Consider the following 57,671-nt stretch of genomic DNA (forward strand, 5'->3'; position numbering starts at 1 on the left):
GCTGGACCGCTCCAGCCTCGGCGGCCTGGTCCCGGGCTCCCCCGTCAACCTCGAACGCGCCGCCCGCGCCGACGGCCGCCTGGGCGGCCACATCGTCCAGGGCCACGTCGACGGCACCGCCGCCCTGGTCTCCCGGAATCCCGGCGACAACTGGGACGTTCTGCGTTTCGGGCTGCCCGCCCACCTGTCGCCGTACGTGGTCGAGAAGGGCTCGATCGCCGTCGACGGCACCAGCCTCACCGTCTCCGCGGTCAGCGAGCCCGGGGCCGAGGATGAGTTCTTCGAGGTCAGCCTCATCCCCGAGACCCTGCGGGCGACCACTCTGGGCGGCCTGGCCACCGGTGCCACCGTGAACATCGAGGTGGACGTCATCGCCAAGTACGTCGAACGCATCACCGCTGTGGCGGCGGTCCGCCCGCGGGCGTGAGCGCCCGAGCACGGCACGAGGGGGCGGGCCCGCGCGGGCGGGCCGCCGCCCGCCCCAGCACCCACATCCACGACCCATCCCAGGGAGCGGCCATGACCGTCACCGAACCCACCCCGGCCACGACACCGATCGACCAGGCCGTCGTCCTCGACCCGATCGAGGAGGCCGTCGCCGAGTTCGCCGCGGGGCGGGCCATCGTGGTGGTGGACGACGAGGACCGCGAGAACGAGGGCGACATCATCTTCGCCGCCGAGCTCGCCACGCCCGAACTCCTGGCGTTCATGATCCGCTACACCTCCGGCGTGGTGTGCGTCCCCCTGGAGGGGGAGGACCTGGACCGCCTCGACCTGCCGCTGATGACCGCGCGCAACGAGGAGAGCCTGCGCACCGCCTACACGGTCACCGTGGACGCCCGCGAGGGCGTCACCACGGGGATCTCCGCCGCCGACCGGGCCCGCACCATCCGCCTGCTGGCCGCGGAGGGGAGCCGCCCCGCCGACTTCGTGCGCCCCGGCCACGTCCTGCCGCTGCGCGCCCGCCCGGGCGGCGTGCTGGCCCGGCGCGGCCACACCGAGGCCTCCGTCGACTTCGCCCGCCTGGCCGGTCTGCGTCCCGCGGGCGTGCTCGCCGAGGTCGTCAACGACGACGGCACCATGGCCCGTCTGCCCCAGCTGCGCGCGTTCGCCGACGAGCACGGCCTCAAGCTGGTCTCGGTCGAGCAGCTCGCCGCCTACCGCGAGGCGCTGGGGGAGGCGCTCACCGAGGCCGAGGCCCACCCGCCGCTGGTCTCCCGCGCGGTCCAGACGCGCCTGCCCAACAGGTACGGCCAGTGGCGCGCGATCGGGTACCGGGGCACCGCCGACGGCGCCGAACACGTCGCGCTGGTGTACGGGGACCTGACCGACGGCACCGACGTCCTGGCGCGCCTGCACTCGGAGTGCCTCACCGGCGACGCGTTCGGCTCCCACCGCTGCGACTGCGGCGCCCAGCTGGACGCCGCCATGGCCGGCATCGCCGAGGAGGGGCGCGGGGTGCTCGTCTACCTGGGCGGCCACGAGGGCCGGGGGATCGGTCTGCTGCACAAGCTGAGCGCCTACAGCCTCCAGGACCAGGGGGCGGACACCGTGGACGCCAACCTGCGCCTGGGCCTGCCCGCCGACGCGCGCGAGTTCGGCGCCGGGGCGCAGATCCTGGCCGACCTGGGGGTGTCGTCCGTGCGGTTGCTGACCAACAACCCGGCCAAGGCCGAGGGGCTGGAGCAGCACGGGGTGCGGGTCAAGGAGCGGGTGGCGATGCCCTCCTTCGTCACCGAGGACAACATCGACTACCTGCGCACCAAGCGCGACCGCATGGGCCACGACCTGACCGGCGTCGTCCGCTGACCCCGGTCCCGCGGCGCGGCCGACCGGCCGCCCCGCGCGCGGCGCCCCCGGAAGGCCGGGGCGGCGCCCGCCCCGGTGGTGGTCCGGGGCCGCACACTTCGTTCGGAGAGGAAGCAGGAGCCCATGAGTGGTGAAGGACGCCCCGACAGCAGTGGTGTCGACGCCTCGGGGATGTCGGTGGGCATCGTCGTGACCCGTTGGAACGCGGGTGTGGTCCAGCCGATGCTCACCAGGGCGCTGGAGGTGGTGGCGTCCTCGGGCGCGGCCGAGCCCGTCGTGGTGGAGGTGGCCGGGGCGGTCGAGATCCCGGTGGTCGCCCAGGAGCTGGCCCGCAAGCACGATGCCGTGATCGCCCTGGGCGCGGTCATCCGCGGGGGCACCCCGCACTTCGACTACGTGTGCCAGTCGGTCACCCACGGCCTGACCGAGGTGGCGCTGCGCCATTCCACCCCCGTGGGCAACGGCGTGCTCACCTGTGACACCCTGGAACAGGCGCTCGACCGCGCCGGTCTGCCGGGGAGCGCCGAGGACAAGGGCGCCGAGGCCGCGCTGGCCGCCCTGGACACGGCGGCGGCCCTGCGCGGGCTGCGCCGCTGATCCGGTCCGGTGGCGCCCGGTGACGGTGGTGGGCCGTCCGCGCACGCGGGCGGCCGAAGGGGTGTCGCGCGCGGGTCCCGACCCGGCGGGCGGCCGCTGGCGGTCCTCGGTGGGCGGTGCGCGCCGGAGGGCCCGAGGGGTCCGTCCGGCGGGGTACGGCGTCGCGGGACGCGGCCTGGCGGCGTGCCGGGGGCCGCGGCGGACACGGTCCAGAAGTGGAGCAGTTGGTGCGGACGAGGGAACAGCCCGTGGACGGCGAGGAATCGGGGCAGGCGGTGCTGCCCAGGACGTGGCGGCCCCGGTCGGTGCGGTGGGTCGCCTACGGCCTGGCGCTGCTGATCGTGGCGACCCTGGCGGTCCTGGCCGCGATCCTGCCGGGCGGCTGGGGGGTCATGGACCGGGTCCTGATGGTGGGCCTGGGCCTGGCCATCGCGGCCGCCCTGCATCTGCTGGCCCGGCCGCGGCTGGTGGCCGGTGAGGAGGGTGTGACGGTGGTCAACAGCATCCGCACCCACGTGCTGTCCTGGGCGGAGGTCGTGGACGTGCGGATGCCCGAGGGCGAGCCCTGGCCCTCGGCGGACCTGTCCGACGGCACGACCCTGGCGGTGATGGCCATCCAGAGCGCCGACGGCGAGTCCGCCCGGCGCGCTCTGGAGGAGTTCCGCGCGCTGCTGCACGAGCGCGGCGAGGGCCGCGAGCCCGACCGCTCGTAGGAACCTCCGGGGGGAGCCGCCGAATTCCTGAGGATCGGTGGCTCCCGAGTGTTGTGCGGGGCACATAGTTTGGTACCGAGAGCCACCGACGGAACGTGGAAGAGGTACCGCGTGCGCGACATCCGAGCGGCCGTGTCCGGCCTGTACGCGTCGGGCGAGACGTTCGCGCTGGCCACCGTGATCGACACCTACAAGAGCGCTCCCCGCGACGCCGGGGCGGCGATGCTGGTCAGCGCCTCGGGGGAGGCGGTCGGCAGCGTGTCCGGCGGCTGCGTGGAGGGTGCTGTCTACGAGGAGGCCCTGGAGGTCATCCGCACGGGGGTCCCCGTGCGCCGCACCTACGGGGTCAGTGACGACGACGCCTTCAGCGTCGGCCTGACCTGCGGCGGAACACTGCACATGTTCATCGAGCCGATCAACCGGTCCGTCTACCCCCAGCTGGGCTCGGTGATCGGCGCGGTCGACGAGCACCAGCCGGTCGCCGTGGCCACCATCGTCTCCGACCCCTCCGACCAGGGCCGGGTGGGGCGGCGCCGGGTGGTCTGGCCCGGCCACGCCGAGGGCGGCCTGGGCAGCGACAGGCTGGCCGACGCCCTGGACGACGACGTGCGCGGCATGCTGGCCCAGGGCAGCACGGGTCTGCTGCGCTACGGCACCGACGGGCAGCGGCGCGGGGACGAGCTGGAGGTGTTCGTGCAGTCCTTCGCGCCCGCCCCTCGCATGCTGGTCTTCGGCGCGATCGACTTCGCGGCGGCCGTCGCCGACCTGGGCACCTACCTGGGTTACCGGGTGACGGTGTGCGACGCCCGGCCGGTGTTCGCGACCGCCAAGCGCTTCCCGACCGCCGAGGAGGTGGTGGTCAAGTGGCCGCACGTGTTCCTGGACGAGATCGCCGACCAGATCGACGAGCGCACGGCCATCTGCGTGCTCACCCACGACCCCAAGTTCGACGTGCCGGTGCTCAGCGCGGCCCTGCGCACCCGTGCCGGGTACATCGGGGCGATGGGGTCCCGGCGCACGCACGAGGACCGGTTGGAGCGGCTGCGCGAGGCCGGGGTGGGTGAGGCGGAGTTGGCGCGTCTGCACTCGCCGATCGGTCTGGACCTGGGAGCGCGCACCCCTGAGGAGACGGCGGTGTCGATCGCCGCGGAGCTGGTGCAGGTGCGGTGGGGCGGCAGCGGGCGGGCCCTGCGTGAGACCAGCGGCCGGATCCACCACGACACGTCGGGTAAACCCCTGGTTCCGGCCGGTTTCGGCCACCGTGTGAAGTGAACCGAAACCCGCTGGTCCGTGGAGTGCCTGGTCACGGCGGGTTCGTGGGGGCGGTCGCGGAACAGGGCCGGACGTGCTGTGCCAGGTCGCCCATCCCGCGCGCCCGTGCGTGGCATCATCACGTCATGGGTACTGGGGGGCAGGAGCAGGGCGGGGAGCGCACGCGTACGGGTCCGGTGGCGGGCCTGCTGTTGGCCGCGGGTTCGGGGAGCAGACTCGGGCGGCCCAAGGCGCTGGTCGAGGTGGGCGGAGAACGCCTGGTGGACCGCGGCGTGCGCACGCTGACCGCGGGCGGCTGCGCCCCCGTCATGGTGGTGCTGGGCGCCGCCGACACCCCGGTGCGCGGCGCCCACACGGTGCACAACCCCGACTGGCGGACGGGCATGGGGTCCTCGGTGCGCGCCGGGATCGACGCCCTGCCCGACACGGTCGACGCGGTGCTGATCGCGCTGGCGGACCAGCCCCTGGTCACCCCCGAGGCGGTGCGCCGCCTGGTGGAGGCGCACGAGCAGGGCGCCCGCGCCGCGGTGGCCACCTACCGCGGCAACCAGCGCAACCCCGTGCTGCTGGGCCGCGAGCACTGGTCCACGGCCTACGCCATGGCCGTGCACGACGTGGGGGCGCGCCCGTTCCTGCGCGCGTACTCCCATCTGGTCACCGCCGTGGCCTGCGACGACATCGCCAGCCCGGAGGACATCGACACGGTGGAGGACCTGGAGCGGCTCAGCGGCGTGCTGGGCGGGGAGCCCTCCGGTTCCGGCTGAGCCCCTTGTCCGGGGCCGTGTCCGCTTCGGACCGGGCCCCTCGCTCCCGGCCGTGTCCGCTTCGGGCTGAACCCCCTGCCCGGAACCGTGTCCGGATCCCGGCGCGCGTGCGCCCCCGAACGGCTGGCCTCGCATGGCCACCGTCGTCGGTTCGGCGGCCGCGGGCCCCTTCCGGCGGGGCCGGACCCGCCGCCCGCGTCACGGCGCCGCGCGCCTTGGCGAGCCGGGCTCAGACCAGGGACTCGGCGAGGATGCCGAACACGTGCGCGGTCGACTCCCCGGGGGCCAGCACGATCAGGTCGGTGCCGGTGGCCAGGGCGTTGGCCGGGCAGGTCATGGGCTCGGCGGCCAGGTGGGCCCGGTGGTCGTCCCCGCCGAGGGTGTCGGCGCTGAACAGCTGCAACCAGCCGAAGCCGCGGTCGCACCACAGCGACACCCGGTGCTCGGGGCCGCTCGCCCGCACCCACGCGCGCCCGTCGGCGTCCCTCTCCAGTTCGGTGAAGGCGGTGTCCAGGACGGTGTCGCCCAGCTGGCGGCCCGGCGGGCGGAAGTCGAAGTCGCCGCCGTCCACGGGGACGGGGTCGCCCACGGGCAGCATCTGACCGTCCACCGGTTGGCGGGTGCCGGCGGTGACCTCCAGCGCGAACTCCCCGCGCGCGGCCAGGGCCGACAGCGGCTCGCCCAGGGTCAGGTAGGGGTGGAAGCCCAGCCCGAACGGCACGGGGGAGCCGCCCGGGTTGCGGGCGGTGGTGGCGACGGTCAGCCCGTCGGCCGAGAGCCGGTAGGCGACGGTCATCTCCAGGGGGAAGGGGTAGCCGGGCCCGCCCCCGAAGTCCAGCCGCAGTCCGACCGCGTCCTCGGAGACCGTCTCCGGCGTCCACGCCCGGTCGTGGACCAGGCCGTGGATGGCGGTGCCCGTGGCGGGGTCGTTGGGTTCGGGGCGGTGCTCGACCCCGTCGAAGCGGTAGCCGTGCTCGGTCACGCGGTTGGGCCAGGGCGCGAGCACCTGGCCCTGGAAGGCCTTGGGGCCGTCCCCGTCGTAGGGCCAGACCACGTCGCGGCCGCGCCAGGTGAGTGCCCGCAGTCCCGCTCCCGTGCGGTCGACGCGCGCTCGGTACTCTCCCGAGCGCAGCTCGATCACCTCACCCACCTGACACCTGCTTCCCCGTCGTGGCCATGCGTCCGTGTGCCGAACCGGGCGATCATAGCCCACGGGCCCGGCGGGGGAGACACGGCGGGACCCGTGACACGTGTGACGTGAGTTGTTCAGGAGGTTCGGAGGCGGAGCGCGGCGACCGCCGACACCCACAGCATGGCGGTGACGGCTCCGACGGCCAGGGTCAGCGAGCCGTACTGGCCGCCGGTCATCGCCCAGCCGTTGCCGACCAGCAGGGCGGTGCCCGCGACACGCGAGGCGGCGGCCGCGCGCCGGTGGCCGGTCCGGCCGTAGTGGTGTCCCAGGACGTAGCAGGCGGCGATCAGAGCGGCGAAGGAGACCGATCCGGCGGCCATGTGGCCGTAGCCGTGCCAGGTGAGCTGCTCGGGCATCCCCGCGGGGGTGCCGGCGGGGAAGCCGTCGGCCGGGTCCATGACGAGGAGCCCCGCCGCGATCATGCCGAGGCCGTTGACCAGGATCAACCGCGGCGCCCACGTGCCGCCGGGCGCACCGCGCAGGGACCGGCGCAGCCCGACGGCCCCGGCGGCGGTCAGGGCGCCAGCGACCACGAAGTTCGTGATCTGGAGCCAGCCGAGGTCGCCGGTGCTGAGCGCGCTCAGCGGGTGCCGGGTCAGGTCGAACCCCTCCCGGGCGGCGGCCTGCGCGAGGGAGACGGCGGCCCACAGGGGCGCCGCGAGGGCCGCGCCGGCGAGCAGCGCGCGGGTGGTGTCCGCGGTGGCGCGGCGGACACGGGGCGCGGTGGCGGTGGGGACGGGGGTGGCGGTCATGGCCGGGTCCTCTCTCGTGTTCTGTGCTTCTCCTTCTCACGTCGCTACGGCGATGTGACAGGGAACGATCGCGTTCCCTGTCACATCACCCCGTTCGACGTATGTCCGAAGGCAACGAAACGAGACGAAGGAGCACGCCGTGCGCTTCCTGATGACCACCCGCCCCGCCGAGAACGCCCGCGACGACGAGGGCCTGTACGCCGAGATGGCCGCGTTCGTGGAGGAACTCACCGCCTCCGGAGTCCTTCTGGCCACCGGGGGACTGGAGCCCGGCGGTACCCAGGTGGTCTCCGCCGGTGACGAGATCACCGTGACCGACGGCCCGTTCACCGAGGCCAGGGAGGCCGTGGCCGGGTTCGCCCTGGTCGAGGTCCGCTCCCGCGAGGAGGCCCTCGAAGTCGCCCGCCGCTTCCGCCGCATCGTCGGCGACGGTGAGAGCGTCGTCCAGCAGGTCTTCGGTCCCTGACCGGCCGCGGCGCCGGCCGGGTTGCGCACGCGCCCGGCCGGTGCTGTCATCGTCGGTGTGACCGATGTCCACCACACCGTCGACGCGGTCTGGAAGATGGAGTCGGCGCGGATCGTCGCCTCGCTCACCCGGATCGCGCACGACGTCGGCGCCGCCGAGGAGTGCGCCCAGGACGCCCTCGTCGCCGCCCTGGAGCAGTGGCCCCGCGAGGGGATCCCCGACAACCCCGGCGCCTGGCTCATGACCGCCGCCAAGCGCCGCGTCCTGGACCGCCTGCGCCGGGAGCAGCGCCTGGAGCGCAAGCACGAGGAGATCGCCCACGAGCTGGAGCGCGGTCCCGAGGGCTCGCCCGCCCCGGACGACGGCGTCCTGCGCCTGCTGTTCGTCACCTGTCACCCGGTGCTGTCCGCTCCGGAGCGGGTCGCGCTGACCCTGCGCCTGGTGGCCGGGCTGACCAACGGGGAGATCGCCCGCGCCTTCCTCACCGGGGAGGGGCGCATCGCCCAGCGCGTCGCCCGGGCCAAACGGCTGCTCGCCGAGGAGGGGGTGGCCTTCGGTCTGCCCGACGGCCGGGAGCTGGCCGAGCGCCTCTCCTCCGTCCTCGGCGTCGTCTACCTGGTCTTCAACGAGGGCTACGCGGCGACCTCGGGAGAGGACCTGATGCGCCCCGGCCTGTGCCTGGAGGCGCTGCGGCTGGGCCGCACCCTGGCCGAACTGGTGCCGCACGAGGCCGAGGTGCACGGCCTGGTGGCGCTGATGGAGCTCCAGCAGTCCCGGGCCGGGGCCCGGACCGGCCCCTCCGGCGAGATCGTCCGACTGCACGAGCAGAACCGGGGCCGGTGGGACCCCCTGCTGGTGCGCCGGGGCTTCGCCGCCATGCTGCGCGCCCGTGACGCGGGCGGCCCGCCCGGCCCCTACGTGCTCCAGGCGGCCATCGCCGTGTGCCATGCCCGGGCCACCGCCGAGCAGGACACCGACTGGGCCCGTATCGCCTCCCTCTACGACCAGCTGGTCGTGCGACTGCCCACCCCGGTCGTGCGCCTGAACCGGGCCGTGGCGGTCGGCATGGCGCTCGGGCCGGAGGAGGGGCTGGCACTGGTGGACGGGTTGGCGGGGGACCCGGCCCTGCGCGACTACCACCTGTTGCCCGGCGTGCGCGCGGACCTGCTCCTGCGGCTGGGCCGGGCCGCCGAGGCGCGGCGGGAGTTCGAGCGCGCCGCCGCGCTGGCCGAGAACGCCGCCGAACGCGCCTTCCTGCTGCGCCGGGCCGAGGAGACCGCGGTACCCGAGCCGACCGGACCCGGCCTGGGCGCGACGGCCCGGGAGTTCCTGGGCCGCGACGACCTGGACCCCGAGACGCTGCGCTCCTACGGCCAGACCCTGGACCGGCTGTGCCGCTCGCTGGGGGAGGGGCTGCCCCTGGCCGACCTGACCCCCGAACGGGTGGCGGGCGTGTTCGCCACCGCCTGGGGCGGTGCGGCCCCGCGCACGTGGAACCGGCACCGGTCGACGGTGCGCTCCTTCTGCGCCTGGGCGGGGCTGGAGGACCTCGCGGCGGACCTGGAACGGCGCGGCGAGAACCGCTCCACGCACGTGCCGCTCGGCCCCGAGACCGTGGCGCGCCTGTGCGACGGGGAGGGTTTCGCGCTGCGCGAGCGCGTGCTGTGGCGGCTGCTGTACGAGTCCGGTGCCCGGGTGAAGCCCGTGCTGGCGCTCGATGTGGAGGACCTGGACCTGGAGGAGCGCCGCGCGCGGACGGAGGGCGGCTGGGTGGGCTGGCGGTCGGGGACCGCCCGGCTGCTGCCCCAGCTCGTGGCGGGGCGCGACCGGGGGCCGCTCTTCCTGGCCGACCGGCGTCCGGGGCCGGCGCGCCGTCCCGCCGCGGCCGACCTGTGCCCGCTGACGGGGCGCGGGCGCCTGTCCTACCCGCGCGCGGAGTACCTGTTCAAGCGGGCCACGCGCTCCCTGGACCCGGCCGGGCGGGGCTACACCCTGAGCCGGCTCCGGCCCTGAGCGCACCCGGGCGGGCGCGGCCGGGCGGAGGGGTCCGCCCCCAACGGCCCCGGCCGACCCGCCGGGGAGTGTTCCGCGCGGGCCTTCGGACCGGGGAGCGGCCGCTCGGGCCGTCCACCGCACCACGGTTCGCGCGGGCGCGGCCCGGTGTTGTCCAGCGGAGCCGGTGCGGCGGGAGGCGGCCCGGCGGGGCCGCGGGTCCCGCACGGTCCACGGGACACGACCTAAGCGAGCAGGCCGTCCAGGGGGATCAGCACGCCCGAGCCCAGCGCCAGCAGGCCCGTGGACAACAGCACCACCACCATGAACAGCGTTCCCACCACGGCCAGGCGGAAGGCCCCCAGGCGCCGACGGGCCCGCGAGGTGGGCTTCCTGCTGGCCGCCGAGCGGCCCAGCGCCACCAGCAGCACCGACAGCAGCACCGGCAGCCACCACGCCGCACCGGTGTCGCCGGGCAGCAGACCGGTGACGGCCCCGGTGACCTCCGACAGCCAGCCCAGGACGACGCCGTTGCTGGCGTCCAGCAGTCCGGTGTAGGCCGAGGTCACGAACTCGCTCTCGGGATAGAAGCCCTCCTGCGGGCGCACCACGCGGCCCAGGCCGTCCAGGAGCCCGAGCAGCGCCGCGGGGTAGGCGAACCGGCGGCACGCGCCCGCCTTCATCGCCCGCTGGATCTGGCCCATGGTCTTGTCGGCCCGGCGCCTGCGGCGTTCCTGCTCGCGGGGGTCGAGCGAGGGGTCCTGCGGTCCCGCGGGGTTGTAGGGGTGCGGGGCGGCCGCGTCCTCCGGGCGGCCGGGCGCGGAGGACCCGGCGGCGCGCCTGCGGACTCCGGCCGCCTTCTCGCGGACCTGCGACCAGCGTTCACCGGCCGAACCGGCCAGCGACGCCCACCGGTCCTGGCGGCGCGCCCTGCCGTCGGCGCGCTCGCGCTCGGCGACCGCGCCGCCGACCCGGGCCGCCTCGGGCAGCAGGAGCACCGCCGTGATCAGGGCGGCCCGGGTGGCCAGGGCGTCGCGGCCGTTGGCGTCGCGCAGGGCCAGGCGCCGCTGCTCCACCCACCACGGGGCGTGCGGGGCGGCGGTGCGCTGGCGCGGGTGCCAGGACTGGCGGCGCAGCAGCGACCGGCTCCGGGAGGCGGTGTCGGGGAGCAGGACCAGTTCGACCGCCCTGGCCCAGGCGGTGTCGGTCTCGTGGGTGTCCGGGCGCCGGGGCGCGTCGGGGCCCGAGCCGACCAGCTGGTCGACGTTCTCGGACACCTTGCGCATGATCAGGGGCACCTCGTGCTGGACGCGCTCCAGCAGGGCGCACCGCCCCGAACCGCCCGAGCGGCAGGCCGGGTGCGGGCACCAGTGCTGGGCGCCCAGCCCGACCGCGCCCGAGGTCACGGCCTCGCGCACCACCGCGTGGCGGCTGGCGTCGCCGGTGGCCAGGTCCAGCAGCCCGTCGGCGCTGATCTCGTGGCCGCGAAAGCGCGGCGGCATCCCGGGCACGTAGCGGGCGGCCAGCGCGCTGATCGCCACGTGCGCCTGTTCGGGGTGGGCGTCCAGGCCGGTCAGGTAGGCGCGGTCGAAGGTGTAGTCGTTGACCTCGCGGTCCAGCCAGCTGCGCAGCTGCGACCAGTGGGTGCGCAGCCACATGGCGCCGGTCTCGGAGCGGTCGAGCAGGTCGAAGGCCAGGCTCGGCGGGTCCTCGTGGCTGGCTCCGGCGAACTCGATGGGGCGCAGGCGCTTGACCGCGCGGATCTGCGGGCGCTCGCCCGCCAGCCACTGCGCGACCTCGTCGTATCCCCAGCGGGCCGAGGGCGCGAGCGTGAGCAGGCCGCGGGCCAGCAGGCGCCAGCGCTCGTCGGTGATGGCGGAGATGTCCACCTCGGTGTTGCGGGCGGTCAGCCAGTTGCCGCCGCGCTCGGGGCGGCGTCCGGCCACCAGTTCGTGCACGATCACGCCCAGGGACCACCAGGCCGCGGGCGCCTCGCGGCGGCCCTCGACGACCTCCGGCGCGGCGTAGTCCTCGGTGACCGCCAGTCCGCCGTAGACGCGGCTCATGGTGGCGCGCACGGCGCCGCCGAAGTCGGTGAGCGCCACGACCGGCGGGTCCAGGGACCGCACGAGCAGGTTCTCGGGCTTGACGTCGGTGTGGTTGTGCTGGAGTTCGTCCTGCCAGTGGTGCAGGCACTCGGCGACGGCGGAGACCACGGCGCGGGCGCGGTCGTCCGGCAGCGGGGCCTGGTCGATGAGCGCGCGCAGCGAGCCGTGGGAGAAGTACTCCTGGGCCTCCCAGGCCAGGTCCTCGCCCCAGGAGCTGGCGGCGGTGCCGTAGCCCTGGATGGCGGGGGTGTGCGGTGAGGCGGTGCCGCGGGCGCGCAGGCGGTCGAGGAGTTCGCGGTTGATGTCGTGTCCGGGCCGGTACACCTTGAGCGCGAGTCGGCGCCCGGGGGAGTCGGTGGGTTCGGCCAGGTAGACGACGGCCTCGCCGCCCGCGCCGATGTGGTCGAGCACGCGGTAGCGGCGGCGCAGTTCGGCGGGGACGGCGTAGTCGAGGTCGCTGGCGGGGCCGACCACCACGCGCGAGACCAGGCGGGCCATCCAGTCCAGGAGCGGGCCGAACAGGGTTCGCCACCAGGGCGCGCGGCCGTCGGTGCGGCCGTCGCCCGGGATGGTGCGGGCGGGGCGCGTGCCCGGGGCCGAGGCGGCCGTGCGGGTGGCGTCCGCCTGACCGGCGCCGGGCAGGACGCTGGTGCGGTCCGCGGCCGGGGCGGAGACACGGGTGGGCTCGGTGTCGTTCCCCGGGGCCGTTCCCGGGCGGAACACACGGGTGGCCCGGTGGGTGCGGGCCGCACGCGTGCGGCCCTCGTCGGGGCCGATGCGTGTGGTGGGCGCGGTGGGTTCGATCCGCTGGGTCGGCGCGTTCTCGTCACCGGGGTCGGGCGTGACCATCGGGGTCGGAGCCATCCTTCGGATAGGCGTTGGTGTCGTGGACCTGCGGGGGAACGAGGGCCCCTCCAGGGTAGGTCCGCGCGGCGCGGTTCGCGCGCCGTTTCGGGCCCCGGTGCGGGTTCCTCGGCGTAGCCCCTCGTCTCCTTTGACTCCCGGTGGGCGCGTGGAGTTCCGCCCGGAACGCGCAGACGGTGCGCTCCGGGGCGGGAAGCCGGTGCCGCGGCCCTGCGCCCGCCCCGGCGCCGTCCGCGCCGACCCCGGCGCACCGGCCCCGCTCCGCCGTGCGGGACCGCCTGTTCGGCCCCGTCCGTGCCGGGGTGCGCCCCTGCGGTACGAGGGTCCGGTGCCGCCCGTGGTGCTCAGTGCCCTCCGCGCGGGGTCACGCCGAGCCTGTCGCAGGCCTCCTGGTACATGCGCACGACCTCGGCGCGGATCTGGGCGCGCTCGGTGAGCGGTCGCGCCCACGGCACGCGCACGGCGTGCTCGGTTCCGTCCACGGTGACCGCGTAGTCGCCGCCGTCGCCGTCCAGGCCCGTCATGCGCGCGGCGGTGGCCTCGGGCCGGCCGCCCAGCGCGCGGCAGATGAGCAGGGTGTCCTCGGGGTGGTCGCCGTTCATGTGTGCGGTGACGGCGGCGACGACCTCGGGGGAGAAGGGGTTGGACGGGGACACGGGACCTCCTGGTCGGCGGGTGGCGTGCACGCGTGACACGAGCGGGGGGAGGGCTGTGCGCCCTCCCCCCGCTGACGATATCCGAGCGGCCCCGAAGGTGATGACGGTGTGTCGTCAAAACTTCCGGGAGGCCGTCCCGTCCCGCGTGTTCCCCTGCTTCGTCCGGCCCGGAGTCCGCCCGGCCGTCACGGACGTGCTCAGGCCTGGCGGGTGAACTCGGCGTCGATGTCGATGGTGATCTTGTCGCCGACGACCACGCCGCCGCCGTCCATCGGCATCTCGATGTCCACGCCGAACTCCTTGCGGCTGATCTGCGTGGAGGCGGTGAAGCCGGCGCGGTTGAGACCGTAGGGGTCGATGGTGGAGCCGTTGAACTCCAGCGCGATTTCGACGGGGCGGGTGTTGCCCTTGATGCTCAGCTCGCCCTGGAGGACGAAGTCCTCGCCCTTGGCGACGGCGCCGGTGGAGCGGAAGGTGAACTCCGGGTGGTTCTCGACGTCGAAGAAGTCGGCGGAGCGGATGTGGTTGTCGCGGTCACCGTTGTCGGTGTTGATCGAGCTGGCGTCGATGGTGGCCTCGACGGACGCCTGGGTGGGGTCCTCGGGCACCGTCAGCGTGGCGTCGAACTTCTCGAACCGCCCGCGGACCTTGCTGACCATCATGTGTCGTACGGAGAAGCCGACGACGCTGTGGGCGGTGTCGATCTTCCAGGTTCCGGCCTGGAGTTCCTGCGCTGCCATGGTGTCTCCCTGTCGGGTCGGCGGACCCGGGGACCGGGCCCATTCGCTGAGGTGTAACAAGACGCCTTAGAAGAATCTTCCTCGGAAGAGGAGTTTAGGCAATGCCGGGCCCTCATGCAAGGCGTTCCTTCGACGCGAGCCGACGCGGGGCCCGACGGTGTGGCGGAGCGGGGGTTTCGGACACGCCGCTACGATGGGCCGCATGAACAACGCCGGGTGGCTTGACGTCAAAGAACAGCACGTCTGGCGTGGTTTCCTCAGGATGAACGCCTGGGTCTACGACGAGCTGGAGAAGGACCTGCGCGCCCGTACCGGCCTCTCCCTCATCGAGTACGGCATCCTCGTGCACCTGTCCGAGGCCGAGGGGCGGCGCATGCGCATGCGGGTGCTCGCCGACAGCGTCATCGTGTCCAAGAGCAGGCTCTCCCACCAGGTCGCACGGCTCGAACGCGGCGGTTACGTGCACCGGGAGCACTGCGACGACGACCGCCGCGGACTGTGGGCCGTGCTCAGCGACAAGGGCTCCCTCCTCCTGAGCCAGGCCGCGCCCGGCCACGCCGCGCGCGTGCGCTCGCTGGTCTTCGACCGCCTCAGCGAGGAGCAGGTCGCCCAGCTCGGCTCGATCATCGGCGCGCTGGAGCAGGGCGAGGCCGCCCGGCGGGGGTGAGGCCCCGCGCCCGCCGTCCCCGCGGGCCCGCCCGTTTCGTGTGCTCGGAAACCCCGAAGTCGGCCGGTGGCCGGGCGCGCCGCCCGGTTCGCGCCGTTTCGGGCGTGCCCGCGACAGGCCCCGCGCCCCACGGGTAGAGTCGGTGCACGTGAGCAGACCATCCATCATCGGCGCCCAGAACTTCCGCGACGACGACGGCAGCGTCGATCCCGGGGTCGAGGCGCGCCTGCGCGAACACGCGACGGGCGCGACGGGCGACCGCCAGGTGCTGGCCGCGCTCAGCGGAACCCGCGTGCTCATCCCCGTGGTCGCCGTGGCCACCGAGACCGAGGAGGGCGTCGGCGGGCTCACCAAGGACAAGAACAGCGAGGTCGCCGTCCCGATCATGACCGGCAGGGACGGGCGGCGCGGCATGCTCGCCTTCACCTCCGTGGACGCGGTCCGCCGCTGGCGCCCGGACGCGCGCCCCGTGCCCTTCACCGTCAGGGACGCCTGCCAGGCGGCCCTGGAGGAGGAGGCGGACGCGCTGGTGCTCGACGTGGCCGGCCCCGTGCCCTACACCGTGCAGGGCCCCTTCCTCGGCATGATCGCCGAGACCGGCGCCGTCCCCGAGCCCAAGGACGACCCGCAGGTCCTCGGACTCATCTACCAGGTCACCAAGGGCGAGTTCGGTATCGAGCGCGTCCGCATCCACCCCTCCGAGCGCGGAGAGATCGGCATCCGCCTCGAACTCGACGAGCGCGACGACGAGGTCCTGCGCCGCGTGGCAGAGCGGCTCACCGCCGAACTGCGGCACGTGCTGCCCGGAGGCATCGAACTGAGCGCCGTCGTGCGCGCCCAGCGCGACGACGCGCCCCCGAGCGGGCCCGGGACCGCCGACCGGGACTGACTCCGTCCCGGGCGCCTCCGGCCGGGCCGAGAGGCCCGCGGTGGCGGGCCGCTCCGGACCTTCGTCCCGTGCGTGCCCCGTGCGGGCGCGCGGTGCCGCGGCGTCCGCGGACGGGGGGTTTTCCACAGGCCGGACCGGGCGGTGTCGCCGCGGGCCCCGGAAGGGTAGCTTCCCATCATGCCCACCCCCTCGACACTCCTCCTCCACCCGCACCTGTGGACGGCGTCCGTCGCCGTCCTCCTCGCCCTGCTCGGAGTGGTGGTGGGCCGGGTCAACGGCCGCCTCGTCCACCTCTTCGGCCCCGCCAACCCGCCGCCCGCACCCGCCTCCCGCGGTTCGCTCACGCCCTCCGCCGACCGGCACGTCCAGCCCGCGCGCGACGACGCCACCGCGGTCCCCGACACCGGGGAGGACGTGCACGGCGGGCGCCGGATCCCGCCGGAGGACGACGAGGGCCCGCCGCCGCCCCGCTGCCCCCACTGCCGCGCCGAGCTGCGCTTCCTGCGCTGGTTCCCGGCGGTGGAGTCCCGGACGTTCCGAAGACGGGGGGCCTGCCCCCACTGCGAGCAGGTCGTCCGGTCCCACCCCGCGGTCGTCGTCGTGACCGCCGCGCTCTTCGGCTGCGTCGGCCTGTGGGCCACCCTCCAACCCCACTGGTTGCCGTTCGGCGTGCTGGCCGTGCTCTGGCTGACCGCCGTCGGCGTGCCGCTGGCCGTCATCGACCTGCGGGTCATGCGCCTGCCCGACGCCGTCGTCCTCCCCGCCTACCCCGTCGCCGCGGTCCTGATCGGGCTGGCCGTCCTGCTGCCCCCCGAAGGGCCCGACACCGACCGGGCCGCCGGGGCGCTCGCCGGCATGGTCCTGGTCACGGTGCTGTACTGGCTGCTGTGGCGGGTGCACAGCGCAGGGTTGGGGTTCGGCGACGTCAAGCTCTCCGGGCTCACCGCGCTGTACGCGGGGTGGGCGGCGGGGACCCTCGGCGCGCTGGTCGCCGTGTTCTGGGCCTTCGCCGCCTTCTCCTTGGTGGGGGTCGTGCTCATGGCGCTGCGGCGGCTCACCCGCAGGGATCCCTTCCCGCTCGGTCCGTTCATGCTCGCCGCCGCGCTGGCCACCGTCCTGACGGGAGGAGCGCTGTTTCCACAACTTCCACAACCCTGAACCCGGCGCGCCACCGCGCACCGATCCGTGAAAGGATCGTGCACATGTTGCGTTGGCTGACCGCGGGGGAGTCCCACGGACCCGCACTCGTCGCGATTCTTGAGGGCCTCCCGGCCGGTGTGTCCGTCACCTCGGACGACATCGCCGCCGCGCTGCTCCGCCGTCGCGCCGGGTACGGGCGGGGTGCCCGGATGAAGTTCGAGAAGGACCAGGTCTCCGTCATCGGGGGCATCCGACACGGCCGTACCCAGGGGGGTCCGGTCGCGATCGAGGTCGGGAACACCGAGTGGCCCAAATGGGAGAAGGTGATGTCCCCCGACCCGGTGCCCGCCGAGGAGCTGGAGAGCGTGGCGCGCAACGCGCCGCTCACCCGGCCCCGTCCCGGCCACGCCGACCTGGTCGGCATGCAGAAGTACGGCCACGAGGAGTCGCGGCCGATCCTGGAGCGCGCCAGCGCCCGTGAGACCGCCGCCCGCGTCGCCATCGGCGAGGTGGCGCGCCAGTTCTGCCGTCAGGCCCTGGGCGTGGAGATCCTGAGCCACGTGGTGTCCATGGGGCCCGTGGCGGTGCCCGAGGACGCCCCGGAGCCGCGCCCGGAGGACCTGGCCGCGATCGACGCCGACCCGCTGCGCTGCTTCGACGCCCAGACCAGCGCCCGCATGGTCGAGGAGGTCGACGACACCAAGAAGTCCGGTGACACCCTCGGCGGCGTGGTCGAGGTGCTGGCCTACGGCCTGCCGCCCGGCCTGGGCAGCCACGTGCACTGGGACCGGCGCCTGGACGCGCGCCTGGCCGGTGCGCTCATGGGCATCCAGGCGATCAAGGGCGTGGAGGTCGGCGACGGCTTCCGCACCGCCGCCCGTCGCGGTTCGGCCGCCCACGACGAGATCGAACCCGGTCCGGACGGCGTGCGCCGCCGCACCAACCGCGCCGGAGGCGTCGAGGGCGGTATGACCACCGGCGACCCGCTGCGCGTGCGCGCGGCGATGAAGCCCATCGCGACGGTGCCCAGGGCGCTGGACACCATCGACATCGAGACCGGCGAGCCCGCGCAGGCCAACCACCAGCGCAGCGACGTCACCGCAGTCCCGGCCGCCGGTGTGGTCGCCGAGGCGATGGTCGCCCTGGTGCTCGCCGAGGCCGCCGTCGAGAAGTTCGGCGGCGACTCGGTCGCCGAGACCGCGCGCAACCTCAGGGGTTACCTGGACGCGCTGACCATCCGCTGACCCTCGGGCCCGGCCCCCATGCCGGAGCGGTTGTCCACAGCCGCGTCCTCGGGGCTGGCGGGGCGGGGACGGAAGAAGCCATACTGGGTTCGGGGGCGGACGACGCGCCCGTGAGCGACGAAGTCGCCCCCGAATCCGAGAGTAGAGGCGGACCGAACATCCGCACCAGCGGTGTGGCCCGGCCTGTGGACAACCCCGTCTCCCCTGACTCGCGTTTTCGAGGTCTGCTAGACAGGAAGACGCACGTAACAGGGCGGTACCTCCCGCGCACGCGGAGAAGGAACCCACGGATCACCTAGGCAGGCAGAACGTGGCAAAAGCGATCGCGGTGCTCATCGGTTCGCCCGGATCGGGCAAGTCCACCGTCGGAGAGGCCCTGGCGGGGCGCCTGGGCGCCGACCTGTTGTGCACCGACACCGAGGTCGAGAAGCGCGCGGGCAAGCCCATCGGCGACATCTTCGTCGAGGACGGCGAGGAGCGCTTCCGCGCCCTGGAACGCGAGGTCGTCGCCGAGGGACTGCGCGCCTGGGAGGGCGTGATCGCCGTCGGCGGCGGCGCGGTCCTGGACGAGGACACCCAGCGCGACCTGGCCGGGCACCACGTGGTCTACCTCCAGGTGGAGTTCGGCGAGGCCGCCAAGCGCGTGGGCATGGACGTGGCCCGCCCCCTGCTCGCGGGCAACCCCCGCACCCGGCTGCGCCAGCTGCTCAACGAGCGCCTGCCCGTCTACGAGCGCCTGGCCAGCGTCACCGTGGAGACCACCGGCTACCACCCCGAAGAGATCGTCGACGCCATCCTGCCCTCGCTGGCCGGACAGGACTCCGGAAAGGCCCAGCAGTGACCGTGACCCGGATCGGTGTGGGCGACTCCGCCGGCCGCTACGACGTGGTGGTCGGCAGCGGGGTCCTCTCCGAACTCCCCTCCCTGGTCGGCGACGCCGCCCAGGTGGCCGTCATCCACCCCGAGAGCCTGGACGGGATCGCCCGCCCCGTGGTCGGCGCCCTGGAGGCCGCCGGTTACCGGGCGCACTCCATGCCCGTCCCGGACGGCGAGGCCGCCAAGACCGCCGCCGTCGCCGCCGACCTGTGGTCCCGGCTCGGGCAGCGCAACTTCACCCGCAGCGACGCCGTGGTCGGCGTGGGCGGGGGAGCCGCCACCGACCTCGCCGGGTTCGTCGCCGCCACCTGGCTGCGCGGCGTGCGCTCGGTCCTGGTGCCCACCACCCTGCTCGGCATGGTCGACGCCGCCGTCGGCGGCAAGACCGGCGTCAACACCCCCGAGGGCAAGAACCTCGTCGGCGCCTTCCACCCCCGGCCGGGGTCCTGTGCGACCTCGCCACTTTGCCGAGCCTGCCCCGCGCCGACTACATCGGCGGCCTCGCCGAGATCGTCAAGGCCGGGTTCATCGACGACCCCGTCATCTGCGACCTGGTCGAGGACGACCCCGAGGGCGCGGCCGAACCCGGGGGCAGGCACACCCGCGAGCTCATCGAGCGCGCCATCCGGGTCAAGGCCGACGTCGTCTCCGGCGATCTGCGCGAGAGCGGCCGCCGCGAGATCCTCAACTACGGCCACACCCTGGGCCACGCCATCGAGCGGGCCGAGAACTACACCTTCCGGCACGGCTACGCGGTCTCCATCGGCATGGTCTACGCCGCCGAACTCGCCCGCCTGGACGGTCGTGTGGGCGACGACCTGGTCCAGCGCCACCGCTCACTGCTCTCCTCGGTCGGCCTGCCCGTCTCCTACGCCCCCGAGGCCTGGCCCGAGCTGCGCGCCGCCATGAGCGTGGACAAGAAGGCCCGCGGGGCCACCCTGCGCTTCGTCGTCCTGGACGGCCTGGCGCGGCCCACCATCCTCAGCGGCCCCGCGCCCGAACTGCTGGACGAGGCGTACCGCGCGGTCACGGGCGGCACCCGGGTTCCGCGAAGCCACTAGACTGCACACAGGCGACGTGCGCACCGGCGCGCCCGGGGAGCTCCCCGAGGTGCCCGGGCCCGGCCCCACCGAACACCGACCGGGCCCCGCGGGGGTCGGTCCCCGACGTGTCAAACCCCTGGGAGAGACGACCGAAGTGGCCACGACGAACGACATCAAGAACGGCACGACCCTGCGGCTCGACGGCGGCGTCCTCTGGAACGTCCTGGAGTTCCAGCACGTCAAGCCGGGCAAGGGCGGCGCGTTCGTCCGTACCAAGCTGAAGAACGTCCTCACGGGCAAGATCGTCGACAAGACCTTCAACGCCGGGTCCAAGGTCGAGTTCGCCAACGTCGACCGCCGCGAGATGGAGTACCTCTACCACGACGGCGAGTCCTTCATCTTCATGGACACCAGCACCTACGACCAGATCCCGGTCCCGGAGGCCGTCGTCGGCGACGGCAAGAACTTCCTGCTGGAGAACACCAAGGCCACCGTGGCCACCAACGAGGGCAACCCCCTCTACATCGAGCTGCCCCCCGCCGTCGAGCTGGAGATCACCCAGACCGACCCGGGCGTGCAGGGCGACCGCTCCACCGGCGGCACCAAGCCCGCCGAGGTCCAGACCGGCGCCACCATCCAGGTGCCCCTGTTCATCACCACCGGCGAGCGCGTCAAGGTCGACACCCGCACGGGCGACTACCTCGGACGAGTCAACTGATGAGCGGAGCACGGCGCAAGGCGCGGCGGCGCGCGGTCGAGGTCCTCTACGAGGCCGAGGTGCGCGCCACCTCGGTGGAGGACGTCATCCGGCGCCGGCGGGCCCAGCCCGAACCGCCGATCAACGACTTCACCGAGAGTCTGGCCCGCTCGGTCGACGAGCGGCGTGAGCGCATCGACGAGCTCCTGGACACCTACGCCATCGGCTGGACCCTGGAGCGCATGCCGGTCGTGGACCGCAACATCCTGCGGATGGGCGCCTACGAACTGCTGTGGGCCGACGACATCCCGGACGGTGTGGCGATCGCCGAGGCGGTCGGCGTGGCCAAGGAGCTGTCCACCGACGAGTCCCCCAACTTCGTCAGCGGACTCCTGTCCAGGCTGATGGAGAACAAGTCGACGCTCTCGCTCTAGGGCGCGACCGTTATCGGCGCTCGGGGGACCGCCGGGGCAACGTGGATTGAGGGAACGCAGGTGACTGACAGGACCAGCGTGGCCGCGGGCGGCGGCCTCGGCGCGAGCGGGGCGACCGGCCCGGGGCGGGCCGCCAACGCGGCCCGGACCGCGGTCGTGTGGGACGCCCTCGTCGGACTGCTGGACCGGCTCGGGGACGGACCCCTGGAGATCGTCGACGCGGGCGGGGGCACCGGCGGTGCCGCCGTCCCCCTGGCCGAACTCGGCCACCGGGTGACCGTGGTCGAACCCAGCCCCGACTCGCTCGCGGCCCTGGAGCGCCGCGCCGCCGAGCGGGGGGTGTCCGTGCGCGGGGTCCAGGGGGAGACCCGCGACCTGGCCGCCCTGTTCGCGCCGGCCAGCGCCGACCTCGTCCTGGTGCACAACGTGCTGGAGTACGTGGACGACCCCGCGGCGGCGCTGCACGACGTGGTCGGCATCACCCGCGAGGGCGGTGCGGTGAGCCTGCTGGTCACCAACGCGGTCGCCGGAGCCCTGCACCGCGCGCTGGCCGGGCACATCACCGAGGCCCACCACCTGCTCGGCGACCCCGACGGACGCTGGGGCGAGGGCGACCCGATGCCGCGCCGTTTCACCCGCCAGCAGGTCCTGGAGCTGATCGGCCGGGCCGGACTGTCCGGGGAGAGCGTCCGCGGCGTCCGCGCGTTCGCCGACCTCGTGCCCGGGCACGCCTGGGAGGGCGACGCCCACGCCGGACAGCACCTGGTGGAGCTGGAGAGGGCCGCCGCCGAGCACCCCGAGCTGATCGGCATCGCCACCCAGCTGCACGTCGTCGCGCACCGCTCCTGAACCCCGGTACCGGGGGCCGGGTCGCCCCCGGCACGGCATAACCTGGCTGTATGAGCCGACGCCAACTGGAACGCGGCGCCGCGATGCGGGGGATGGTCTCCCCGGAGGGCATCGCGGCGCTGGACGCGGACTTCCCCGCGGACGGCTCCGGACCGGACGGCGACTGCCACATCCTGCACCTGGACATGGACGCGTTCTTCGCGAGCGTCGAGCAGCTGCGCCACCCCGAGGCTCGCGGACGCCCGGTCATCGTGGGCGGTACCGGCCCGCGCAGCGTGGTCTCCTCCGCCGACTACCTCGCCCGCGCGCACGGCGTGCACTCGGCCATGCCCATGGCGCGGGCCCTGCGCCTGTGCCCGGACGCCCTGGTCTTCCCGCCCGACGGCCGCGCCTACCGCCAGGCGTCGGAGGCCGTCATGGACATCCTGCGCTCGGTGACGCCGCTGGTGCAGCCGCTCTCCCTGGACGAGGCCTTCCTGGACGTGTCCGGCGCGCGCCGCCGCCTGGGCGGGCCGGTGCGCATCGCCGCGATGATCCGCGAGCGGGTGCGCCGGGAACAGCGCCTGACCTGCTCCGTGGGCGTGGCCGCCACCCGCTTCACCGCCAAGCTCGGCTCCACGCACTGCAAGCCCGACGGCCTGCTCCTGGTGCCCACCGCCCACGTGCGCGGTTTCCTGGACCCGCTGCCGGTCGGGGCGCTGCCCGGAGTGGGGGACCGGACCGAGCAGACCCTGGCCCGGCTGGGCGTGCGCACGGTCGGGCAGCTGGCCCGCTACGAGCCGGACCTGCTGCGCATGGAGCTGGGCGACAAGGCCGGGACCCGTCTGGCCGAGCTGTCCCGGGGGGTGGACACCAGCCCGGTCGTGCCCGAGTCCCCGGACAAGAGCATCGGCTCGGAGGAGACCTTCGACGAGGACGTGGCCGATCCCGAGGTGGTGGACCGCGAGCTGCTGAGGCTGGCCGAGAAGGTCGGGCGCCGCCTGAGGGCGTCGGGGCAGGCGGGACGCACGGTGAGCGTGAAGCTGCGCCGTGGCGACTTCTCCACCATCACCCGGGCGCGGACCCTGGCCGAGGGCACCGACGTGGCCCGCGAGATCAGCGCCGTCGCCCGTGAGCTGTACACCGCCTCCGGGTTGCGTGGGGTGCCGCTGCGCTTGGTGGGGGTGCGGGTGGAGGGGGTCATTCCGGTGGAACAGGTGCACCGCCAGTTGGCACTGGGGGAGGAGGAATCGGGTTGGAGGGATGTTGAACGGGTTATGGACCGCGTAACGGCACGTTTCGGGCCGGGCGCGATACAGTCGGCCGTGTTGGCCAAGCGTGACGAAAACGACGTATGATGCGGCAACTTCCGGGGCCCTCGGAGCGTTCCCCAGGGTAGGACCGGAATGAGGGTAAGAAGAGAGGCATGGAAGCCGGTGTTTCCGATACAGGGCGAGGGTATCGTGGCCCGTGGTGGTCAGGTACGCACGCAGCTTTTCTTTCCACCGGGCGCTAGCTCATCGTATTCTGGGCATACCACTGACCAAGAGACTGTTCTTCAGTACCCGTCACCCCAACCGGGGACTGCCGTAGGGAGGCGCCGTGCCGCTCTCTGAACACGAGCAGCGCATGCTCGACCAGATCGAGCGGGCGCTGTATGCCGAGGACCCGAAGTTCGCGAACACCGTTCGGCAAACGAACCCCGCGGTCCATTACAAGCGCTGGATCATCAAGGCCGGACTCGGTTTCGTCGTCGGTATCGTGCTGCTGATGACGGGGTTGATGCTCCAGTCCACAGTCGCCCAGGTCGCCATCAGCGTCCTCGGTTTCCTCGTCATGCTGCTGTGCTTCCTGTGGGGCGCCAACGCCTGGCGCAAGGCCTCCGGGAGCGGCGGTGCCGACCAGGGCGTCGCGGTGGCGGAGCCCAAGCAGAAGCGCCGGGGCGGCAGCCGTCCCGGCATGATGAATCGTTTCGAGGAGCGCTGGCGCCGTCGCCAGGAGGGTGAGGAGTAGGACCCCGGTCCCACACCCCCGGCGGTCGCGACCGGCCGTGCCCCGTCGGGCGGGGATCCCGGAGGGGATCCGCGCCGGACACCCGGTTCCCCGTGGTGGGCCCCGCACAGTGGTGCGGGGCCCACCACGTTTTCCAGGCGGGGATCGTGGTTCCCCGGAGGCGTCCGAGGCTGGCGCGGTGCACGGGAGAGGTGCCGTCGTCGACCGCCCCGGGACAGGGGGCGGCGTCCGCGCGGCGGGCGTACCGGCGGGGACACCGCCGCTACCGCTGGGGCGCGACCCCTCGGGTCAGCACAGCCGGGGCGGCACGTCGCCACAGCTAGGGCGTCACGGGCTCGGGGTCGGCCGCGCGGCGCGGACGGTGCCACGGGGCCAGCGACCGGGGCAGCAGCACCGCGCGGACGCGCGTTCCCGCGCCGACCACACCGGTCAGCCCCGCCAGGGCCGTCCGCAGGTCCTCGCGCAGCCCTTCCGGGACCCGGGGCGAGGGCGCGTAGCGCGCCTCCTCCTCGGCCAGGGCCAGCCGCCGCAGCGCCGCCGCGGCCTCCGGCGGCACCGGACCCGGAACGGCCCCCGACATCAGCCCCGCCGGGGCCGCGTCGGGCCGGGGCGCCGGACCGGAACCGGCCAGGCGTTCGGCCGCGGCACGCGGGCTCTCCGCCAGCGACCACGCGCCGCCCAGGTCCAGACAGGTGTCCCGCAGCTCCCGCCACGCGGTGTGCGCGCTTGCCGCTCCCGCGCCGCCGGTCAGCGACGCCGTCCGGGACCAGCGGGTCAGGGCGCGCACCAGCGCGGGCAGGGCCAACAGCAGCAGCACACCCGCGGCGGCGCCCGCCGCGGGCAGCCACGACAGGTCCGGGCCGCCCCGGGTGTCGTCGCCCGGGGCGGCCACCGACGAGGAGGGTTCGCCCCCGGCCTCCTCCTCGGGGGCCTCGCTGGGCTCCCCGGCCTCCGCGGTGGCCTCGTCCCGCGCGGACTCCGTCTCCTCGGGCGAGGGCTCCCGCGTCTCCTCCGCGGCCCCGTCCGGGTCGTCGGCGCCCACCTGTCCGCCCCGGGAGTAGTCGGGCACCGACGCCGAGCCCTGCCCCCCGGCGGAGGAGGGGGTCGGCTCGAACCGCACCCAGCCCGCGCCCTCGAAGTACAGCTCCGGCCAGGCGTGGGCGTCGCCCACGGACACCGCCCAGCGGCCGTCGCCCTGCTGCTCGCCCGCGGTGTAGCCCACCGCCACCCGCGCCGGGATGTCCGCCTGCCGGGCCATGACCGCCATCGCCCCGGCGAACTGCTCGCAGTAGCCCACCCGGTCCCCGAACAGGAAGTGGGCGAGCGGGTCGGCGCCGTCGGGCACCGCGGGCGGGGACAGGTCGTAGGTGAACTCGCCCCCCGTGAAGTGGTCCTGGATCGCCACCGCCCGCTCGTAGGGGCTCCGCGCGTCCTCGGTCAGGTCCTCGGCCAGCTCCCGGACCCGCGGGTCCAGGCCGCCGGGCAGGTCGAGGAAGTCGCCCGGCAGCGACCGCGGGCTGCCGCTGTCGGCCAGCTCCTCGACGGACGGCTCCCTGCCCAGGGCCCGCACGGTGAAGTTCAGCCCCGTGGGCGCGCTCTCGGTCGTGAACACCACGTGGCTCGCCGGGTCGGCGTACCACTCCCCGGGCACGTCCACCGTCCGCGCCCAGTACGGCAGCGGCAGGAAGTCGATCCCGGGCGCGTCCGAGTCCATCGAGATCCGCGTGGTCACCGCGTCGCCGGAGGGCTCCGAGCCCCACCCGGTGGGCAGCGGCAGCTCCCCGTCGACCAGGGTGTCGCCCGAGGCGCTGACCGGCGTCATCGTCCAGTTCGCGCCGTCGAACTCGTCCAGCACGTACGTGCGCAGGTAGTCGGGCCGCTCGGCGTCGGTCCGGTAGGTCAGCACCGTGCGGTCGGAGGAGGAGGCCAGCTCGCGCCGCAGCGAGACCAGCGGGTGCGTGGTGGTGATGCGGTCCCCGCCGGTGCCGATGTAGGTGCCGTCGGCCATCGTGTGGAGCACGTCGGTGCGCAGCGACGGCACCGCGAGCGGCACCGTCAGCGCCAGCAGCACCGCGGCGGCCGAGGCCGCCGCCACCGTCGTCGCCCTGCCCACCGCGCCCAGCACGCGGGCCGAGGGGTCGTGGCCGTCGGGGACGCGCACGCCCCACTCGCGGCCGCGCACCCACACGTCCACCGCGAGCAGCAGCAGGAAGCCGACGGCGCCGCTGGTCGCGGCCGGCCAGCCCAGTCCGGCGTCGTCCACGATGAGCGGGACCGCCATCAGCACGGCCACCAGGGCGCCGACCATCCCGGGGCAGCGCGCGGTCACTGCCAGGAAGTCCGCGACGATCGCGAACAGGACGAACACCAGCGCGATGATCAGCATGACCCCGGCGGTGGAGGAGACCGGGGGCGTGCTGGTGTCGATCGTCTCCAGGCCCTCGTCGAACACCCGCAGCAGGTGCGCCGCCGTGTCACCGGAGGGCAGCAGCCCCAGCGGCGCGACGTGTCCGGCGAACAGCGGCGTCATCAGCAGCGCCGCCGCCAGCACCTGGAGGAACGGCACCGCCAAGGAGCTCCAGCCGCTGAGGCGGTACAACGCGGACACCCCGCCCGCCGCCGCCGTCATCACGAGGGCCGGGACCCACCAGGCCTCGCCCCGGACGAGGCTGTCCAGCAGCGGCAGCGCCATCAGCAGGCAGGCCAGGGTGGCCAGGGGCATCAGTGCTCTCAACGCGGACCCTTCCGAGGGGTGTGCGGCCCGGCGGCGGGAGCGGGAGCCCAGGCGCGGCGCCACAGGTCGGGCAGTTCGGCGGCGGAACCCAGGACGAGGACGCGCCATCCGGCCGCGGTCAGCACGTCGTGGACCCCGCGCAGGGTGTCGGGGCCGGGCCAGGCGGCGTGCGCGCACAGCACGGCCACGCGCACGCCCCGGCCGCCCGTGCGGGACAGGGCGGCGGCCTCCTCGGGGTCCAGCGCGCCCAGCACCGCCACGACCAGGCCGGTCGCTCCGCGGGATTCGGCCAGCATGCCGATCCCGCCGAGCAGCCCGGGGGTGTCGGAGGGCTCGGCGACGGCCAGGCTGTCCAGCACGCCCGACGCGCTCGTGGTCGGGACCCGGCCCCGCTCGGTGTGCAGGCGCAGCTCGTGGCCGCCGTCGAGCAGGTGCACCGCCACCGAGGCGGCGGCGCTCACGGCGGTCTCCAGGGATCCGGTGGGCCCCGGGTGCCCGTGCGCCCCGCTCCGCGTGTCCAGCAGGACCGCGCTGCTCTCCCGCGAGTGCTGTTCGTCCCGGCGCACCATCAGCTCACCGTGCTTGGCGGTGGACCGCCAGTGCACCTTGCGCAGGTCGTCGCCGTACCGGTACTCGCGGGGGACGGGGTCCTGCTCCCCGGCGCCGCTCATCGAACGCCGCGGCGAGTCCTCGCCCTTGGAGCCGTCGGCGGCGCCCAGCGCGGTCAGCGGGACGGTCACGGGGGTGACGAGCAGGCGCGAGGGCCCGCCCACGTCGCGGCTGACCCGCACGCACCCCAGCGGGTCGGTCACACCGACCCACAGCGGGCCCACCGGGTAGTCCCCGCGTACGGCCGGGCGCACCAGGTAGGCGACGTCGCGTACGGCGCGCGGACCCAGGTAGCCCACCGTGTAGCGGGGTTCGCCGCCCAGCGGCACGGGCAGCGTGTCCCGCACCGACAGCGCGGCCACCGGCCAGGTCCGCGAGGAGTTGCCCACACGCAGTTCCACCCGGGCGTTGTGCCCGGCCGGGATGCGCACGGGGGACAGGGTGCGGCTGTGCACGACGCGGGAGGCGGCCCCCAGGACCGTCAGCGCCGACAGCGGCGGTATCACGGTCAGCAGCACGCCCAGGCCCACGACCTCGCGCTGTCCCACGACCAGGCCGCACACCAGGGCGGTCAGGCCGAGGACGAGCATGCAGACGCCTCGTGCGGTGAGGGTTCGGTGCGGGCGCATGGACCCTCTCTCGGGGGCGGGTGCGTACGGGGCGGGGCGGAGGGCCGCGGGCGCCGGGGTCTACTGCGGGCCGGGCACGGGCAGGCGCGCGACCAGCTTGGCCACGATCTGCTCGGGGGTCAGGCGCTCCATCTGCGCCTCGGGGCCGGGCAGCAGCCGGTGCGCGAGCACCGGCACGGCCAGGGCCTGCACGTCGTCGGGGACGACGTAGTGCCGTCCGTCCAGGGCGGCGTAGGCGCGGGCGGCCTGCACCAGGTGCAGGGTGGCCCGCGGGGAGGCGCCCAGGCGCAGTTCGGGGCTGGTGCGGGTCGCGTTGACCAGGTCCACGACGTAGCGGCGCATGCCCGGGGCCACGTGCACCGTGCGCACCCGGTCGGCCAGGTCGCGGACCTGGGCGGCGTTGGTGACCGGCGTCAGGTCCTCCAGCGGCGAGCTGGAGCTGTGCGAGTCGATCATGTCGAGTTCGGCCTGGGGGGCGGGGTAGCCGACCGAGACGCGGGCCATGAACCGGTCGCGCTGGGCCTCGGGGAGGGCGTAGGTGCCCTCCATGTCGCCCGGGTTCTGGGTGGCCACCACCATGAACGGCCGTTCCAGGGCGCGGGTCTGGCCGTCCACGCTCACCTGGCGTTCGGCCATGCACTCCAGCAGGGCGGCCTGGGTCTTGGGCGAGGCGCGGTTGATCTCGTCGCCCACCACGATGTTGGCGAACACCGGGCCGGGGTTGAACTCGAACTCGCGCCGGTCCTGGTGGTAGACGCTGACACCGGTGATGTCGCTGGGCAGTAGGTCCGGGGTGAACTGCACGCGCTGCACGGAGCAGTCCACGGCCCGGCCCAGGGCCTTGGCCAGCATGGTCTTGCCGACGCCGGGGACGTCCTCGATGAGCAGGTGGCCCTCGGCGAGCAGGACCGTCAGCGCCAGGCGCAGCACCTCCGGCTTGCCCTCGATGACCGTCTCGATCGCGGCGCGGACGCGGTCGGCCACGGCGACGATCTCACCGACGTCCCCCTGGACGTCGTCCCCCCGACCGCCGTGGTGTGTACCGAGTGACACCAGACCCCTCCCGCTCCCTGTGGCTCCGCGTGTCGCTGTTCGGAACCGAGGCTAAGCCCATTCCAACCGATTGCAAACCAAAGCGCCGGAATCAGCGGCCGATGGGTTCCAGGAATGGTCAAAGAGGCCAAAGGGCTCCAATCGCCCTTCTGATCCTCGGTGGCGGCGCCGGTGCGGGACGAGAGCGCGGAGCGTGGGGAGGGCCCGGCTCCGACCGGCCGGGACACCGCCCCGCCGGTCCGACACGCCGGGCCGCCCGACTGGTGTCCGCCCTGTCCTTCCGCGTGCGCGCACGCGGGCACGCGCGCGGTGTCGCCGCAGGTCGTCGCGGCCCCCAGGATCCCCTTCTCCGCGACACACCCCGGGCCCTCCACCTTCCCCCACCACCACGGACAACGCTGTGACCTGCGCTTTCCGGATCCCCAGTGGGCGCAAAAGCCGGAAAGATCTGTTGACGGTGGGGAAGAGTGGAGTAAGGTGGGGCACCGTGGAGAGGGTGAATTCTCCACTTCGAGGGTGAGGGAGGTGGAAGTGTGTTCCTCGGCACCCACACGCCCCGGCTCGACCAGAAGGGGCGGCTCTTCCTCCCCGCGAAGTACCGCGACGAGCTGTCGGGGGGTCTGGTGATCACCAAGGGCCAGGAACGCTGCCTCTACGTCTTCCCGACGGAGGAGTTCCGGCGCATCACCGACGCCCTCGCCACCACCCCGGTCACCGCCAAGGCGGTGCGCGACTACAGCAGGGTCCTCTTCGCCAGCGCCTCGGACGAGAACTGCGACAAACAGGGCAGGGTCACCATCCCGGCCAAGCTCCGCGACTACGCGGGCCTGGAGCGGGAGTGCGTCGTGATCGGCGCCAACACCCGCCTGGAGATCTGGGACTCCGGGGCGTGGTCGGACTACGAGGCCGAACAGGAACCCGCCTTCGCGCAACTGTCGGAGGAGGTGCTGCCCGGGGTGCTGTGACCCCGGCGGAAGCACCGCCGGGCCGACCAGCACACAGTCCACACCCTCGCAAGCCGGAGTCCGGCAACGGCCTCCGGGCGCGGTCTCCACGAGCTGGCGCGACTTCCCCGGTGCCAGGTCGTGAGCGCGAAGCCACCGGAAGGTGGACAATAGCGGCCGTGTCCGGAGGCCCGCCGGAACCCGCCGGGCCGTGCCAAGGACACCGTGGAGCGCACCGACCGCGGCGCTACCGCGGCGACTCGGGGGGAGACGGCGACAGCGTGGAGGAACAGCAGCACATGGGGGACATCGGGCAGGACGGCGGGACCGGGGGCGCCCGCACCGACGGGAGCGGCGTGCCCGCCGACGGGGAGGACACCGCCGGGGAGCAGGTACGCCTCGACGCGGCCCGCTCCGGAGCCGACCCCCTGCACGTGCCCGTCATGCTCGACCGGATCGTGGAGCTGCTCGCTCCGGCCCTGGATCGGCCCGGCGCCGTCCTGGTCGACGGCACCCTGGGACTGGGCGGCCACTCCGAGGCGCTCCTGCGCGCCTGCCCCGGCATGCGCCTGGTCGGCGTCGACCGCGACACCACCGCCCTGGAGCGCAGCGCCGCACGCCTGGCGCCCTACGCCGACCGCACCCACTTCGTGCACGCGGTCTACTCCGACATCCCGCGCGCCCTGGACGAGGCGGGCGCCGCCGAGGCCGACGCCGTCCTGCTCGACCTCGGCGTCTCCTCGCCGCAGTTGGACGAGACCGACCGCGGCTTCGCCTACGCCCACGACGCGCCGCTGGACATGCGCATGGACCGCGACCAGTCGCTGACCGCCGCCGAGGTCGTCAACACCTACCCGGTCGCCGAGCTCACCCGCGTGCTGCGCACCTACGGCGAGGAGCGCTTCGCCTCCCGCGTGGCCAGGGCCATCGAGCGCCAGCGCGCCCAGGCACCCATCGAGTCCACCCGCGCGCTGGCCGAACTGGTGCGCGAGGCCATCCCGGCGGCCACCCGCCGCACCGGCGGCCACCCCGCCAAGCGCGCCTTCCAGGGCCTGCGCATCGAGGTCAACGCCGAACTGTCCATCCTCGAACGCGCCCTGCCCGCCGCGATCGCGCGCCTGGCGGTCGGCGGCCGCGTGGCCGTGCTGTCCTACCACTCGCTGGAGGACCGGATGACCAAGAGGGCCCTGGCCGCGCTGGCCACCGACACCACGCCCGCCGACCTGCCGGTCCCCCTTCCCGAACGACAGCCCGAACTCCGGCTGCTCACCCGGGGGGCCGAACTCCCCACGGACGAAGAGAACGAACGCAACCCGCGCGCGCAGTCGGCCCGCCTCCGGGCGGCCGAACGCGTGCGACCGCCGCGGCAGTAGGGAGACCCAGATGAGCACGAGGACGGACACGCGCCGCACGCCCGTACGCGGTGGCAAGGCCCCCACCGGGAAGACGGCCCCCGCGCGGCCCAAGCGAGCGGCCAAGCCCGCGGTCAAGCCCGCACCGGCCAAGCGCACCCGGACCGGGGGCGGTGCGCAGGGCCGGGCGCCGCGCATCCCCTTCGTCCTGCTCGTCCTGTTCCTGCTGGGGGCCACGCTCGTCAGCCTGCTCGTCCTGCGCAGCGTCGTGGCCGAGGAGGCCTTCGCCATCGCCAACCTCAAGGAGGAGAACCGGGAGCTGTCCTACGAGGAGCAGCAGCGGCGCAGCACGGTCGCCGAACTGGAGAGCTCCGAGCGCATCTCCGACGAGGCCGAGGCCATGGGCATGGAGCAGGGCGGGGAGCCCCCGCTCTTCCTCGACCCCGAGACCGGTGAGATCAGCGGTGCCACCGGGAGCGGTGAGTGAGCACTCCCAGAGACCGGCGTCCCCGGGACCCCCGCAGGCCCGGAGCGGCCAAGCGCTCGGGGTCGCGGCCCAAGAGGCCCCAGCGCGAGCCGCGCCGCCCCGACGGCGGCGCCCGCCCCTCGGCGCGCACCCCGGGGCGTCCGGCGCGGGAGGCGCGCGGCGGTGAGCGCCGCCGCGGCGGGGGCTCCCCGCCCCCGCTCCCGCCCCTGCTGCGCCGCACCTTCCGCAGGGGCGAGCCGCCGGGCCGCATCAAGATCGGCGGAGCCCTGATCATGGCCGTCCTGCTGCTCTTCGCGGGACGCCTGGTGCAGATCCAGGTCGTGGAGGCCGAGCACTACGCCGAGGCGGCCTCCAACACGCGCCTGCAGACCATCGACATCCCCACCCTGCGCGGCCAGATCACCGACGCCGACGGCAACCCCTTCGCGCTGTCGCTGGAGGTGCGCACCGTCTTCGTCGACCCCGAGATGGTCGCCGAGGGCGAGCGCGACCAGCTCGTCGAGGAGCTCGTCACCCGCTTCGACCTGGAGGAGGACGAGGTCGCCCGGAAGGTGGACGCCGCGCCCAGCCGCTACGAGGTGGTCGCCCGCGGGGTCCTGCCCGCGGAGTGGGAGGAGCTGGCCGACCTCAACCTGCCCGGTCTGGGCTCGCAGGTCTCCTACGAGCGCGTCTACCCCGAGGAGACCGGCGCCGCCGACCTCGTCGGCTTCGTCGGCGCCGAGGGCCACGGCCTGGAGGGGCTGGAGGGCTACCTCAACGACACCCTGGCCGGCGAGGCGGGCAAGCGCCGCGTCGAGGTGGGCGCCGACGGCACCCAGATTCCCATGGCGGGCGGCCTGGTCAGCGAACCCGAGCCGGGCCAGGACGTGCGCCTGACCCTGAACCAGGACATCCAGTGGTACGCCGCCCGGACCCTCGCCGAGCGCGTGGAGGAGCTGGACGCCCAGGGCGGCAGCGTCATCGTGGAGCGGGTCGGCACCGGTGAGATCCTCGCCATGGCCGACTACCCGACCTACTCCCAGAGCGACATCTCCTCCAGCTCCCCCGAACAGTGGTCCAACGGCGCGGTGGCCACGATCTTCGAGCCGGGCAGCACCAACAAGGTCGTCACCATCGGCGCCGCGCTGGAGGAGGGCGTCACCACCCCCGAGACGGTCTACACCGTGCCCGACAGCGTCCGGTACCTGGACACGACGTTCAAGGACTCCAGCCCCCACGAGACCCTGCGCCTGACCACCAACGGCATCATGGCCCAGTCCAGCAACGTGGGCACCATCGAGATCGCCGACCAGGTGGGGCGGGGCGTCCTGCACTCCTACCTGGAGGACTTCGGGTTCGGCCAGCCGACCGGGCTCCAGCTGCCCGGTGAGCAGGCGGGCGTCCTCAAGGACCCGGAGGACTGGTGGGGCACCCAGCTGCCGTCGGTCTCCATCGGCCACGGCCTGTCGGTGACCGCCGCGCAGATGGCGTCGGTGTACGCCACCGTCGCCAACGGCGGTGTGCGGGTGGAGCCCCGGGTGGTCGCCGGGACGGTGAACGCCCAGGGGGAGTTCACCCCGTCCGAGGAGCCCGAACAGCGGCGCGTGTTCAGCGAGGAGACCGCCGGCCAGCTCGCGCTGATGCTGGAGGCGGTCACCAGTGACGAGGGCACCGCGCCCCAGGCCCGCATCGACGGGTACCGGGTCGCGGGCAAGACCGGTACCGCCAACCGGCTCGACCCGGAGACGGGTGAATACGACGGCGGCGGGTACACGTCCACCTTCTCCGGGTTCGCGCCCGCCGACGACCCGGAGGTCGTGGTCCAGGTGGTGCTGCACGACCCGCAGCAGGACTACTACGGCGGCGAGGCCGCGGGGCCGGTGTTCAACGACGTCATGTCCTTCGCGCTCAAGACGCTGAAGGTCCCGCCGTCGGGGACCGAGCCGCCCGCCATCCGGCTGTCGGAGGACCAGGGCGGCGGCTAGGAGGGCAGCCGGGGGCGCGTCCCCCTCAGGGCGCGGCGCGGTCCAGGTGGGCGCGCACGGAGCGCACGTGCTCGGGGCCGGTGCGGCAGCACCCGCCCACGAGCACCGCTCCGGCCTCGTACCAGCCCACGGCGGCGCGGCCGAACTCCTCGGGCTCGGCCGTGCCGGTCCACCGCCCCCGCACCGCGTCCCACTCCTCCCCCGAGTTGGGGTAGGCCACCGCCGGCAGGCCGCACGCGGCGACCGCGCGCACCAGCGCGGGGACGTGCCGGGGCGCGGTGCAGTTGACGCCCACGGCCACCAGCCGCCCCCCGGCGTGCAGCGGGGCGAGTCCGGCGGCCGCCTCGCGCAGGGGCGTGCCGTCGCTGATGCGCTCGCCGTCCCGGCAGGAGAAGCTGATCCACGCGCGGGCGCCGGGGGTCTCGGCGAGCAGCCGGGCCAGCGCCCGGGCCTCGGCCGCCGAGGGCACGGTCTCGCAGGCGAGCAGGTCCGCCCCGGAGTCGGCGAGCACCCGCCAGCGCTCCCGGTGCCAGGCGTACAGGCCCTCCTCGTCCAGGTCGTAGTCGCCGGTGTACTCCGAGCCGTCCGCCCGGGCCGCGCCGTAGGGGCCCACACCGGCGGCCACCAGGCCGGAACCGAACGCGTCGCGCTCGGCCCGCGCCAGTTCCACGGAGCGGGCGATCAGCGCCAGGGCCTCGGACTCGGTGGCGCCCCGCGCGGTCAGTGCCGGAACGCTCGCCTGGTACCCGGCGGCGATGGCCACGTCCGCGCCCGCCTCGAAGTAGTCCCGGTGCACCCGGCGGACGAGGTCGGGCTCCTCGGCCAGCAGCCGCGCCGACCAGAGCCCGCCGCCCAGGTCGCGGCCGTAGGCCTCCAGACGGGTCGCCAGCCCGCCGTCGAGCACCAGGGGGCGCCGCGACGGGGCGGTTCCGGCCATGCGCCACCTCCGCGTTCGGGCAGAGCCGAGGACGCCTCCAGCCTAGACCCGGTCGGGGCCGCCGGCCCGCCGTCGCACCGCACGGCCGGCCCGCCGGGGCGCGGCCGCTCCTCCCCGCGGCCGCGGGCGCCGGACCCGCCCGCCGGGACGCGCCCCCGGCCGCGAAGGACACCGGACGGTCATCGACGTGTACGGCGAACCCGCGCAACCTGGGCGAAACGCCCGGTTCGGGAAACCTCGGCGAACGCAGCGTGGAAATTACCGGCCGGTCGTCGACAGCGGTTAACCTCCACACGTGCCACCGGTAATGCGACCTGAACACACGCCACTTCGTCCACTGTCCGCCCTCGCAGCGCTGCTCGGGCCGGACGCCTCCCTCCTGCGCCCGGACCTGGGCGCGGACCGACCCCCCGAGGTGCCGGACAGGGAGGTGCACGTCCGCGGCATCACCCACGACTCCCGCAAGGTGGGGCCCGGAGACCTGTACGCCGCCCTGCCCGGGACCCGCGCGCACGGCGCCGACTTCGCCGAGCAGGCCGCCGAGGCGGGCGCCGCCGCCGTCCTCACCGATGAGGACGGGGCCGAGCGGGCCGCCGCCACCGGGCTGCCCGTCATCGTGGTCCCCGACGTGCGCGCCGTGCTGGGCACGGCGGCCTCGTGGATCTTCAAGGACCCGGCGCAGGACCTGCTGCTGATCGGCACCACCGGCACCAGCGGCAAGACCACCGTCACGTACCTGGTCGAGTCGGGCCTGCGCCACGCCGGAATGCGCACCGGCCTCGTCGGCACCGTGGAGATGCGGGTGGGCGACGAGCGCGTCGTCTCCTCGCTCACCACGCCCGAGGCCACCGACCTGCACGGCCTGTTCGCCCTCATGCGCGAACGCGGCGTCTCCGCCGCCGCCATGGAGGTCTCCAGCCACGCCTTGGCCCTGAGCCGGGTCGGCGGCACCCGCTACGACGTCGCGGTCTTCACCAACCTGTCCCAGGACCACCTGGACTTCCACTCCGACCTGCGCGACTACTTCGACGCCAAGGCCCGCCTGTTCACCCCCGAGTACTGCGACATCGCGGTGGTCAACGCCGACGACCGCTTCGGCCGCGCGCTCGTGGACATGGTGCAGGCCGACGGCCGCGTCCCCGTCACCACCTTCGCCGTGGACGGCTACACCGACGCCGACCCCGCCACCGCCATGGAGGCCGACTGGCGGGCCGTGGACGTGCGTCTGGGCGCCATGGGGAGCGCCTTCCGCATCGTGGGCCCCGGCGGCATGGAGGCCAACGCATCCGTCGCCCTGCCCGGCCCCTTCAACGTCTCCAACGCGATGGCCGCCATCGTCGGTCTGGTCGAGGCGGGGCTGCCGCTGGAGACCGCGATCGCCGGTGTGGCCGCCGCCCCGGGGGTGCCCGGGCGCATGGAGCCGGTCGTGGCCAACGCCGTGCCCCACGCCTTCCAGGACTTCACCGCGCTCGTGGACTACTCCCACAAGCCCGGAGCTATCGAGGCCGTCCTGACCGCCCTGCGCGCCACCACCGAGGGCGGGCTGACCATGGTGGTCGGCTGCGGAGGCGACCGCGACCGCGCCAAACGCCCGCTCATGGGCGAGGCCGCCGCGCGCCTGTCCGACCAGCTGGTCATCACCAACGACAACCCGCGCACCGAGGACCCCGTGAGCATCGCCGCGTCGATGCTCGAAGGGGTCGCCAAGGTGCCCGAGGAGCACCGCGCCCGGGTCACCGTGGAGTTCGACCGGGCCGAGGCCATCCGCCTGGCCGTCGAGCGCGCCCGTCCGGGCGATGTGGTGGTTGTCGCCGGGAAGGGTCACGAGACCGGCCAGTACGTCAAGGGCGAGGTGCTGCCCTTCGACGACCGCGAGGTGCTGCGCGCGGCCATCGAGGACCACCTCGGCATGAGCGCCCGCGAGCGGCTGGGCGTCGCCCTCCAGGACATCCACCGGGTTCCTGACCAGGGCTGACACCCCGACACTCCCGGAGTGCGAACCGTCTGGACGAGGGGGCGCGGGCCGTGCCCGCGCCCCCTCGGCGTCCGCGCCGGAGGGCCTGCGAGCGCTTCCGGGCAGGTGCGGGCCGACGGTCACGAAGTGGCGCATATTGCCGCCAGTGGGGGCCCGGCGGGATTCCGGACGCCCGAAGATGTTCTAAGGTAGGTCCGGCAATCGCAGCCCGACACGTGACGCCCCCGGCGGCGACCACGACGCGGCCCATGCCGACACCGTGGTGAGGCCCGGCGCGGCAACGCGCGGCATCCGCGGTGCCATCCCCTGACCTGAGACTCCGGCCGGGTGGCCAGCCGCCCCTGTGGCGTCGTGGACCGGGCCTGACATGAGGAGTGGATTTGATCGCGCTCACGCTCGATCGGATCGCTGAGATCACCCAAACCGCCATCGGCGGATCAGCGCGCCCCGAAGCCGTCGTCGACGGCCCCGTCGTCATCGATTCGCGGCAGGCAGTGCCCGGCGCGCTCTTCGTCGCCCTGGGCGGCGAACGCGTGGACGGACACGACTTCGCCGCCTCCGCGGTCGCCGACGGAGCGGCGGCGGCCCTGGTCTCCCGACCCGTCGACGCCCCCCACCTGCTGGCGGAGGGCGGCGACGAGGGAGTCGTCGCGGCCCTGACGCGGCTGGCCCGGCACGTGGCGCGAGAACTCAGCGATCCCCGCCGCGGAGCGGAGCGCGCCGAGGTCGTCGCGGTCACCGGATCCTCCGGCAAGACCACGACCAAGGACCTCATCGCGCAGGTCGTGGCCCGCATGGGCCCGACCGTCGCCCCGGCGGGCTCGTTCAACAACGAGATCGGCCACCCCCTCACCGTGCTGCGCGCCGACACCGGCACCCGCTACCTGGTCCTGGAGGCCGCCGCCCGGGGCATCGGGCACATCGCCCACCTGTGCGGCGTGGCCCCGCCCCGGATCGGCGTGGTCCTCAACGTCGGCAGCGCCCACATGGGGGAGTTCGGCGACCGCGACGCCATCGCCAAGGCCAAGGGCGAGCTGGTCGAGGCGCTCCCGCCGGGAGCCGAGGACAGGGGCGCGGGAGGCGTCGCCGTCCTCAACGCCGACGACCCGCGCGTGAACGCCATGGCCGCGCGCACCCGTGCGCGCGTGGTCACCTACGGACTGGGGGAGGACGCCACCGTACGCGCCACGGACGTGGTCCTGCGCGAGACGGGCGCCCCCTCCTTCACCCTCCACCTGGCCGGGCGCACCGCCCGGGTGGAACTGGCCCTCGTCGGCGCCCACCAGGTCCACAACGCGCTGGCCGCCGCCGCGGTCGCCGACGAACTGGGCATGGGCGTGGACGAGATCGCCGAGGCGCTCGGCGCCGCCACACCGGTCAGCCGGTGGCGCATGGAGGTCACCGAGCACGCCGGCGCCACCCTCGTCAACGACGCCTACAACGCCAACCCCGAGTCCATGCGGGCGGCGCTGACCACCCTGGGCGCCCTCGCCCGGGACCGCCGCTCCATCGCCGTCCTGGCCCACATGGCCGAGCTCGGCGAGGGCGGCGGGGTCGAGCACGAGAGGATCGGTGAGCTCGCCGCCCGTACGGGCGTGGCCCACCTGATCGTGGTCGGTGAGGCGGCCGAGGGCATCGCCGTCGGCGCCGAGGGCGCCGCGCGGCAGGGACTGTGGCAGGGCGAGTGCGTCCGCGTCGCGGACGTTCACGAGGCCGCCGCGGCCGTGCGCGCGCGGATGCGCACAGGAGACGTCGTCATTGTGAAGGGATCACGCGTGGCAGGGCTCGAAAGGGTTATCGACCTCATCACGGAGGGTGACGCCCGGTGATCGGCATCACTCTGGCGGCGGCCCTCGCGCTCGTCGTCTCCATGGGGCTCATGCCCCCGCTGATCAAGCTCCTGTACCGGTTCAAGTTCGGCCAGGAGGTCCGCGACGACGGACCCGAGGGCCACAAGACCAAGCAGGGCACGCCCACCATGGGCGGCATCGTCATCATCCTCGGCGCCGTCGTGGGCTACTTCGGCTCCCACGTGGTGCTCCTGATCGTGCAGCCCAGCGCCAGCGGGCCCACCGCGTCGGGCCTGCTGGTGATGTTCCTGTTCATCGGGATGGGCTGCGTCGGCTTCCTCGACGACTTCATCAAGATCTACAAGCGCCGCAGCCTGGGCCTGCGCAGCGGCGCCAAGATGGTCGGCCAGGCCATCGTCGGCGTGGGCTTCGCCTACGGCGTCACCCTCTTCCCCAACGGCTACGGCTACACCCCCGCCGCCCCCAGCCTCTCCTTCCTCCGCGACTTCGGCCCCCCGCTGATGATCGGCCTGTTCGTCCTGTGGGCCCTCTTCCTCATCGTCGGCTTCTCCAACGCGGTGAACCTGACCGACGGCCTCGACGGCCTGGCCACCGGCGCGACGATCCTGTCCCTGGTCGCCTACGTCATCATCGGCAACTGGCAGCTGCGCCAGTCCTGCGTGTCCTACCTCTCGGACAGCTGCTACACGGTCCGCGACCCCCTGGACCTGGCCGTGGTGGCCGCCTCCGTGCTCGGCTCCTGCATCGCCTTCCTGTGGTTCAACGCCCCGCCCGCCAAGATCTTCATGGGCGACACCGGCTCCCTGGCCCTGGGCGGTCTGATCGTGGGCCTGGCCATCACCACCCGCACGCAGCTCCTGCTGCTGCTCATCGGCGGCCTGTTCGTCATCATCACCCTGTCGGTGATGGTCCAGATCACCTCGTTCCGCCTCACCGGCAAACGCGTGCTGCGCATGGCGCCCCTCCAGCACCACTTCGAGCTCAAGGGCTGGGCCGAACCCACCATCGTGATCCGCTTCTGGATCATCCAGGGCCTGTTCGTGGCGATCGCCATCGGGCTCTTCTACCTGGAATGGATGCCGAGGTAGGCATGGCGCACCACGCTTCCCCAACACCGTCCGGCGCCGCGCCGGAGGGCGCGCCCCTGCAGGGGCGCCGGGTCTGCGTCGCGGGCCTGGGAGTGTCCGGGCCCCCCGTGGCCAGGGCGCTCCTGGCCCGCGGGGCCCGCGTGACCGTCGTCGACGGCCGCGACGACGACACCGTCCGCCCGGTGGCCGACCGGCTCCGGGCGGAGGGCGCCGAGGTCGTCCTGGGCGACACCCCGCTGCCCGCGGACTGCGACCTGGTGGTCACCTCGCCCGGCTGGCGCCCCGACTCCCCGCTGCTGGTCCGGGCCGCCGAGGCCGGGATCGAGGTCATCGGGGACGTCGAACTCGCCTGGCGGCTCAAGCCCGCCGACCAGGTGTGGCTGGCCGTCACCGGCACCAACGGCAAGACCACCACCGTGCGCATGCTGGAGGCGATGCTGCGCGCGGACGGCCGCGACGCGCTCGCCGTCGGCAACGTCGGCACCCCGGTCGTGGAGGCGGTCCAGCCCGACGCCGGGGGCCGCTTCCGCGAGGTCCTGGCGGTGGAGCTGTCCAGCTTCCAGCTGCACTGGTCCTCCAGCCTGCGCCCGCACGCCGCGACCGTCCTCAACGTCGCCCCCGACCACCTGGACTGGCACGGCGGCCTGGACCCCTACGCCCGCGCCAAGGGCCGGATCTACGCGCCCGGCACCCTCCGCGTGGTCAACACCGCCGACGCCTGGTCGGCCCGCCTGGCCGAGGAGGACGGCGACCCGCACACGCCGCTGGTCGGCTTCCGCCTGGACACGCCCCGCGCGGGCGAGGTCGGCGTGGTCGAGGACCTGCTGGTGGACCGGGCCTTCGTCGAGGACCCGCACAGCAGCGCCGAGGAGCTGGCCACGCTCTCCGACGTGCGCCCGGCCGCGCCGCACAACGTCGCCAACGCCCTGGCCGCCGCCGCGCTGGCCCGTTCGGTGGGCGTGTACCCCGGTTCGGTCCGGGCCGGGCTGGCCGCCTTCGAGCCCGAGCCGCACCGCATCGCCTTCGTGGCCACCTCGGGGGGCGTGGACTACGTGGACGACTCCAAGGCCACCAACCCGCACGCCGCCGCCGCGTCCCTGGGCTCCTACCCGTCCGTGGTCTGGATCGCGGGCGGCCTGCTCAAGGGCGCCGAGGTCGACGACCTGGCCGCGATGGCCGCCGACCGCCTGCGCGCGGCCGTGCTCATCGGCGCCGACCGCGCCCGGCTGCGCGAGGCCCTGGCCGAGCACGCCCCCGACGTGCCGGTGGTGGAGGTCGGGGGCCCCGCCGACGGGGACGGCACCGTCATGGACGCGGTGGTCGCCGCCGCCGCCTCCCTGGCCGAGGAGGGCGACACCGTCCTGCTGGCGCCCGCGGCCGCCTCCATGGACATGTTCACCGACTACCACGAACGGGGCCGCCTCTTCACCGAGGCCGTACTCCGCTTGCCCTGAGCGACGGTTCGCCGCCCGTGCGTGACAGAACGCGCGCGGGCGGCGCCCACTGTGCCCTCCGCCACGCCCCGGGCCGCCAAAGATGGCCAACACGCGCGAAATGTCCACGGCTTCGCACCCGCCGGTACGCCAGTATTGAGGCGCGAATTTCGTGCGGAGGGTGTGGATGGCGGCGACGACGGCGGTTCCCGGGGCGACCCGGTCCAAGGCGCGCGCGGCGGCGGGCGGACGCGAACGCGCCCTGTGGCGTGAATGGGTCCGCCTGCTGGACCGGCCGCTCACCTCGTACTACCTGATCCTGGGCACCTCGGTCCTGCTCATCGCGCTGGGCCTGATGATGGTGCTGTCCTCCACGATGGTCAACTCCATCGACGAGACCGGCTCGGCCTTCTCGATGTTCCAGCAGCAGCTGGTCTCGGCCGCCCTGGGCCTGCCGCTGATGTTCCTGGCCTCCCACCTGCCCCAGCGGATCTTCCGCCTGGTCGGCTACCCGGCGATGATCGTCTCGGCGGCGCTGCTGCTGCTCACCGTCTTCCAGGGCGTGGAGGTCAACGGCGCCACCCGCTGGCTGGACCTGGGCGGGCTGATCATCCAGCCCTCCGAACCGGCCAAGCTCGCCTTCGCCCTGTGGGGCGCCAACATCCTGGCCCGCAAGGAGGAGCTGCGCGAGCTCACCGAGTGGCGGCACCTGCTCATCCCGCTGCTGCCCGGATGCGGTCTGCTGGTCCTGCTGGTGCTGATGGGCTCCAACCTGTCCACGGGCCTGGTGTTCCTGGTCACCTTCCTGGGGCTGCTGTGGGTGGTCGGCGCTCCCGGCAGGCTGTTCGGGGCCATGTTCGGCCTGGTCCTGGGACTGGCCGCCATCGCCATCGCCATCGAGCCCTACCGCATGGCGCGCGTCACCTCCTTCCTGGACCCCGAGGCCGACCCCCTGGGCTCGGGCATGCAGTCGCTGCACAGCCTCTACGCCCTGGGCACCGGCGGGATCTTCGGCGTCGGCATCGGCGAGAGCCGTGAGAAGTGGGGCTTCCTGCCCTTCGCCGAGTCCGACTTCGTCTTCGCCATCATCGGCGAGGAGTTCGGCCTCATCGGCACCCTGCTCATGCTCGTCCTGTTCGGCATGCTCGGCTACGCCGGGATGCGCGTGGCCTTCCGCGTCAAGGAGCCCTTCCCCCGCATGGCCTCCTTCGCCATCGTCACCTGGATCATGGGCCAGGCCCTGATCAACATGGGCGCCGTCATCGGGCTGCTGCCCGTCACCGGCGTCCCGCTGCCCCTGGTCTCCTACGGGGGCTCGTCTCTGGTCACCACCATGGCGGCCCTGGGCGTTCTCCTGGCACTGGCCAAGACCGAGCCGGAGGCGCGCAAGGTGCTGGAGGCCCGGGGTCCCAGTCGGGTGCAAAGGGCTCTAAGCTGGCTGGGCCTGGACAACATCGCCGCCTCGGTGAACAACCTCGGCGGCGCGGCGGCGTCCGGGCGGCCCACCACGGCACGCGGCCCGCGCACGGCGGGCGCCCGCGGTGGCAGGACAACGGCCAAGCACAGGAGCGGACCGGTCCCGGCGGGTGACCGGCCAAGGAGGAATCGGCGACGATGAGGGTAGCCCTCGCCGGAGGCGGCACGGCCGGGCATATCGAGCCCGCACTCTCCCTTGCGGACGCGCTGCGGCGCATGGACCCCAGCACGGAGATCCTCTGCCTGGGCACCGAGCGGGGCCTTGAGACCAGGCTGGTGCCCATGCGCGGCTACGAGCTGGGCATCATCCCGGCCGTCCCCCTGCCGCGCAGGCTCACCCCGCAGCTGCTCAGCGTGCCCGGCAAGCTCGCGGGCGCCCTCAGCGCGGCCGGTGAGCACCTGGACCGGCTCCAGGCCGACATCATCGTCGGCTTCGGCGGCTACGTGGCCACGCCCGGCTACCTGGCCGCCCGCCGCAGGCGCATCCCCATCGTCGTCCACGAGGCCAACCCCCTGCCGGGCCTGGCCAACCGGCTGGGCGCGCGCCTGACCCCGCACGTGTTCACCGGCCACCCCCACACCCAGATCCGCAACGGCCGCTTCGTGGGCATCCCGCTGCGCGAGCAGATCACCTCGCTCGACCGGCTGGCCATGGGCGACAAGGCCCGCACCTACTTCGGCCTGCGCCACGACCTGCCCACCCTGCTGATCTTCGGCGGCTCCCAGGGCGCCCAGCGCATCAACGAGACCGCCTACGCCGCCCGCGACGCCTTCCGCGACAGCGGCGTCCAGGTGCTGCACGTGGTCGGCCCCAAGAACGCCGACGAGCCCCAGGACCTCACCCAGATGGGCATCCCCTACGTCGCCGTCCCCTACGTGGACCGCATGGACATGGCCTACGCCGCGGCCGACGTGGCCATGTGCCGTTCCGGGGCGATGACCTGCGCCGAGCTGACCGCCGTCGGCCTGCCCGGCGCGTTCGTGCCGCTGGCCATCGGCAACGGCGAGCAGGCCCTCAACGCCGAGCCCATCGTCCAGGCGGGCGGCGGGATGGTGGTCAACAACGCCGACGTCTCCGTCGAGTGGATCACCCAGCAGCTCATCCCGCTGCTCACCGACACCGACCGGGTCGTGGCCATGTCCGAGGCGGCCGCCCGGATGGGCCGCCGCGACGCCGACATGGAGCTGGCCCGCGAGGTCACGGCCATCGCCCGCGGAGACAAACCCACGCCCGACATGCCGGTGTCCGAGGACGACGGCGACGAGGCCTTCTACGACGACGGGAAGGACACCCGATGAGCCTGGTGCGGCCGACCGAGCCGGTGCCCGTGGACAAGCTGGGCCGTACCCACTTCATCGGCCTGGGCGGAGCGGGCATGTCCGGCATCGCCCGCGTGCTGCTCCAGTCGGGGGTGGAGGTCTCGGGCAGCGACGCCCGCGACAGCGACACCCTGCGCGAACTGGAGCAGATGGGCGCCGACGTCCACGTGGGGCACGCCGCCGACAACCTCGGCACGGCGGAGACCCTGGTGGTCTCCTCCGCCATCCGCGAGGACAACCCCGAACTGGTCGAGGCGCGCCGCCGGGGCCTGCGCGTGCTGCCCCGGGCCGCGGCCCTGGGCGCGCTGCTGCTGGGCCGCGAGGGCGTCGCCGTCTCGGGCACCCACGGCAAGACCACCACCACGTCCATGGTCGCGGTGGTGCTCCAGCACGTGGGCGCCGACCCCGGCTACGTCATCGGCGGCAAGCTGGTCACCACCGGCCTGGGCGCCGACGCCGGCATCGGCGAGGTCATCGCGGTGGAGGCCGACGAGAGCGACGGCTCCTTCCTCATGCTCTCGCCCAAGATCGCCGTGGTCACCAACGTCGAGGCCGACCACCTGGACAACTACAGCGGCATCGAGGAGATCCACGCCAACTTCGCCTCGTTCGTCGACCGGGTCGAGCGCACGCTCGTCGTGGGAGTGGACGACCCCGGCGCCCGCCGGGTGGCCGAGCTGGCCCGCGAACGCGGCAAGCGGGTGCTCACCTACGGCGAGGCCGAGGACGCCGACTACCGCGTCACCCGGGTGCGCGCCCGCGGCTTCACCACCGAGTTCACCATCCGCACCGCGAACGGCGAGCCCGTGGACGGCCAGCTCGCCGTGCCGGGCCGCCACAACGTGCTCAACGCGGCCGCGGCCGTCGCGGTCGCCGACGAGCTGGGCCACGACCTGGAGGTGGCGGTCGAGGGCATCGCCGACTTCGCCGGCGCCGCGCGCCGCTTCGAGCCCAAGGGCGAGGCGGGGGGAGTGGCCGTCTACGACAGCTACGCCCACCACCCCACCGAGATCGAGGCCGACCTGCGCGCGACCCGGGCAGCGCTGGAGTCCCTGGCCGAGGAGGCGCGCGAGGACGGTCGGGAGCACGCCGGGGGCAGGGTCGTCGCCCTGTTCCAACCGCACCTGTACAGCCGCACCCGCATCTTCGCCGAGGAGTTCGCCGCCGCGCTGAACCTGGCCGACGAGGTCGTGGTCACCGAGGTCTACGCCGCCCGCGAGGATCCCGAGCCCGGGGTCACCGCGGAGCTGATCACCTCGCGTGTCGCGCACGACCGCGTGTGGTACGTGCCCGGTCGCGACGACGCCGTGCTCCGGGCGGCCGAGCTGGCCGGCCCCGGCGACATCGTGCTCACCATGGGCGCGGGCGACGTCACCGAGCTGGGCCCGCGCATCGTCGAGGCGCTCGCCCAGAGGGCCGACGGCATCGGCGGCTGAGGCGGGAACGGCCAGCGGTGGGGGAAGCGGTCGCGCGGACACACGGAAGGGGAGCAGGTGGTCGCTGAGCAGGAGGAGGCGACTGGGCACGCGGTGGCACGCAAGCGGTCCGACCCCTGGAAGTTCGCCTTCGTGGCGCTGCTGGTGGTCGCCCTGGTCTGCGTGGTCGCCTGGCTGCTGCTCGGCTCCCGTCTGCTCGTGGTGCGCGACGTCGCGGTCACCGGCCTGGACCGGACCCCCTCCGAGGAGGTGGTCGCGGCCCTGGGCGTGCCCACCGGGACACCCCTGATCAGGGTCGACCTGGACCGCAGCGAGGAGCGCGCCGAGGCGCTGCCGCTGGTGGAGTCGGCCACAGTCACCCGCGGCTGGCCCGCCACCCTGGAGGTCGAGGTGGTCGAACGCAGGCCGCTGCTGGCCGTCCAGGCGGGGGAGGACTACCGGCTGATCGACGCCGACGGCGTGCGCATCGAGGACGCGCCGAGCCTGCCCGGCGCCTATCCGCTGGTCAGCGTGACCGGGGAGGTGGAGGGCAACGAGGCCGTCGCCGCCGCCGCCGACATCGTCGAACGGGCGCCGGACCCCCTCCTCTCCCGGATCCGGCTCATCGACGCCACCGACCCCGAGGCGATCGTGATCGAACTCGCCGAGGAGGCCCGCGTCGAGTGGGGCCCGCCCGAGGAGACCGCGCGCAAGAGCGACGTCCTGGGGGTGCTCATCGGCGAGCACCCGCCGCAGGAGGAGCGCGTCTACGACGTGTCCGCGCCCGACCTCGCCGTGGTGAGGTGAAGCGTTCCCGGGAACAGGACAGGCAGGGGTGCGGCGGCGGGGGCCGGTCCGCCGAGCGGTACGGGCGCGGACGGGCCGGAGGGCCCCTGCGGCACGCCCGGGCGTCCCGCGCGGACATTCCAGACGCGACGCGCCGAGGGCGCACATCGCTTCCCCGTGTCGTGCGCCGTTAGGCTGAACTCGTCATCGGTTGCCCGTGGTCGGCGGTCCGCTTACTGTCGGGAAACACAACCGAACGTCAACAAAGCACCAGAACAGGCTTTTCGGGTACGCGGGAACCGTTCCGCCTCACGGCGGACCGCACCAGCCCCTTCCGGGCGGGTGGCCGGAGGCTCCGGCGGTCCGGGGTCCCCCGGTTACGGCGTCGTGGACGACCCGTCGGGGAACCCGAAACGCACACTGTAGAACCGGATGCCGGACCAAAGGCGCCTCCGGTGGCACACAGCCACCGGACGCGGTGGCGGAACGGCGTAAGCGAGCGGAAAGGCCCCTCGTCGTGGCAGCACCGCAGAACTACCTCGCGGTCATCAAAGTCGTCGGCATCGGCGGCGGCGGTGTCAACGCCGTCAACCGAATGATCGAAGAGGGGCTCAAGGGCGTCGAGTTCATCGCCATCAACACTGACGCCCAGGCGCTGCTGATGAGTGACGCAGACGTCAAGCTGGACGTCGGGCGCGAACTCACCCGCGGCCTCGGAGCCGGAGCCAACCCCGATGTCGGCCGCAAGGCCGCCGAGGACCACCGGGAGGAGATCGAGGAGGTCCTCAAGGGGGCCGACATGGTCTTCGTCACCGCCGGTGAGGGCGGTGGAACCGGAACCGGGGGCGCCCCGGTCGTGGCCAACATCGCCCGGTCCCTGGGCGCCCTGACCATCGGCGTGGTCACCCGCCCCTTCGGGTTCGAGGGCAAGAGGCGGGCCACCCAGGCCGAGTCGGGGATAGCGATGCTCCGCGAGGAGGTCGACACCCTCATCGTGATCCCCAACGACCGGCTGCTGTCCATCTCCGACCGCCAGGTCAGCGTGTTGGACGCCTTCAAGGCCGCCGACCAGGTACTCCTGTCCGGTGTGCAGGGCATCACCGACCTGATCACCACGCCGGGACTGATCAACCTGGACTTCGCCGACGTCAAGTCGGTCATGTCCGGGGCGGGGTCGGCGCTCATGGGCATCGGGTCGGCGCGCGGGGACGACCGGGCGGTCGCGGCGGCGGAGATGGCGATCTCCTCACCACTGCTGGAAGCGAGTATCGACGGGGCCCACGGTGTGCTGCTGTCCATCCAGGGCGGCTCCGACCTGGGGCTCTTCGAGATCAACGAGGCGGCACAGCTCGTCGCGAACTCGGCGGCGCCCGAGGCCAACATCATCTTCGGCGCCGTCATCGACGACGCCCTGGGCGACGAGGTGAGGGTCACCGTCATCGCGGCCGGCTTCGACGAGCCGGAGGGAGTGATCCCGGTGGTGCGGGAGCGCCAGCCGGTGGACCCTCCTGAGGCCGCCGCCCCCAAGGCAGGCATCACGTCCGGCAGGGAGGAGAGGACCGCTCCGGCGGCGCCCGCCTCCGCGGACGCGAGCGGGGCGTCGGCCGCCAACATGCCGTGGATCACTCCGTCCCGTCCGGCCGAGCCCGCCCCGGAGCCGCAGTGGACGCCGCCGGCGACCCAGGCTCCGCCGGTCCAGCAGCCGGTCGAGGCCGAGCCCGCCCACCAGGAGCAGTACACCCAGGCCGCTCCGGCCGAGCCGGACCCCGCGCAGCAGACCCCGCCCCACGGCACGTCCGCCTTCCAGGCGGAGGCCGAGCCCGCCGAGCCGGTCCGCGCCGAGGAGCCCGCTCCGGCCGAGGAGGAGCCCGCCGCGCGTGAGGGCGGCCACGCGGGTCACATCCACGCGGTTTCGGACGCCACCGCCGAGCGGCGCGGGGACGTGCCCACGCCCCGGCGCCGGGTCATCTTCGACGACCCCGACGACCTCGACGTGCCGGAGTTCCTGAAGTAGCTCCGACCCCGGCCCCAGGGCCGGGGTCGTCGCCGCTTCGGGGGCGGTGTCCGCCCAGCCCGGGGCGGTTCGGGCGGTGGTAGTGTCCTGGACCGGGGGGACGGCGAGGCGGGCCCCGCGGGAGCCCGCTCCCGCGAGGAGTCCGCGCCGGAGCCGGAACACGGCCGGTACCGGCCACCGGCCCCGAACGCCCTCCGGGCGACGCGGGGTTCCCCCTCCGGCAGGAGCGGGGAGGAAACACCACCGGATGAGCAACGTCATCGACCTGGGCCACGGGGTCCGCGCCGCCGTCACCGAACGGCACGGGGGAGTGAGCGCCCCGCCCTACGACTCGCTCAACATGGGCCTGGGCTCGGGGGACGAACGCGAGGCGGTGCTCGCCAACCGCAAGATCGCCGCCCGCGACCTGGGGTTCGACGCCGACCGGGTCGTGTGGATGCACCAGGTGCACAGTGCCGACGTCCTCGTGGCCACCGGCCCCGGGGGCGCGGGCACCTGCGACGGGGTGGTCACCACCCGCTCCGACCTGGTCCTGGCCTCGATGGCCGCCGACTGCCTGCCGGTCCTGGCCGCCGACGCCGAGGCGGGCGTCTTGGGCGCCGCGCACTCCGGCCGACTGGGCACCGCGAACGGTGTGGCCGCCAACCTGGTCGCGGCGATGGCCGACCAGGGCGCCCGCGCCGACCGGATCACCGTCTTCCTGGGCCCCTCCATCTGCGGCGGGTGCTACGAGGTCCCGCCCCACGTGCGCGAGGAGACCGCGCGCGGGGTACCCGAGGCCGCCTGCACCACGAGCCGGGGCACCGCCGGAGTGGACATGCGCGCCGCCGTCACCGCCCAGCTGCGCCGGGCGGGCGTCACCGACATCCGGGCCGACGGCCGCTGCACCCTGGAGAGCCCCGAACTGTTCTCCCACCGAGGTCAGGCGCCGACCGGCAGGTTCGCCGCCTTCCTCTGGCGCGTCTGAACGTCGTACCCGGCCACCAGGATGGTGCCGTGGAACCACCGGGACAGCCCGGTTTCCCCGCCTCCGCGGCGTGCGCGGCGCCCGCGCGTCTCCCGGCCGGACCCGCCGTAGGCACCACTGCGCCTGCTGCGACCCCATTTCCGTGTTCCGGGCGCCCGAACACCAGCAGGACCGCGCCGTAGGCGTCGTTCGAGGGTGGTGGCGGGCGACGGATGGGCGGAGCGAAGCGGAGGTCCGAAAGAACACCGCCTCGCGCGCGGCCCCCGACGGGCCCGGCGTCCCCGGGGTCCGGGGCACGCGGGGTGAGGGGGGTGTAGGAAGGACAGCGAGTGGGATCCGTCCCAGGGAAAGAAGGAGCACCGTGACACACGCAGACCCGGCTCGCGTCGAGCAGGTCCGCGCCAACCTCGCCGCCGCGCGGGCCAGGATCGAGGCGGCCTGCGCCAAGGCCGGCCGCGACCCGGACGAGGTGTCGCTGGTCGCCGTCACCAAGACACACCCGGCCTCCGATGTGCGGATTCTCGCCTCACTCGGGGTGACCGACGTGGGCGAGAACCGCGACCAGGAGGCGGCGCCCAAGGCCGCCGAGACCGCCGACCTCGGCCTGACCTGGCACTTCGTGGGCCAGTTGCAGACCAACAAGGCGCGGTCGGTGGCCTCCTACGCCGACGTCGTGCACTCGGTGGACCGCGCCAGGCTGGCCCGGGCGCTGGGCGAGCGCGCCGCCGCGGCCGGACGGAGCCTGACCTGCCTCGTCCAGGTCAACCTCGACGAGGACTCGCGGGCCGGGGTGATCGGTCCGCGCGGGGGCGTCGACCCCGGGGACGCGCTCGAAGTCGCCGCGCGGATCGAGGAGCACGAGGCGCTCGCGCTGGGCGGGGTCATGGCGGTCGCCCCCCGCGAGGGCGATCCCTCGGCCGCCTTCGCGCGTCTCCAGGAGGTCGCGGCCCGCATCCGCGATCGCTATCCTCGGGCGACGGTGGTGTCCGCGGGCATGAGCGGGGACCTGGAGGCGGCGGTCGAGCGAGGCGCGACACACCTGCGACTCGGTACGGCGTTGCTCGGCAACCGGGGACCGATCGTGGGGTAATGTCCCCACATAGACCTTGGAACCCGTCTGTGGAGTTCGCCCGAATGGACGCTCTCCCCGAGAGCGGACGGGACAGTGCGAAGGAGTCGGCTGCGGTGAAGGCCGCGGGGACGACGGAGGACATGAGATGGCCGGCGCGATGCGCAAGATGGCGGTCTACCTCGGCCTCGTGGAGGACGACCGTTACGATCACCGCTATGCGGACGAATATGATGAGTTCGACGATTTCGACGAGGGGGTGGAGGAGCAGCGTGAACGCGACGCTGACGCCCCGCCCGGCGAGGAAGCGCGAGGCGACGTGATGGACACCGGCGGTTACCTGGGCTCAGGTCGCGGTGGCACGACCGCGACCGCCTCCACCGCCGACCTCGCGCGGATCACCACGCTCCATCCGCGTACCTACAACGAGGCGCGTACCATCGGAGAGCACTTCCGAGAGGGTACACCGGTGATCATGAACCTGACCGAGATGGTCGACAGCGACGCCAAGCGTCTGGTCGACTTCGCGGCTGGTCTGATCTTCGGTCTGCATGGCAGTATCGAACGCGTCACCAACAAGGTGTTCCTGCTGTCCCCGGCCAACGTCGAGGTGACCGCCGAGGACAAGGCGCGGATCGCCGAGCGAGGGTTCTTCAATCAGAGCTAGAACGTCACATTTGTCCAGAGATTGGGTCGAGGAACGACCGTGAGTACCGTCCTGTCCGTGCTGATCATCATCCTGCAGCTGTTTGTCTTCGTGCTGCTGGCCAGGGTGATCCTGGAGATGGTGCAGTCCTTCTCCAGATCGTGGCGCCCCACGGGGTTCGTGCTCGTGATCGCTGAGATCGTGTACACGATCACCGACCCGCCACTGAGGTTCCTGCGTCGGTTCATCAAGCCCGTACGCCTGGGGAGCATCGCGCTCGACCTGAGCGTCCTGGTGCTCTTCTTCGGCGTCTACATCTTGATCGCACTGCTCGGGAGCTTCGCCTAGCAGGAGAGTAGACGTAGGCGGAAGGAACCGCCCCGGATTCCGCTATGTGGTCTTGGTCATGATCTGGATTGCCGTAAGGTCACGATCATGTAGCGTCCCTACGGACAGACTCCAAGCGCGCCAAGGAGACGAACATGCCGTTGACACCCGCCGATGTGCGGAACAAGCAGTTCAGTACCACCCGGCTCCGACCGGGATACGACGAAGAAGAGGTCGACGCCTTCCTCGACGAGGTCGAGTCCGAGCTCGACCGCCTGATCCAGGAGAACGAGGAACTGCGCGGCAAGCTGGCCGAGTGCCTGCGGGGCAAGGTGCCCAACGCCGGCATGCAGGACTTCCAGCAGCAGGACCAGGCGCCCGAGCCGCAGCAGCACGAGCAGATGCGTCCCGAGCCGGTCCAGCCTCCGCAGGCCGTCGAGCCCCAGCCCCCGGTCCAGCAGCAGCAGATGCAGATGGCCGGTCCCGGCATGGGCATGGGCGGCGAGGAGAACATGGACACGGCCGCCCGTGTCCTGGCCCTCGCGCAGCAGACCGCCGACCAGGCGATCTCCGACGCCCGCCGCGAGGCCGACGAGACCCTCGGCCGCGCCCGCCACGAGTCCGAGGACATCCTCGGCAAGGCCCGCCGCCAGGCCGACCAGATCATCGGTGAGGCCCGCGCCCGTTCCGAGAACCTCGACCGCGACGCGCAGGAGCGCCACCGCCAGGTCATGGGCAGCCTCGTCCAGCAGCGCGAGGAGCTGGAGCACAAGGTCAACGTGCTCAAGGACTTCGAGCGTGAGTACCGCAGCCGCCTCAAGGACTACTTCGAGCGCCAGCTGCGCGAGCTCAAGAGCGAGGAGGAGAAGGCCCAGGAGCTGAACAACCCGAACACCACGGGCGGCTTCCAGACCATGGCTCCGCAGACCGGTGCCACGCCCTCGCTCCAGCACGGTCCCACGGGCAACCCGTTCGGGCAGCCCGAGCCGGCCCAGCACGGCGGGTTCCACCCGGGCGAGCCGCACGAGCGCCGCTGATCACCGCGGTATCCGCTCGAACAACTGAAGACTCCGGCACAACACGTGTAAAGGTCCTGGTCGACCCGTGATCCTTAGCATCCTCGCAACCGTGGCGGTGCTGACGGCCATCGCCGTCATCGTGGCCGCCCTGGTGTTCGCCGAGACCGTCCTGGTGTACATGGCACTGGGACTGGCGGGCGTCAGCGTTCTCCTCCTACTGGGGGCGCTGCTCCAGGAAAGGTCCGGCGGCGGGGGCAGACCGGATCGGACGGACGGTTTGGGGAAGGCGTCCGTCCCCGTCATGGCCGCCACCGCGGCATCGGCGGTGCCCATCGCACACGTGGAGTCGGAGAACCCCGGGCGCGTACCCGCACCGGCCTCCGAGCCGGTGCGGGAGCCCCATGTCCCGGAGCGGCCCGCCTGGCCGACTCCCGCCGCGGAGGACGCAGGCCACGGAGAACCCGAGTACGACGTCCCCCGCTGGCAGACCCCCACGGCCCACGACTGGCCGGAACCGGACACGGCGGCGCACGACGCCGCCCCCTCCGCTCCCCACGCCGGACCGAGCCCCTCCTGGGCCTCCTCCGAGGAGGAGCGGCCGCTCCGTGCCCCGGCGCCCTGGGAGAGTGGAACCGACGCCGCCTACACCGCCGCGAGGGCGGAGTGGGACGAGCCGAGCGGTACCACCGCCGCCGAGGACGGACCCGACGCGGGGGACGGGACCGGCGAGCGCACCGCCGCCTCCGGCGCAGCCTTCACCTATGACATTCCCGGCCGCACGCCCCCGGCCGATGACGGCCCCTCCGCCGAGGACCGCCCCCCGTTCGGGGAGGACGCGGTCGGGGAGGACATCGACGACGCGCCCTTCGCGGACGCCTCCGACGAGGACGGCGGCCGGGAGCGGGGCGGCTCCGCGTTCGCCTCCGAGGAGCCCTTCGTCTACAGCATCCCCCGTCCGGCGCAGGCCGTGGAGGAGAACTTCCCCGGGAACGGGGACGCCGACTCCGGGAGCGAGGCCCGGGACACGGCCCCCTCCGCCCACGACGTTTCCGGGAACGGGGTCCAGGACGGGGACGGCGGTCAGGCGACCGGCCCCTCGGACGGGGCCTCGTTCGCCTACGACATCCCCGGCCGGTCGGCCACGGAGGGAACCGTCGAGGAGGACGCCTTCGCGGAGGACGGCGACGACGGGGACCGGCCCGACGAGGAGGAGAGCGGGGCCTTCGCCTACGACGTTCCCGGAGTCTCCTCCGCCGAGGACGCCCCCTCGCCCGGTGCGCGGGAAGCGGCGGAAGAGGACATCGAGGACGCGCCCTCCGAGGACGCCCCCGAGAAGCGCGACGCCGGGGAACCCGGCGAGGACGCGGCCGCCGCCGGGGTCCCTGAGCCCGACGAGGCGTCCGTGCCCGCCGCTGACCACGAGGGCGCCAGGGACACCGCGAAGGCGCGCGCCGCGGAGCGCCCGGAGGAAGCGGACGAGGACTCCGAGCCCGCCGACGACCGACAGGACGCCCCGGAGGCGCACGCCACGGAGCAGGCCCCGAGCGGGCCCGGGACGGACGGGGACGGCCCGGAGACGGCCGTCCTCCCGGTGGTCTCCGCGGACTCCGGGCCGGAGCAGGAGCACGCCCCCGACGGCGGCCCCGACGACGCCGGGACCGACGAGGCGACCGACGAGACGACGGACGGCACCGGGAGCGGTGCCCGGACCGACGACGAGGCCGACGAGCGCGCCGCGGACGCTGACCGGATCGGGGACGAGGACTCCGACGACGGGCGGGGCGCCAGCAGCGGCGCCTTCTCCTACCGCGTCCCCCGCGGCGGGGACGAGGAGGAGGACGGTGCGCGGGCCGGGGACGTCCCGGCCGCAGTCGAGTCCGAGCAGGAGGACGCCGGGGAGGGCGACTCCGCCGGCCGTGCGGAACGCCCCGCCGACGGTACCGAGGACGGTCCGGACGAGGACGGGGCGCGGGACACCGCCGACCGGGCCTCCGACGACGACGCCTCCGACACCAAGCGCTGAGACCCGACGGGGGCGCCGCTCACCCGAGCGGCGCCCCCGCGCGTTGACGGCCGGATCCGGCGCCTACCGGTCACCGGGCGTGCAGCGGCGTTCCCGCGCGTCACCCGGTGCGGGTGCGGACCGGGGCTGCCCCGATCACAACGGTGCGGCGCCCTCGCGCGTTGAACGCCCTCCCGGGAGCAGGTGAGGGCGACCACGGACCCCAGCGGCGGACCGGCCCCACAGCCGTGCCGAACGGTGTCGCGTGCGCGGCTCGACCATCCGGACGCCCGGCGGTCACCGAGGCCCGCGCAGCCGCCGCCGTGGAACGGAGGCGGCCCGGCCCATCCGCGGGAGGCGGACGGACCGGGCCGCTCCGGTCGCGGCCTCCGGTCAGGCCTTGCGGAACCCGAAGGTCACACCGAACTCCTCCGAGGAGGCGGTGTGCAGCTCCCGGCCCGGCTCACCGGCGACGAACGAGTCGGCCAGCACCTCGGCGGCGATCGCCTGGCCGTGCTCGGCGAGCGCCAGCTCGGTCGCCTCGTCCGTGACCGTCCACCACACCTCGATGCGGTCCGACACCTCCAGCCCGCTCCGCTTGCGGGCCTCCTGGAGCATCCGGACCATCTCGCGGGCCAGGCCCGCGCGGCGCAGCTCCGGCGTGAGCTCCAGGTCCAGGGCGACGGTCTCACCCGACTCCGAGGCCACCGCCCAGCCCTCGCGGGGCTGCTCGGTCACCAGCAGCTCGTCGGCGCTCACCTCCACCGGCTCGTCCTCGACGTGCACCCGAGCCCAGCCGGTGGCGCGCACCTGCCGCACCAGTTCTGCCGGGTCGGCGGCCTGGACGGCCTTGGCCACCAGCGGGGTGCGCTTGGCGAACCGCTTGCCCAGCGCCCGGAAGTTCGGCTTCACGGTGAAGTCCACCAGGTCGCCGCCCACCGAGGACAGCGAGTCCAGGGAGGCCACGTTCAGCTCGTCCGCGATCTGGCCGCGCAGCTGCTCGGGCAGGTCCGCGAAGCCCGGAGCACCCACCAGGGCGCGGGCCAGCGGCTGGCGGGTGCGCACGGCCGAGTCCACCCGGGCGGAGCGGCCCAGCTCCACCAGGCGGCGGGTCAGCGCCATGTTCCGGGACAGCTCGGGGTCGATCAGGTCCTCGCGCACCTCGGGCCAGGAGGCCAGGTGCACCGAGTCCGGGGCGCCCGGGCGGCGCAGCGCCGACCACACGTGGTCGGTCAGGAACGGCACGATCGGCGCCATCAGCAGCGTGACGGTCTCCAGGGCCTCGAAGAGCGTCGCGAACGCCGCGGCGCCCTCGGGGGTGGCGGCCCCGCCCCAGAACCGGCGGCGGGAACGGCGCACGTACCAGTTGGACACGTCGTCCACGAACGCGGTCAGGCGGCGCCCTGCGGCCGTGGTGTCGAAGGCGTCCATCGCCTCGGTGACGTCGCGGACGACCTCGTTGAGCTCCGAGAGCAGCCACCGGTCCAGCAGCGGCCGGTCCTGCGGCGCGGGCGCCGAGTCCAGCAGCGAGTGGTCCCAGCCCTCACCGGCGTTCGCGTACAGGGTGAAGAACGACACGGTGCTGTGGTAGGTCAGCAGCACCTTGCGGACGATCTCCTCCAGGGCGGCGTGGCCCACCCGGCGGGCGGTCCACGGCGAGCCGCTGGCCAGCATGAACCAGCGCAGGGCGTCCGCGCCGTGCCGGTCCATCACCGCGATGGGCTCCATGACGTTGCCCAGGTGCTTGCTCATCTTGCGGCCGTCCTCGGCGAGGATGTGGCCGAGCACGACCACGTTCTCGAACGAGTTGCGGCCGAACACCAGGGTGCTCACCGCCAGCAGCGAGTAGAACCAGCCGCGGGTCTGGTCGATGGCCTCGGAGATGTACTGCGCCGGGAAGTTCTCCCGGAAGGTCTCCTCGTTCTGGTGCGGGGCGCCCCACTGGGCGAAGGGCATGGAGCCGGAGTCGAACCAGGCGTCGATGACCTCGGGGACGCGGCGGGCCACCCGCTCCTCCTCGGGCAGGGAGGGGTCGGCGTCCGGGTCGGGGATGACGATGTCGTCGACGTAGGGGCGGTGCGGGTCCAGGGAGGACAGGTCCTGCCCGCTGAGGCGGCCCAGCTCCTCCAGGGAGCCCACGCAGATCTGGCGTCCGTCGGGGAACTCCCAGATCGGCAGCGGGGTGCCCCAGTAGCGGTTGCGCGAGAGGGCCCAGTCGACGTTGCCGCGCAGCCACTCGCCGAAGCGGCCCTCCTTGACGTTCTCGGGCACCCAGTGGGTGGCCTGGTTCTGTGCGATGAGCTCGTCCTTGACCGCGGTGGTGCGGATGTACCAGGACGGCACCGCGTAGTACAGCAGCGCCGTGTGGCAGCGCCAGCAGTGCGGGTAGGAGTGCTCGTAGCTGACGTGGCGGAAGAGCAGGCCGCGGTCGCGCAGGTCGCGCACCAGCGTCTTGTCGGCCTCCTTGAAGAACACCCCGCCCACCAGGGGCAGGTCGGCCTCGAAGGTGCCGTCGGGGCGGACCGGGTTGACCACGGGCAGGCCGTAGGCGCGGCACACCACCATGTCGTCGGCGCCGAAGGCGGGCGACTGGTGCACCAGGCCGGTGCCGTCCTCGACCGTGACGTAGTCGGCGAGCACGACGTAGTGGGCGGGCTCGTCGAAGGGCACCAGGTCGAAGGGGCGCTCGTAGGTCCAGCGCTCCATCTCGTCGCCCTCGAAGCTCTCGCCGGTGAGCTCCCAGCCCTCGCCGAGGACCTTCTCGAACAGCGGGCGCGCCACGACCAGGCGCTCCTGGCCGTCGGTGGCCACCACGTACTCCACGTCCGGGTGCACGGCCACGGCCGTGTTGGAGACCAGCGTCCAGGGAGTGGTCGTCCACACCAGCAGCGAGGTGGGGTGCTCGGCGGCGGCCAGCGGGCCCGAGGTCACCGGGAAGCGCACGTACACCGACGGGTCGGTGACGGTCTCGTACCCCTGGGCGAGCTCGTGGTCGGACAGCGTGGTGCCGCAGCGCGGGCAGTAGGGGCTGATCCGGTAGTCGCGGACCAGCAGCCCCTTGTCCCAGATCTGCTTGAGCGCCCACCAGACCGACTCCACGTACTGGGGGTCCATGGTGCGGTAGGCGTCGTCCATGTTCACCCAGTAGCCCATGCGCTCGGTCATGGAGGTGAAGGCGTCCACGTTGCGCAGGACGGACTCGCGGCAGCGGTCGTTGAACTCGGCGATGCCGAAGGACTCGATGTCCTTCTTGCCGGACAGGCCCAGTTCCTTCTCCACGGCGACCTCGACGGGCAGGCCGTGGCAGTCCCAGCCCGCCTTGCGGTCCACGTGGTAGCCGCGCATGGTGCGAAAGCGCGGGAAGACGTCCTTGAAGGCGCGGGCCTCGACGTGGTGCACGCCGGGCTGGCCGTTGGCGGTGGGCGGGCCCTCGTAGAAGACCCAGTTGGCGCCGCCGCGGGTCTGATCGAGCGAGCGCTGGAAGACGTTCTCCTTCGACCAGCGGCCGAGGATCTCGCGCTCCATGGCGGGCAGGTCGATCTGCGCGGGCAGCTGGGGCAGCGCGCGGGATTCGGGCCGGGGGTCGTTGGCCACCGTCGTACCTTTCCATCAGGTGTGTTCCTGACGGAGGGACGAGGCGTGCGGCCCCGCGGTACCACCCTCCTTGGACCGCGGCCGTGCCGCTGGGCGGCGGGCGGCGGATCCCTCTTCGTTGCGCTGTGCCGGTTCTACTGGGACGCGGCGCGTCCGTTCCTCCGGCGGCTCCGGGGTGATCTTCGCGCTGGTCGTGCCCCCGGGCTCGCACCGCCCCCGGGTCGCTTGGACGGGCCAGCCGCTCTAGGCTGTTGCGCGTCCGGT

General features: G+C 73.8%; 47 protein-coding genes and 1 pseudogene (1 of these 48 cut by a window edge). 38 read left to right on the forward strand and 10 right to left on the reverse strand.

From position 1 onward, the window contains the following. The 6 genes from EV372_RS18595 to EV372_RS18620 all read left to right on the forward strand — a co-directional run. On the forward strand, window positions 1-427 hold the 3' portion of the coding sequence (locus EV372_RS18595) for a riboflavin synthase (RefSeq protein ID WP_130397010.1). The gene continues 206 nt to the left of window position 1, outside the view; only the last 427 of its 633 coding nucleotides appear in the window; the start codon falls outside the window, past its left edge; the stop codon is at window positions 425-427. Between the two features lie 92 nt (window positions 428-519). After that, window positions 520-1,809 (forward strand): bifunctional 3,4-dihydroxy-2-butanone-4-phosphate synthase/GTP cyclohydrolase II, encoded by a 1,290-nt coding sequence (locus tag EV372_RS18600; RefSeq protein ID WP_130397011.1) that lies wholly within the window; start codon window positions 520-522, stop codon window positions 1,807-1,809. Between the two features lie 123 nt (window positions 1,810-1,932). Next, complete coding sequence (gene ribH, locus EV372_RS18605; protein ID WP_130397012.1) at window positions 1,933-2,406, forward strand: 6,7-dimethyl-8-ribityllumazine synthase; 474 nt, start codon at window positions 1,933-1,935, stop codon at window positions 2,404-2,406. Window positions 2,407-2,654: 248 nt separating this feature from the next. Then, window positions 2,655-3,119, forward strand: a complete 465-nt coding sequence (locus tag EV372_RS18610; protein ID WP_130398990.1) for a PH domain-containing protein — start codon at window positions 2,655-2,657, stop codon at window positions 3,117-3,119. Window positions 3,120-3,230: 111 nt separating this feature from the next. Then, the gene (locus EV372_RS18615; protein ID WP_130397013.1) at window positions 3,231-4,391 is read left to right on the forward strand and encodes an XdhC family protein; all 1,161 of its coding nucleotides are present in this window, start codon (window positions 3,231-3,233) and stop codon (window positions 4,389-4,391) included. A 176-nt stretch (window positions 4,392-4,567) separates the two neighbouring features. Next, window positions 4,568-5,155: a nucleotidyltransferase family protein gene (locus EV372_RS18620; protein ID WP_094801532.1), complete on the forward strand. Its 588-nt coding sequence runs from the start codon at window positions 4,568-4,570 to the stop codon at window positions 5,153-5,155. A 229-nt stretch (window positions 5,156-5,384) separates the two neighbouring features. On the opposite strand, the gene EV372_RS18625 is transcribed toward EV372_RS18620, so the two are convergent. Then, window positions 5,385-6,305: an aldose 1-epimerase family protein gene (locus EV372_RS18625; RefSeq protein WP_130397014.1), complete on the reverse strand. Its 921-nt coding sequence runs from the start codon at window positions 6,303-6,305 to the stop codon at window positions 5,385-5,387. Between the two features lie 116 nt (window positions 6,306-6,421). Further along, window positions 6,422-7,099 carry a DUF998 domain-containing protein gene (locus tag EV372_RS18630; RefSeq protein WP_130397015.1) on the reverse strand — a complete coding sequence of 226 codons (678 nt, stop codon included), beginning with the start codon at window positions 7,097-7,099 and terminating at the stop codon, window positions 6,422-6,424. A 139-nt stretch (window positions 7,100-7,238) separates the two neighbouring features. Between EV372_RS18630 and EV372_RS18635 the strand changes: the two genes are divergently transcribed. Further along, window positions 7,239-7,565 carry a YciI family protein gene (locus EV372_RS18635; protein ID WP_130397016.1) on the forward strand — a complete coding sequence of 109 codons (327 nt, stop codon included), beginning with the start codon at window positions 7,239-7,241 and terminating at the stop codon, window positions 7,563-7,565. 57 nt (window positions 7,566-7,622) lie between these two features. Further along, window positions 7,623-9,578: a sigma-70 family RNA polymerase sigma factor gene (locus EV372_RS18640; protein WP_130397017.1), complete on the forward strand. Its 1,956-nt coding sequence runs from the start codon at window positions 7,623-7,625 to the stop codon at window positions 9,576-9,578. 224 nt (window positions 9,579-9,802) lie between these two features. Here the strand turns inward: EV372_RS18640 and EV372_RS18645 are convergent, their stop codons facing one another. The 3 genes from EV372_RS18645 to EV372_RS18655 form a co-directional block, all read right to left on the reverse strand. Further along, window positions 9,803-12,514, reverse strand: a complete 2,712-nt coding sequence (locus EV372_RS18645; RefSeq protein ID WP_130398991.1) for a serine/threonine-protein kinase — start codon at window positions 12,512-12,514, stop codon at window positions 9,803-9,805. 359 nt (window positions 12,515-12,873) lie between these two features. Continuing rightward, window positions 12,874-13,185, reverse strand: a complete 312-nt coding sequence (locus EV372_RS18650; RefSeq protein ID WP_130397018.1) for a DUF2470 domain-containing protein — start codon at window positions 13,183-13,185, stop codon at window positions 12,874-12,876. A gap of 197 nt (window positions 13,186-13,382) precedes the next feature. Next, entirely contained in the window at window positions 13,383-13,925 is a 543-nt protein-coding gene (locus EV372_RS18655; RefSeq protein ID WP_013151923.1) for a YceI family protein, read from the reverse strand. A gap of 193 nt (window positions 13,926-14,118) precedes the next feature. Between EV372_RS18655 and EV372_RS18660 the strand changes: the two genes are divergently transcribed. The 11 genes and pseudogenes from EV372_RS18660 (at window position 14,119) to EV372_RS18710 (ending at window position 23,756) form a co-directional block, all read left to right on the forward strand. Next, on the forward strand, window positions 14,119-14,592 hold the full coding sequence (locus EV372_RS18660) for a MarR family winged helix-turn-helix transcriptional regulator (RefSeq protein WP_372497295.1): 474 nt from the start codon (window positions 14,119-14,121) through the stop codon (window positions 14,590-14,592). A gap of 148 nt (window positions 14,593-14,740) precedes the next feature. After that, complete coding sequence (locus EV372_RS18665; RefSeq protein ID WP_130397020.1) at window positions 14,741-15,481, forward strand: SseB family protein; 741 nt, start codon at window positions 14,741-14,743, stop codon at window positions 15,479-15,481. Window positions 15,482-15,658: 177 nt separating this feature from the next. Then, window positions 15,659-16,639 (forward strand): prepilin peptidase, encoded by a 981-nt coding sequence (locus EV372_RS18670; RefSeq protein WP_130397021.1) that lies wholly within the window; start codon window positions 15,659-15,661, stop codon window positions 16,637-16,639. A gap of 44 nt (window positions 16,640-16,683) precedes the next feature. Next, window positions 16,684-17,865: a chorismate synthase gene (gene aroC / locus EV372_RS18675; protein WP_130397022.1), complete on the forward strand. Its 1,182-nt coding sequence runs from the start codon at window positions 16,684-16,686 to the stop codon at window positions 17,863-17,865. A gap of 328 nt (window positions 17,866-18,193) precedes the next feature. Beyond that, the gene (locus EV372_RS18680) at window positions 18,194-18,706 is read left to right on the forward strand and encodes a shikimate kinase (protein WP_041552348.1); all 513 of its coding nucleotides are present in this window, start codon (window positions 18,194-18,196) and stop codon (window positions 18,704-18,706) included. Further along, a pseudogene (aroB, locus tag EV372_RS18685) lies at window positions 18,703-19,802 on the forward strand (3-dehydroquinate synthase). Before EV372_RS18680 ends, aroB begins: the two are co-directional and overlap by 4 nt. Window positions 19,803-19,938: 136 nt before the next feature. Next, entirely contained in the window at window positions 19,939-20,502 is a 564-nt protein-coding gene (gene efp / locus EV372_RS18690; protein ID WP_130397023.1) for an elongation factor P, read from the forward strand. After that, entirely contained in the window at window positions 20,502-20,915 is a 414-nt protein-coding gene (gene nusB / locus EV372_RS18695) for a transcription antitermination factor NusB (RefSeq protein WP_013151931.1), read from the forward strand. Before efp ends, nusB begins: the two co-directional genes overlap by 1 nt. Window positions 20,916-20,975: 60 nt before the next feature. Continuing rightward, window positions 20,976-21,764, forward strand: a complete 789-nt coding sequence (locus EV372_RS18700) for a methyltransferase domain-containing protein (RefSeq protein WP_019607049.1) — start codon at window positions 20,976-20,978, stop codon at window positions 21,762-21,764. Window positions 21,765-21,847: 83 nt separating this feature from the next. Then, window positions 21,848-23,101 carry a DNA polymerase IV gene (dinB, locus tag EV372_RS18705; protein ID WP_013151933.1) on the forward strand — a complete coding sequence of 418 codons (1,254 nt, stop codon included), beginning with the start codon at window positions 21,848-21,850 and terminating at the stop codon, window positions 23,099-23,101. 244 nt (window positions 23,102-23,345) lie between these two features. After that, window positions 23,346-23,756: a DUF3040 domain-containing protein gene (locus tag EV372_RS18710; protein ID WP_013151934.1), complete on the forward strand. Its 411-nt coding sequence runs from the start codon at window positions 23,346-23,348 to the stop codon at window positions 23,754-23,756. 319 nt (window positions 23,757-24,075) lie between these two features. Here EV372_RS18710 and EV372_RS18715 read toward each other — a convergent pair whose 3' ends face one another. The 3 genes from EV372_RS18715 to EV372_RS18725 are packed head-to-tail and all read right to left on the reverse strand — an operon-like array spanning window position 24,076 to window position 28,781. After that, window positions 24,076-26,478, reverse strand: coding sequence for a transglutaminase TgpA family protein (locus EV372_RS18715; protein ID WP_130398992.1), 2,403 nt, complete (start codon window positions 26,476-26,478; stop codon window positions 24,076-24,078). Window positions 26,479-26,486: 8 nt separating this feature from the next. Then, the gene (locus tag EV372_RS18720) at window positions 26,487-27,728 is read right to left on the reverse strand and encodes a DUF58 domain-containing protein (RefSeq protein WP_165436003.1); all 1,242 of its coding nucleotides are present in this window, start codon (window positions 27,726-27,728) and stop codon (window positions 26,487-26,489) included. Window positions 27,729-27,788: 60 nt separating this feature from the next. After that, window positions 27,789-28,781 carry an AAA family ATPase gene (locus tag EV372_RS18725; RefSeq protein ID WP_130397024.1) on the reverse strand — a complete coding sequence of 331 codons (993 nt, stop codon included), beginning with the start codon at window positions 28,779-28,781 and terminating at the stop codon, window positions 27,789-27,791. 533 nt (window positions 28,782-29,314) lie between these two features. On the opposite strand from EV372_RS18725, the gene mraZ reads away from it, so the two are divergent. The 4 genes from mraZ to EV372_RS18750 all read left to right on the forward strand — a co-directional run bounded on the left by mraZ (window position 29,315) and on the right by EV372_RS18750 (window position 33,528). Beyond that, entirely contained in the window at window positions 29,315-29,746 is a 432-nt protein-coding gene (gene mraZ / locus EV372_RS18735) for a division/cell wall cluster transcriptional repressor MraZ (RefSeq protein WP_130397026.1), read from the forward strand. 278 nt (window positions 29,747-30,024) lie between these two features. Further along, entirely contained in the window at window positions 30,025-31,098 is a 1,074-nt protein-coding gene (gene rsmH, locus EV372_RS18740) for a 16S rRNA (cytosine(1402)-N(4))-methyltransferase RsmH (protein ID WP_130398994.1), read from the forward strand. Window positions 31,099-31,108: 10 nt separating this feature from the next. After that, window positions 31,109-31,564: a cell division protein FtsL gene (gene ftsL / locus EV372_RS18745; RefSeq protein ID WP_130397027.1), complete on the forward strand. Its 456-nt coding sequence runs from the start codon at window positions 31,109-31,111 to the stop codon at window positions 31,562-31,564. Next, complete coding sequence (locus EV372_RS18750) at window positions 31,561-33,528, forward strand: peptidoglycan D,D-transpeptidase FtsI family protein (RefSeq protein ID WP_130397028.1); 1,968 nt, start codon at window positions 31,561-31,563, stop codon at window positions 33,526-33,528. Before ftsL ends, EV372_RS18750 begins: the two co-directional genes overlap by 4 nt. A gap of 25 nt (window positions 33,529-33,553) precedes the next feature. On the opposite strand, the gene mmuM is transcribed toward EV372_RS18750, so the two are convergent. Then, window positions 33,554-34,465, reverse strand: a complete 912-nt coding sequence (mmuM, locus tag EV372_RS18755; protein WP_130397029.1) for a homocysteine S-methyltransferase — start codon at window positions 34,463-34,465, stop codon at window positions 33,554-33,556. Window positions 34,466-34,772: 307 nt separating this feature from the next. Between mmuM and EV372_RS18760 the strand changes: the two genes are divergently transcribed. The 15 genes from EV372_RS18760 (at window position 34,773) to EV372_RS18830 (ending at window position 53,834) form a co-directional block, all read left to right on the forward strand. Beyond that, the gene (locus EV372_RS18760; protein ID WP_130397030.1) at window positions 34,773-36,440 is read left to right on the forward strand and encodes a UDP-N-acetylmuramoyl-L-alanyl-D-glutamate--2,6-diaminopimelate ligase; all 1,668 of its coding nucleotides are present in this window, start codon (window positions 34,773-34,775) and stop codon (window positions 36,438-36,440) included. Between the two features lie 380 nt (window positions 36,441-36,820). Continuing rightward, window positions 36,821-38,269 (forward strand): UDP-N-acetylmuramoyl-tripeptide--D-alanyl-D-alanine ligase, encoded by a 1,449-nt coding sequence (locus tag EV372_RS18765; protein ID WP_130397031.1) that lies wholly within the window; start codon window positions 36,821-36,823, stop codon window positions 38,267-38,269. Next, window positions 38,266-39,339 carry a phospho-N-acetylmuramoyl-pentapeptide-transferase gene (mraY, locus tag EV372_RS18770; protein WP_130397032.1) on the forward strand — a complete coding sequence of 358 codons (1,074 nt, stop codon included), beginning with the start codon at window positions 38,266-38,268 and terminating at the stop codon, window positions 39,337-39,339. The genes EV372_RS18765 and mraY overlap by 4 nt, the downstream gene beginning before the upstream one ends. Before the next feature lie 2 nt (window positions 39,340-39,341). Beyond that, on the forward strand, window positions 39,342-40,793 hold the full coding sequence (gene murD, locus EV372_RS18775) for a UDP-N-acetylmuramoyl-L-alanine--D-glutamate ligase (RefSeq protein WP_130397033.1): 1,452 nt from the start codon (window positions 39,342-39,344) through the stop codon (window positions 40,791-40,793). A gap of 166 nt (window positions 40,794-40,959) precedes the next feature. Continuing rightward, window positions 40,960-42,390 carry a putative lipid II flippase FtsW gene (ftsW, locus tag EV372_RS18780; RefSeq protein ID WP_130397034.1) on the forward strand — a complete coding sequence of 477 codons (1,431 nt, stop codon included), beginning with the start codon at window positions 40,960-40,962 and terminating at the stop codon, window positions 42,388-42,390. Then, window positions 42,387-43,547: an undecaprenyldiphospho-muramoylpentapeptide beta-N-acetylglucosaminyltransferase gene (gene murG / locus EV372_RS18785; RefSeq protein WP_130397035.1), complete on the forward strand. Its 1,161-nt coding sequence runs from the start codon at window positions 42,387-42,389 to the stop codon at window positions 43,545-43,547. The genes ftsW and murG overlap by 4 nt, the downstream gene beginning before the upstream one ends. Next, a complete protein-coding gene (gene murC, locus EV372_RS18790) occupies window positions 43,544-45,004 on the forward strand; it encodes a UDP-N-acetylmuramate--L-alanine ligase (protein WP_130397036.1) in 1,461 nt (486 codons plus the stop codon). Before murG ends, murC begins: the two co-directional genes overlap by 4 nt. A gap of 57 nt (window positions 45,005-45,061) precedes the next feature. Further along, window positions 45,062-45,790: a cell division protein FtsQ/DivIB gene (locus EV372_RS18795; protein WP_130397037.1), complete on the forward strand. Its 729-nt coding sequence runs from the start codon at window positions 45,062-45,064 to the stop codon at window positions 45,788-45,790. Window positions 45,791-46,286: 496 nt separating this feature from the next. Beyond that, entirely contained in the window at window positions 46,287-47,783 is a 1,497-nt protein-coding gene (ftsZ, locus tag EV372_RS18800) for a cell division protein FtsZ (protein ID WP_130397038.1), read from the forward strand. A 247-nt stretch (window positions 47,784-48,030) separates the two neighbouring features. Then, window positions 48,031-48,750: a peptidoglycan editing factor PgeF gene (gene pgeF, locus EV372_RS18805; RefSeq protein ID WP_130397039.1), complete on the forward strand. Its 720-nt coding sequence runs from the start codon at window positions 48,031-48,033 to the stop codon at window positions 48,748-48,750. 361 nt (window positions 48,751-49,111) lie between these two features. Next, window positions 49,112-49,840 carry a YggS family pyridoxal phosphate-dependent enzyme gene (locus EV372_RS18810; RefSeq protein ID WP_130397040.1) on the forward strand — a complete coding sequence of 243 codons (729 nt, stop codon included), beginning with the start codon at window positions 49,112-49,114 and terminating at the stop codon, window positions 49,838-49,840. Window positions 49,841-49,967: 127 nt separating this feature from the next. After that, the gene (locus tag EV372_RS18815) at window positions 49,968-50,486 is read left to right on the forward strand and encodes a cell division protein SepF (RefSeq protein WP_013151954.1); all 519 of its coding nucleotides are present in this window, start codon (window positions 49,968-49,970) and stop codon (window positions 50,484-50,486) included. Window positions 50,487-50,525: 39 nt separating this feature from the next. Then, the gene (locus tag EV372_RS18820; RefSeq protein ID WP_013151955.1) at window positions 50,526-50,813 is read left to right on the forward strand and encodes a YggT family protein; all 288 of its coding nucleotides are present in this window, start codon (window positions 50,526-50,528) and stop codon (window positions 50,811-50,813) included. Between the two features lie 134 nt (window positions 50,814-50,947). Further along, on the forward strand, window positions 50,948-51,829 hold the full coding sequence (locus EV372_RS18825; protein ID WP_047869230.1) for a DivIVA domain-containing protein: 882 nt from the start codon (window positions 50,948-50,950) through the stop codon (window positions 51,827-51,829). A gap of 91 nt (window positions 51,830-51,920) precedes the next feature. Further along, window positions 51,921-53,834 (forward strand): AAA family ATPase, encoded by a 1,914-nt coding sequence (locus tag EV372_RS18830; protein ID WP_253797120.1) that lies wholly within the window; start codon window positions 51,921-51,923, stop codon window positions 53,832-53,834. A 372-nt stretch (window positions 53,835-54,206) separates the two neighbouring features. Here the strand turns inward: EV372_RS18830 and ileS are convergent, their stop codons facing one another. Beyond that, complete coding sequence (ileS, locus tag EV372_RS18835; protein WP_130397042.1) at window positions 54,207-57,407, reverse strand: isoleucine--tRNA ligase; 3,201 nt, start codon at window positions 57,405-57,407, stop codon at window positions 54,207-54,209. Between the last annotated feature and the right edge of the window lie 264 nt (window positions 57,408-57,671).

The organism is Nocardiopsis sp. CNZ308 (genome assembly GCF_004217075.1).

Excerpts from the sequence above, each read along its gene's own strand:
- murG (WP_130397035.1), top strand. The coding sequence starts at position 42,387 with ATGAGGGTAGCCCTCGCCGGAGGCGGCACGGCCGGGCATATCGAGCCC.
- EV372_RS18630 (WP_130397015.1), bottom strand. The coding sequence starts at position 7,099 with ATGACCGCCACCCCCGTCCCCACCGCCACCGCGCCCCGTGTCCGCCGC.
- EV372_RS18645 (WP_130398991.1), bottom strand. The coding sequence starts at position 12,514 with ATGGTCACGCCCGACCCCGGTGACGAGAACGCGCCGACCCAGCGGATC.
- pgeF (WP_130397039.1), top strand. The coding sequence starts at position 48,031 with ATGAGCAACGTCATCGACCTGGGCCACGGGGTCCGCGCCGCCGTCACC.
- EV372_RS18760 (WP_130397030.1), top strand. The coding sequence starts at position 34,773 with ATGCGACCTGAACACACGCCACTTCGTCCACTGTCCGCCCTCGCAGCG.
- EV372_RS18600 (WP_130397011.1), top strand. The coding sequence starts at position 520 with ATGACCGTCACCGAACCCACCCCGGCCACGACACCGATCGACCAGGCC.
- ftsL (WP_130397027.1), top strand. The coding sequence starts at position 31,109 with ATGAGCACGAGGACGGACACGCGCCGCACGCCCGTACGCGGTGGCAAG.
- ribH (WP_130397012.1), top strand. The coding sequence starts at position 1,933 with ATGAGTGGTGAAGGACGCCCCGACAGCAGTGGTGTCGACGCCTCGGGG.
- dinB (WP_013151933.1), top strand. The coding sequence starts at position 21,848 with ATGCGGGGGATGGTCTCCCCGGAGGGCATCGCGGCGCTGGACGCGGAC.
- EV372_RS18655 (WP_013151923.1), bottom strand. The coding sequence starts at position 13,925 with ATGGCAGCGCAGGAACTCCAGGCCGGAACCTGGAAGATCGACACCGCC.
- ftsW (WP_130397034.1), top strand. The coding sequence starts at position 40,960 with ATGGCGGCGACGACGGCGGTTCCCGGGGCGACCCGGTCCAAGGCGCGC.
- EV372_RS18825 (WP_047869230.1), top strand. The coding sequence starts at position 50,948 with ATGCCGTTGACACCCGCCGATGTGCGGAACAAGCAGTTCAGTACCACC.
- EV372_RS18670 (WP_130397021.1), top strand. The coding sequence starts at position 15,659 with ATGCCCACCCCCTCGACACTCCTCCTCCACCCGCACCTGTGGACGGCG.
- nusB (WP_013151931.1), top strand. The coding sequence starts at position 20,502 with ATGAGCGGAGCACGGCGCAAGGCGCGGCGGCGCGCGGTCGAGGTCCTC.
- murD (WP_130397033.1), top strand. The coding sequence starts at position 39,342 with ATGGCGCACCACGCTTCCCCAACACCGTCCGGCGCCGCGCCGGAGGGC.
- EV372_RS18815 (WP_013151954.1), top strand. The coding sequence starts at position 49,968 with ATGGCCGGCGCGATGCGCAAGATGGCGGTCTACCTCGGCCTCGTGGAG.
- EV372_RS18720 (WP_165436003.1), bottom strand. The coding sequence starts at position 27,728 with ATGCGCCCGCACCGAACCCTCACCGCACGAGGCGTCTGCATGCTCGTC.
- aroC (WP_130397022.1), top strand. The coding sequence starts at position 16,684 with ATGTTGCGTTGGCTGACCGCGGGGGAGTCCCACGGACCCGCACTCGTC.
- EV372_RS18715 (WP_130398992.1), bottom strand. The coding sequence starts at position 26,478 with ATGCCCCTGGCCACCCTGGCCTGCCTGCTGATGGCGCTGCCGCTGCTG.
- rsmH (WP_130398994.1), top strand. The coding sequence starts at position 30,025 with ATGGGGGACATCGGGCAGGACGGCGGGACCGGGGGCGCCCGCACCGAC.
- murC (WP_130397036.1), top strand. The coding sequence starts at position 43,544 with ATGAGCCTGGTGCGGCCGACCGAGCCGGTGCCCGTGGACAAGCTGGGC.
- mmuM (WP_130397029.1), bottom strand. The coding sequence starts at position 34,465 with ATGGCCGGAACCGCCCCGTCGCGGCGCCCCCTGGTGCTCGACGGCGGG.
- EV372_RS18660 (WP_372497295.1), top strand. The coding sequence starts at position 14,119 with ATGGGCCGCATGAACAACGCCGGGTGGCTTGACGTCAAAGAACAGCAC.